The organism is Asticcacaulis sp. P2_B1, from assembly GCF_056404915.1.
The window spans coordinates 682,971-740,120 of sequence record NZ_JBFUDD010000002.1; the positions used below are offsets into that span (position 1 = coordinate 682,971).

The 57,150-nt window shown below is 61.2% G+C and carries 56 protein-coding genes and 1 pseudogene (2 of these 57 running past the window's edge); 29 read left to right on the forward strand and 28 right to left on the reverse strand.

What is annotated here, in order from left to right; all coding sequences use genetic code 11:
- Window positions 1-19: the start of a molecular chaperone DnaJ gene (dnaJ, locus tag AC1DX3_RS07450; protein WP_476988622.1), read on the reverse strand. 1,142 nt of this gene lie to the left of the window's left edge; the window shows 19 of its 1,161 coding nt (coding positions 1-19); its start codon is at window positions 17-19; its stop codon lies beyond the left edge, outside the window.
- A gap of 180 nt (window positions 20-199) precedes the next feature.
- A complete protein-coding gene (gene dnaK, locus AC1DX3_RS07455) occupies window positions 200-2,107 on the reverse strand; it encodes a molecular chaperone DnaK (RefSeq protein ID WP_476988623.1) in 1,908 nt (635 codons plus the stop codon).
- 326 nt (window positions 2,108-2,433) lie between these two features.
- Between dnaK and AC1DX3_RS07460 the strand changes: the two genes are divergently transcribed.
- Window positions 2,434-3,378 carry a dienelactone hydrolase family protein gene (locus tag AC1DX3_RS07460; protein ID WP_476988624.1) on the forward strand — a complete coding sequence of 315 codons (945 nt, stop codon included), beginning with the start codon at window positions 2,434-2,436 and terminating at the stop codon, window positions 3,376-3,378.
- A 38-nt stretch (window positions 3,379-3,416) separates the two neighbouring features.
- On the opposite strand, the gene AC1DX3_RS07465 is transcribed toward AC1DX3_RS07460, so the two are convergent.
- The 4 genes from AC1DX3_RS07465 to hrcA all read right to left on the reverse strand — a co-directional run bounded on the left by AC1DX3_RS07465 (window position 3,417) and on the right by hrcA (window position 7,728).
- Window positions 3,417-4,781, reverse strand: coding sequence for a M28 family metallopeptidase (locus AC1DX3_RS07465; RefSeq protein WP_476988625.1), 1,365 nt, complete (start codon window positions 4,779-4,781; stop codon window positions 3,417-3,419).
- An 80-nt stretch (window positions 4,782-4,861) separates the two neighbouring features.
- On the reverse strand, window positions 4,862-5,740 hold the full coding sequence (purU, locus tag AC1DX3_RS07470; protein WP_476988626.1) for a formyltetrahydrofolate deformylase: 879 nt from the start codon (window positions 5,738-5,740) through the stop codon (window positions 4,862-4,864).
- A 280-nt stretch (window positions 5,741-6,020) separates the two neighbouring features.
- Window positions 6,021-6,632, reverse strand: a complete 612-nt coding sequence (grpE, locus tag AC1DX3_RS07475) for a nucleotide exchange factor GrpE (RefSeq protein ID WP_476988627.1) — start codon at window positions 6,630-6,632, stop codon at window positions 6,021-6,023.
- A 34-nt stretch (window positions 6,633-6,666) separates the two neighbouring features.
- On the reverse strand, window positions 6,667-7,728 hold the full coding sequence (gene hrcA / locus AC1DX3_RS07480; RefSeq protein ID WP_476988628.1) for a heat-inducible transcriptional repressor HrcA: 1,062 nt from the start codon (window positions 7,726-7,728) through the stop codon (window positions 6,667-6,669).
- 166 nt (window positions 7,729-7,894) lie between these two features.
- Here hrcA and AC1DX3_RS07485 point away from each other — a divergent pair, with 166 nt between their 5' ends.
- The 3 genes from AC1DX3_RS07485 to rph all read left to right on the forward strand — a co-directional run bounded on the left by AC1DX3_RS07485 (window position 7,895) and on the right by rph (window position 9,395).
- On the forward strand, window positions 7,895-8,128 hold the full coding sequence (locus AC1DX3_RS07485) for a hypothetical protein (protein WP_476988629.1): 234 nt from the start codon (window positions 7,895-7,897) through the stop codon (window positions 8,126-8,128).
- A gap of 63 nt (window positions 8,129-8,191) precedes the next feature.
- Complete coding sequence (locus AC1DX3_RS07490) at window positions 8,192-8,560, forward strand: hypothetical protein (RefSeq protein WP_476988630.1); 369 nt, start codon at window positions 8,192-8,194, stop codon at window positions 8,558-8,560.
- Window positions 8,561-8,678: 118 nt separating this feature from the next.
- Entirely contained in the window at window positions 8,679-9,395 is a 717-nt protein-coding gene (gene rph / locus AC1DX3_RS07495; protein WP_476988957.1) for a ribonuclease PH, read from the forward strand.
- A gap of 62 nt (window positions 9,396-9,457) precedes the next feature.
- On the opposite strand, the gene AC1DX3_RS07500 is transcribed toward rph, so the two are convergent.
- The gene (locus AC1DX3_RS07500) at window positions 9,458-9,661 is read right to left on the reverse strand and encodes a helix-turn-helix domain-containing protein (protein ID WP_476988631.1); all 204 of its coding nucleotides are present in this window, start codon (window positions 9,659-9,661) and stop codon (window positions 9,458-9,460) included.
- On the reverse strand, window positions 9,658-10,179 hold the full coding sequence (locus tag AC1DX3_RS07505) for a DUF2975 domain-containing protein (RefSeq protein WP_476988632.1): 522 nt from the start codon (window positions 10,177-10,179) through the stop codon (window positions 9,658-9,660). Before AC1DX3_RS07505 ends, AC1DX3_RS07500 begins: the two co-directional genes overlap by 4 nt.
- Window positions 10,180-10,368: 189 nt before the next feature.
- Between AC1DX3_RS07505 and rdgB the strand changes: the two genes are divergently transcribed.
- The 7 genes from rdgB (at window position 10,369) to AC1DX3_RS07540 (ending at window position 17,299) form a co-directional block, all read left to right on the forward strand.
- Window positions 10,369-10,983: an RdgB/HAM1 family non-canonical purine NTP pyrophosphatase gene (gene rdgB / locus AC1DX3_RS07510; RefSeq protein ID WP_476988633.1), complete on the forward strand. Its 615-nt coding sequence runs from the start codon at window positions 10,369-10,371 to the stop codon at window positions 10,981-10,983.
- Entirely contained in the window at window positions 10,980-12,095 is a 1,116-nt protein-coding gene (hemW, locus tag AC1DX3_RS07515) for a radical SAM family heme chaperone HemW (RefSeq protein WP_476988634.1), read from the forward strand. The genes rdgB and hemW overlap by 4 nt, the downstream gene beginning before the upstream one ends.
- A 208-nt stretch (window positions 12,096-12,303) precedes the next feature.
- Window positions 12,304-13,161, forward strand: coding sequence for a 16S rRNA (cytidine(1402)-2'-O)-methyltransferase (rsmI, locus tag AC1DX3_RS07520; protein ID WP_476988635.1), 858 nt, complete (start codon window positions 12,304-12,306; stop codon window positions 13,159-13,161).
- Complete coding sequence (locus AC1DX3_RS07525) at window positions 13,158-13,535, forward strand: YraN family protein (protein ID WP_476988636.1); 378 nt, start codon at window positions 13,158-13,160, stop codon at window positions 13,533-13,535. Before rsmI ends, AC1DX3_RS07525 begins: the two co-directional genes overlap by 4 nt.
- A 59-nt stretch (window positions 13,536-13,594) precedes the next feature.
- Window positions 13,595-14,548, forward strand: a complete 954-nt coding sequence (gshB, locus tag AC1DX3_RS07530) for a glutathione synthase (protein WP_476988637.1) — start codon at window positions 13,595-13,597, stop codon at window positions 14,546-14,548.
- Between the two features lie 192 nt (window positions 14,549-14,740).
- Complete coding sequence (locus AC1DX3_RS07535; protein ID WP_476988638.1) at window positions 14,741-16,312, forward strand: YifB family Mg chelatase-like AAA ATPase; 1,572 nt, start codon at window positions 14,741-14,743, stop codon at window positions 16,310-16,312.
- A 102-nt stretch (window positions 16,313-16,414) separates the two neighbouring features.
- Window positions 16,415-17,299 (forward strand): universal stress protein, encoded by an 885-nt coding sequence (locus AC1DX3_RS07540; RefSeq protein WP_476988639.1) that lies wholly within the window; start codon window positions 16,415-16,417, stop codon window positions 17,297-17,299.
- 190 nt (window positions 17,300-17,489) lie between these two features.
- Here the strand turns inward: AC1DX3_RS07540 and AC1DX3_RS07545 are convergent, their stop codons facing one another.
- The 3 genes from AC1DX3_RS07545 to AC1DX3_RS07555 form a co-directional block, all read right to left on the reverse strand.
- Complete coding sequence (locus AC1DX3_RS07545; protein WP_476988640.1) at window positions 17,490-17,942, reverse strand: phasin family protein; 453 nt, start codon at window positions 17,940-17,942, stop codon at window positions 17,490-17,492.
- A 105-nt stretch (window positions 17,943-18,047) separates the two neighbouring features.
- Window positions 18,048-19,187 (reverse strand): acetate/propionate family kinase, encoded by a 1,140-nt coding sequence (locus tag AC1DX3_RS07550; protein ID WP_476988641.1) that lies wholly within the window; start codon window positions 19,185-19,187, stop codon window positions 18,048-18,050.
- Window positions 19,184-20,152 (reverse strand): bifunctional enoyl-CoA hydratase/phosphate acetyltransferase, encoded by a 969-nt coding sequence (locus tag AC1DX3_RS07555; protein WP_476988642.1) that lies wholly within the window; start codon window positions 20,150-20,152, stop codon window positions 19,184-19,186. Before AC1DX3_RS07555 ends, AC1DX3_RS07550 begins: the two co-directional genes overlap by 4 nt.
- A gap of 137 nt (window positions 20,153-20,289) precedes the next feature.
- Between AC1DX3_RS07555 and mepK the strand changes: the two genes are divergently transcribed.
- The 3 genes from mepK to AC1DX3_RS07570 all read left to right on the forward strand — a co-directional run bounded on the left by mepK (window position 20,290) and on the right by AC1DX3_RS07570 (window position 21,850).
- Window positions 20,290-20,850: a peptidoglycan L,D-endopeptidase MepK gene (gene mepK / locus AC1DX3_RS07560; RefSeq protein WP_476988643.1), complete on the forward strand. Its 561-nt coding sequence runs from the start codon at window positions 20,290-20,292 to the stop codon at window positions 20,848-20,850.
- A 70-nt stretch (window positions 20,851-20,920) separates the two neighbouring features.
- On the forward strand, window positions 20,921-21,295 hold the full coding sequence (locus AC1DX3_RS07565) for a LysM peptidoglycan-binding domain-containing protein (protein WP_476988644.1): 375 nt from the start codon (window positions 20,921-20,923) through the stop codon (window positions 21,293-21,295).
- A complete protein-coding gene (locus AC1DX3_RS07570) occupies window positions 21,296-21,850 on the forward strand; it encodes a L,D-transpeptidase (protein ID WP_476988958.1) in 555 nt (184 codons plus the stop codon).
- Here the strand turns inward: AC1DX3_RS07570 and AC1DX3_RS07575 are convergent.
- The 5 genes from AC1DX3_RS07575 to AC1DX3_RS07595 form a co-directional block, all read right to left on the reverse strand.
- The gene (locus tag AC1DX3_RS07575; protein WP_476988645.1) at window positions 21,847-22,308 is read right to left on the reverse strand and encodes an NUDIX hydrolase; all 462 of its coding nucleotides are present in this window, start codon (window positions 22,306-22,308) and stop codon (window positions 21,847-21,849) included. The two genes, AC1DX3_RS07570 and AC1DX3_RS07575, sit on opposite strands and share 4 nt — an antisense overlap.
- Before the next feature lie 93 nt (window positions 22,309-22,401).
- Window positions 22,402-23,055 carry a helix-turn-helix domain-containing protein gene (locus AC1DX3_RS07580; RefSeq protein ID WP_476988646.1) on the reverse strand — a complete coding sequence of 218 codons (654 nt, stop codon included), beginning with the start codon at window positions 23,053-23,055 and terminating at the stop codon, window positions 22,402-22,404.
- Window positions 23,056-23,152: 97 nt separating this feature from the next.
- Complete coding sequence (locus AC1DX3_RS07585; protein ID WP_476988647.1) at window positions 23,153-23,533, reverse strand: hypothetical protein; 381 nt, start codon at window positions 23,531-23,533, stop codon at window positions 23,153-23,155.
- A 59-nt stretch (window positions 23,534-23,592) separates the two neighbouring features.
- On the reverse strand, window positions 23,593-24,207 hold the full coding sequence (fixJ, locus tag AC1DX3_RS07590; protein WP_476988648.1) for a response regulator FixJ: 615 nt from the start codon (window positions 24,205-24,207) through the stop codon (window positions 23,593-23,595).
- A complete protein-coding gene (locus AC1DX3_RS07595) occupies window positions 24,204-25,748 on the reverse strand; it encodes a PAS domain S-box protein (protein WP_476988649.1) in 1,545 nt (514 codons plus the stop codon). The genes fixJ and AC1DX3_RS07595 overlap by 4 nt, the downstream gene beginning before the upstream one ends.
- A 275-nt stretch (window positions 25,749-26,023) precedes the next feature.
- Here AC1DX3_RS07595 and AC1DX3_RS07600 point away from each other — a divergent pair, with 275 nt between their 5' ends.
- The 7 genes and pseudogenes from AC1DX3_RS07600 to AC1DX3_RS07630 all read left to right on the forward strand — a co-directional run bounded on the left by AC1DX3_RS07600 (window position 26,024) and on the right by AC1DX3_RS07630 (window position 31,958).
- The gene (locus AC1DX3_RS07600) at window positions 26,024-26,524 is read left to right on the forward strand and encodes a FixH family protein (RefSeq protein WP_476988650.1); all 501 of its coding nucleotides are present in this window, start codon (window positions 26,024-26,026) and stop codon (window positions 26,522-26,524) included.
- 127 nt (window positions 26,525-26,651) lie between these two features.
- Window positions 26,652-26,858, forward strand: a pseudogene (locus AC1DX3_RS07605) (response regulator transcription factor); the annotation flags it as partial.
- 121 nt (window positions 26,859-26,979) lie between these two features.
- Window positions 26,980-27,207, forward strand: coding sequence for a hypothetical protein (locus tag AC1DX3_RS07610; RefSeq protein WP_476988967.1), 228 nt, complete (start codon window positions 26,980-26,982; stop codon window positions 27,205-27,207).
- Between the two features lie 193 nt (window positions 27,208-27,400).
- Entirely contained in the window at window positions 27,401-27,748 is a 348-nt protein-coding gene (locus AC1DX3_RS07615; protein WP_476988651.1) for a hypothetical protein, read from the forward strand.
- 3 nt (window positions 27,749-27,751) lie between these two features.
- Window positions 27,752-28,213, forward strand: coding sequence for a hypothetical protein (locus AC1DX3_RS07620; RefSeq protein ID WP_476988652.1), 462 nt, complete (start codon window positions 27,752-27,754; stop codon window positions 28,211-28,213).
- A gap of 92 nt (window positions 28,214-28,305) precedes the next feature.
- Window positions 28,306-29,826, forward strand: coding sequence for a response regulator (locus tag AC1DX3_RS07625; RefSeq protein WP_476988653.1), 1,521 nt, complete (start codon window positions 28,306-28,308; stop codon window positions 29,824-29,826).
- Window positions 29,827-30,233: 407 nt separating this feature from the next.
- Entirely contained in the window at window positions 30,234-31,958 is a 1,725-nt protein-coding gene (locus AC1DX3_RS07630) for an AmpG family muropeptide MFS transporter (protein WP_476988654.1), read from the forward strand.
- Between the two features lie 133 nt (window positions 31,959-32,091).
- Here AC1DX3_RS07630 and AC1DX3_RS07635 read toward each other — a convergent pair whose 3' ends face one another.
- Window positions 32,092-34,374, reverse strand: a complete 2,283-nt coding sequence (locus AC1DX3_RS07635) for an NADP-dependent malic enzyme (RefSeq protein ID WP_476988655.1) — start codon at window positions 34,372-34,374, stop codon at window positions 32,092-32,094.
- Between the two features lie 220 nt (window positions 34,375-34,594).
- Between AC1DX3_RS07635 and mutS the strand changes: the two genes are divergently transcribed.
- The 5 genes from mutS to AC1DX3_RS07660 all read left to right on the forward strand — a co-directional run bounded on the left by mutS (window position 34,595) and on the right by AC1DX3_RS07660 (window position 43,448).
- Window positions 34,595-37,300, forward strand: a complete 2,706-nt coding sequence (mutS, locus tag AC1DX3_RS07640; protein WP_476988656.1) for a DNA mismatch repair protein MutS — start codon at window positions 34,595-34,597, stop codon at window positions 37,298-37,300.
- 14 nt (window positions 37,301-37,314) lie between these two features.
- Entirely contained in the window at window positions 37,315-40,140 is a 2,826-nt protein-coding gene (locus AC1DX3_RS07645) for a [protein-PII] uridylyltransferase (RefSeq protein WP_476988657.1), read from the forward strand.
- An 84-nt stretch (window positions 40,141-40,224) separates the two neighbouring features.
- Window positions 40,225-41,892, forward strand: a complete 1,668-nt coding sequence (murJ, locus tag AC1DX3_RS07650; protein ID WP_476988658.1) for a murein biosynthesis integral membrane protein MurJ — start codon at window positions 40,225-40,227, stop codon at window positions 41,890-41,892.
- A 12-nt stretch (window positions 41,893-41,904) separates the two neighbouring features.
- Entirely contained in the window at window positions 41,905-42,897 is a 993-nt protein-coding gene (gene trpS, locus AC1DX3_RS07655) for a tryptophan--tRNA ligase (protein ID WP_476988659.1), read from the forward strand.
- A 41-nt stretch (window positions 42,898-42,938) separates the two neighbouring features.
- Window positions 42,939-43,448 carry a copper chaperone PCu(A)C gene (locus tag AC1DX3_RS07660; RefSeq protein ID WP_476988660.1) on the forward strand — a complete coding sequence of 170 codons (510 nt, stop codon included), beginning with the start codon at window positions 42,939-42,941 and terminating at the stop codon, window positions 43,446-43,448.
- Window positions 43,449-43,473: 25 nt separating this feature from the next.
- On the opposite strand, the gene AC1DX3_RS07665 is transcribed toward AC1DX3_RS07660, so the two are convergent.
- Entirely contained in the window at window positions 43,474-44,217 is a 744-nt protein-coding gene (locus AC1DX3_RS07665; RefSeq protein ID WP_476988959.1) for a dienelactone hydrolase family protein, read from the reverse strand.
- Window positions 44,218-44,229: 12 nt separating this feature from the next.
- Complete coding sequence (locus AC1DX3_RS07670) at window positions 44,230-44,991, reverse strand: dienelactone hydrolase family protein (protein WP_476988661.1); 762 nt, start codon at window positions 44,989-44,991, stop codon at window positions 44,230-44,232.
- A 109-nt stretch (window positions 44,992-45,100) separates the two neighbouring features.
- Here AC1DX3_RS07670 and AC1DX3_RS07675 point away from each other — a divergent pair, with 109 nt between their 5' ends.
- Window positions 45,101-45,724, forward strand: coding sequence for a nitroreductase family protein (locus AC1DX3_RS07675; RefSeq protein WP_476988662.1), 624 nt, complete (start codon window positions 45,101-45,103; stop codon window positions 45,722-45,724).
- A gap of 53 nt (window positions 45,725-45,777) precedes the next feature.
- Here AC1DX3_RS07675 and AC1DX3_RS07680 read toward each other — a convergent pair whose 3' ends face one another.
- Window positions 45,778-46,824: a LacI family DNA-binding transcriptional regulator gene (locus AC1DX3_RS07680; protein ID WP_476988663.1), complete on the reverse strand. Its 1,047-nt coding sequence runs from the start codon at window positions 46,822-46,824 to the stop codon at window positions 45,778-45,780.
- 308 nt (window positions 46,825-47,132) lie between these two features.
- Between AC1DX3_RS07680 and AC1DX3_RS07685 the strand changes: the two genes are divergently transcribed.
- Window positions 47,133-47,825: a DUF6445 family protein gene (locus AC1DX3_RS07685; RefSeq protein WP_476988664.1), complete on the forward strand. Its 693-nt coding sequence runs from the start codon at window positions 47,133-47,135 to the stop codon at window positions 47,823-47,825.
- Here AC1DX3_RS07685 and AC1DX3_RS07690 read toward each other — a convergent pair whose 3' ends face one another.
- From AC1DX3_RS07690 to AC1DX3_RS07720, 7 genes are all read right to left on the reverse strand, one after another.
- A complete protein-coding gene (locus tag AC1DX3_RS07690; RefSeq protein ID WP_476988665.1) occupies window positions 47,826-49,427 on the reverse strand; it encodes a tryptophan halogenase family protein in 1,602 nt (533 codons plus the stop codon). It lies immediately after the preceding gene.
- Window positions 49,428-49,489: 62 nt separating this feature from the next.
- The gene (locus AC1DX3_RS07695; RefSeq protein WP_476988666.1) at window positions 49,490-50,092 is read right to left on the reverse strand and encodes a DUF1989 domain-containing protein; all 603 of its coding nucleotides are present in this window, start codon (window positions 50,090-50,092) and stop codon (window positions 49,490-49,492) included.
- Window positions 50,089-50,778 carry a guanitoxin biosynthesis heme-dependent pre-guanitoxin N-hydroxylase GntA gene (gene gntA, locus AC1DX3_RS07700; protein ID WP_476988667.1) on the reverse strand — a complete coding sequence of 230 codons (690 nt, stop codon included), beginning with the start codon at window positions 50,776-50,778 and terminating at the stop codon, window positions 50,089-50,091. The genes AC1DX3_RS07695 and gntA overlap by 4 nt, the downstream gene beginning before the upstream one ends.
- A gap of 19 nt (window positions 50,779-50,797) precedes the next feature.
- Window positions 50,798-51,832 (reverse strand): hypothetical protein, encoded by a 1,035-nt coding sequence (locus tag AC1DX3_RS07705; RefSeq protein ID WP_476988668.1) that lies wholly within the window; start codon window positions 51,830-51,832, stop codon window positions 50,798-50,800.
- A 70-nt stretch (window positions 51,833-51,902) separates the two neighbouring features.
- Window positions 51,903-52,049, reverse strand: coding sequence for a hypothetical protein (locus AC1DX3_RS07710; protein WP_476988669.1), 147 nt, complete (start codon window positions 52,047-52,049; stop codon window positions 51,903-51,905).
- Between the two features lie 2 nt (window positions 52,050-52,051).
- Window positions 52,052-52,207, reverse strand: a complete 156-nt coding sequence (locus tag AC1DX3_RS07715) for a DUF3309 domain-containing protein (protein ID WP_476988670.1) — start codon at window positions 52,205-52,207, stop codon at window positions 52,052-52,054.
- A gap of 134 nt (window positions 52,208-52,341) precedes the next feature.
- Entirely contained in the window at window positions 52,342-52,899 is a 558-nt protein-coding gene (locus AC1DX3_RS07720) for a carbohydrate binding domain-containing protein (RefSeq protein ID WP_476988671.1), read from the reverse strand.
- A 501-nt stretch (window positions 52,900-53,400) separates the two neighbouring features.
- Between AC1DX3_RS07720 and AC1DX3_RS07725 the strand changes: the two genes are divergently transcribed.
- Window positions 53,401-56,754 (forward strand): TonB-dependent receptor, encoded by a 3,354-nt coding sequence (locus tag AC1DX3_RS07725; protein WP_476988672.1) that lies wholly within the window; start codon window positions 53,401-53,403, stop codon window positions 56,752-56,754.
- 105 nt (window positions 56,755-56,859) lie between these two features.
- On the opposite strand, the gene AC1DX3_RS07730 is transcribed toward AC1DX3_RS07725, so the two are convergent.
- Window positions 56,860-57,150 carry the 3' end of a GntR family transcriptional regulator gene (locus AC1DX3_RS07730; RefSeq protein WP_476988673.1) on the reverse strand. 447 nt of this gene lie beyond the right edge of the window, so only the last 291 of its 738 coding nucleotides appear in the window; its start codon lies off the right edge, out of view — the gene reads right to left on this strand; the stop codon is at window positions 56,860-56,862.

The following is a 57,150-nucleotide window of genomic DNA, read 5'->3' on the forward strand; positions in this document are numbered from 1 at the left end:
AATAGTCACGCTTGCTCATGCTACTTGCCCCGATGCCGGCCAAACATAACGCCTGACCCGTTTCTTAAGGGTTAGCGCGGCCTCATCACTTGTTTCTGGGAATATATGGAACGCGGACGGCGAGGAGTCAAACCTCGCCGTCCTGTGTTCCGTGGCGGACGCGGAGACAATGATGTCAGAATCCGCGTCCATGGCGCGCTTAGGCGCTTTTCTTGCCGTCGTCGTCGACTTCTTCGAAGTCGGCATCGACGACACCGTCATCCGCCGGCTGTTCGGCCGAAGCGGCGTCTTCGCCTTCGTCCTGTTGCGCGGCGTACATGGCTTCGCCCAGCTTCATCGAGGCGGTCAGCAGGGTTTGGTGCTTGGCCTTGATGTCGTCGGCGTCTTCACCGTCCTTGGCAGCCTTGAGTTCGGTCAGGGCGGTTTCGATCGCCGTCTTGTCGGCGGCGGCCACCTTGTCGCCGAAGTCCTTGACGGCCTTTTCGGTCGAGTGGATCAGGGCGTCGGCCTGGTTGCGGGCTTCGATCAGCTGCTTGCGCTTTTCGTCTTCCGCCTTGTTGGCTTCGGCCGTCTTGATCATTTCCTCGATGTCCGCGTCGGAGAGGCCGCCATTGGCCTGGATGCGGATCGAGTGCTCCTTGTTGGTCGCCTTGTCCTTGGCGTGGACATTGACGATGCCGTTGGCATCGATATCGAAGGTGACTTCGATTTGCGGCACGCCGCGCGGCGCCGGCGGGATGCCGACCAGGTCGAATTGACCGAGAAGCTTGTTGTCCGCGGCCATCGGGCGTTCACCCTGGAAGCAGCGGATAGTCACGGCCGATTGGTTGTCGTCGGCGGTCGAGAAGACCTGGCTCTTCTTGGTCGGGATGGTGGTGTTGCGTTCGATCAGCGGGGTGAACACGCCACCGAGCGTTTCGATACCAAGCGTCAGCGGGGTGACGTCGAGCAGCAGCACGTCCTTGACGTCGCCTTGCAGAACGCCGGCCTGGATGGCGGCGCCCAGGGCCACGACTTCGTCCGGGTTGACGCCCTTGTGCGGCTCGCGGCCGAACAGGGCCTTCACGGCTTCGACGACCTTGGGCATGCGGGTCATACCGCCGACCAGGATGACTTCATCGATGTCCGACGCCTTCAGACCGGCATCCTTCAGGGCCTGCTGGCACGGCGCCAGGGTCTTCTGGATCAGGTCTTCGACCAGGCTTTCCAGCTTGGCGCGGGTCAGCTTCAGGTTCAGGTGCAGCGGACCCGAGGCATTCATCGAGATGAAGGGCAGGTTCAGGTCGTATTGCGCGACCGTCGACAGTTCCTTCTTGGCCTTTTCGGCCTCTTCCTTCAGGCGTTGCAGGGCCAGCTTGTCCGAACGCAGGTCGACGCCGTTTTCCTTCTTGAACTCGTCGGCCAGGTAGTCGACGACGCGCATGTCGAAGTCTTCACCGCCGAGGAAGGTGTCGCCGTTGGTCGACTTCACTTCGAAGACGCCGTCACCGATTTCGAGGACCGAGACGTCGAAAGTACCGCCGCCGAGATCGTAAACCGCGATCTTCTTGCCATCGTTCTTGTCGAGGCCGTAGGCCAAGGCGGCCGCCGTCGGTTCGTTGATGATGCGCAGGACTTCGAGACCGGCGATCTTGCCGGCGTCCTTGGTCGCCTGACGCTGGGCGTCGTTGAAATAGGCCGGAACCGTAATGACGGCTTGGGTCACGGTCTCACCGAGATAGGCTTCGGCGGCTTCCTTCATCTTGACGAGAATGAAGGCCGAGATCTGCTGCGGCGAATAATCCTTGCCATGGGCCTTGACCCAGGCGTCGCCGGTCGCGCCCTTGACGATTTCGAAGGGCACCATGCCCTTGTCCTTCTGTACCATCGGGTCCGTATAGGGACGGCCGATCAGGCGCTTGATGGCGAAGAGCGTGTTCGAGGGATTGGTGACGGCCTGACGCTTGGCGGGCTGGCCAACCAGGCGCTCGCTGTCATCCACGATGGCGACCACCGAAGGGGTCGTCCGCACGCCTTCGGCGTTCTCGATCACCTTGGGGTTCTTGCCGTCCATGACGGCCACGCAGGAATTGGTCGTACCTAAATCGATACCGATGATTTTAGCCATGGGTCTAGTTCTGCTCCGTTAAGGCGAATGGTGCTTGGCGGCCTTATGAAGGAAGCGCCGCGAATGTCCATCCCCGTTAAGATGAAAGTTAATGGAATTTCAAGCCCCCTAAGCGGTGGGATGCCTGAAAGCTGTAGCGGATATGGGATATTCGACCGGGTACGCAAGGGTAATGATCGCAATTTTTTAAAGGGTATATTCGGGTGCGCGCACCCTGGACCCGTAAATGGGAGAGCAACCCGAAACTCTCTGCCTCTTGCCTTGCTATAGCTTTGAGGTACAACAAGCCTCTCAGGGGAAAAAGCCATAAAAGCTGGAGACAAAACATGGCCGACACGCAATTGCCGCTCACCCGTCCGGAAGGCGCCCCGCCGCATGATTTTCATCTCAGCCGCCGCGGCCTGACCACCGGGCTTTTCTTTGCCGGCTATGCCCTGTCGACCGGACCCGTCAATGCCCAGGCCATCACCACCGATGCGAACGGTCTGATCGCCAAGGACCTGACCATCCCGCCCCTGCATCCCGAAGGCGATTACCTGATCCCGGCCTATATCGCCGTGCCGAAAAAGCCCGACGCCTATCCGGTCGTCATCGTCGTCTCCGAAGTCTTCGGCTTGCACGACTATATCCGCGACATCTGCCGGCGCTTTGCGCATCAAGGCTATTGCGCCATCGCCATCGATTTCTTCGCGCGCAAGGGCAATGCGGCGGCGGCCCAGGACTTCGACACGGTCAAGGCATTGGTCGAAGCCGCCCACTATCCACAGGTCATGGCCGACATCCAGGCTCAGATCGACTGGCTCGCCTCCGAGCCCGAGATCGGCCAGAAACACACCCTGTTCGGCAGCAAGCGCTTTGCCGACATGTCGCGCGTTGGCATTACCGGCTTCTGCTGGGGTGGCTCACCCGTATGGATGGCAGCGGCCACCATGCCGCAGATCAAGGCCGGGGTCGCGTGGTATGGCCGCCTCGAAAAGCCGGCCAATACCGAATTCATGGGCGATGAAGACCGTCCGTGGCCCATGGATATCGCCGCCTCCCTGACCAAGCCGGTCCTGGGGCTCTATGCCGATGGCGACAAGGGCATCCCGGTGGCCTCAACCCAGCGCATGAACGACGCCTTGGCGGCATCGCACAAGACGCCGTCGCATATCGTGCTGATGGAAGGCACGCAACACGCCTTCTTTGCCGACTACCGCGCCAGTTATAACAAGGCCGCCGCCGAAGTTGCCTGGGCCAGCTGCCTGGATTGGTTTGGGCGATACCTGTAACCTACTTCTACAGTCTTACTTCTTCTGCTTCTACAGTCTTACTTCTTCTGCGGATTGCCGCCGGGCTTCCATGACGGCTTGAAATCGCTGTTGGCCAGGTAACGCACCGGCTCGATCAAGGACTGGATCGCCTGGGTCATGAACGGGATGTCGAGGTGGGCCAGGTCGTCCGACGGATCGTGATAGGTCGGCGTCACCGCCCAACCCGAAATCGTGTGGGCGACGATACCTTGCAGAGCCAGGGAATAGTTGTCGGAACGCTCGAAGAAATGCTGATCCGGGTAGATGTCGGGCGCCACCAGGGCACCATGCGCCTTCAGGGTCTCGCCCAGATCGGAGCGTTCGAAGCCGGTCATCATCATTTCGCCCTCGGCCATCTTCGGATCGTGGGCGCCGATCATTTCGAATTCGAGATTGGCGACGATATCGGTCAGGGGAACGGGCGGATGCATGCCGAAATAGGTCGAGCCCAGGCCGCCAATTTCCTCGCTGCCGTAACCGACGAACAGGATACCGCGCTTGGGTTGGGCGCCCGCGCTCAGGGCATGGGCCACTTCCAGCACGGCCGTCGTGCCCGAGGCGTCGTCATTGGCGCCGTGCATGATGGTGCCGTCCGGCTTGACGCCGAGGTGGTCCATATGGGCGGTGACCAGGATAACGCCGGCCTTGGGATCGCTGCCCGGCAGATAGCCGATCGTATTGGTCGTCACGGACTTGACGAAGGCGACAGCGCCAAGGTCGAGCGTCACGGCCGTACCCGGCGCGGCCGCCAGTTTGTCGAAGGCTTCGGCCGACAGGATGGCGCTGTCGGTCGGCGTGCCTTCCGGCGGCTTGTCCTCAAGATAGCTCGAGACGCGTGTCGACCCGCCGACCCGGCTCAGGAGCGCTTGCGCCGCCTCGCCGTCACGGAACAGAACCAGCTTGACGCCCTTGGCGCGGGCCGCGCGCAGCCAGTTCGACGCCGAGGTCGTGCCCGTGGCGTTGATCAGCAGGACATCGCCGGCCGGCAGGTTGGCGGGATCGTCGGACGTCACGACCTGGATCGTTCCAGAAATATTGTGGGCGGACGACACCAGAAGCGTCAGGCCCTTGCCTTCGCCGATCGACACGCCGCCGGCGCTAAGGTTGGCCTGACCGGTCAGTTTCGGCGTCACGACCCAGGCGGTTTGCTGAAAGCCGGTCATACCGGGCGCGAATTGCAGACCATAGCTCTGGAACTGCGCGGCGACATAGGCGGCGGCAATGCCTTCATCCGGGGTGGCGCTGCCGCGGCCGCGTAGGGCGTCGCTGGCGAGAAAGGCTTCGTGGGCGGCGACCCATTGCGGCTTGACGGTCCATTCGTCGGCGGCGGCCGAAGTGGCAAACACGGCGGCCACGGCAAAAACAGACACAAAAGACCGCATGACACGTTCCCCCAAATAAACTGATCTCGTTTGTTACGGTTGAACGGGGGCCTCGTCAACTGTACCCGATGCCCCGGGTCTTAGCTGAACACCACCGTCTTGGAGCCGTTGATGATAACGCGGCGCTCGGCATGCCAGGTGACGGCGCGGGCCAGGACGCGGGCTTCGATATCCTGGCCGATGGCGACCAGTTGTTCCGGCGTCAGGCCGTGGTGGACGCGCTGAACGTCCTGCTCGATGATCGGGCCTTCATCGAGGTCCGAGGTGACATAGTGGGCGGTGGCGCCGATGATCTTGACGCCGCGGGCATGGGCCTGGTGATAAGGCTTGGCGCCTTTGAAACTGGGCAGGAACGAGTGGTGGATATTGATGCAGCGGCCGGTCAGACGGCGGCTCAAATCGTCCGACAGTATCTGCATGTAGCGCGCCAAAACCACCAGATCGACCTCATGATCCTCGATCAGCTTGACGAACTGCGCTTCCTGTTCGGCCTTGTTGTCCTTGGTCGCCGGCAAACAGACATAGGGCACGCCGTTCCATTCGACGAAGGAACGCATGTCTTCATGGTTCGACATGACACAGGCGATATCGACCGGCAGCAGCCCGGAACGCCAGCGGTGCAGCAATTCGTAGAGGCAGTGACCGAACTTCGACACGGCGATCAGGACCTTGGGCTTGGCCGACAGGTTGAAGATTTCCCAGTCCATCGAAAAGCGGTGGGCGATCGGCTTGAAGCCGTCGCGCAGGGTCGTCATCGGCGGCATTTTGGCGCCGGCCTGTTTGAAGACGACGCGGACATAGAACATGTCGCCGAGCGCATCGTTGAACTGGTTCGATTCGACGATCGAAATGTCGTTGTCGTAAAGATAGCCCGATACCGCCGCGACGATACCGCGGGTATCGGGGCACTTGATGATCAGGACATAATGGGCGGGGTCGAATTGGGTCGTGTCGAGCATGATTTTCGCTATAGCAGCAAAAGGTTGAAAAAGTGGAAGGTTTCAGCGGAAAGTAAAATGCCGGGGCAACTGCCTATGGTTAAATTGGCGACGACCCGCAAGATATAGCGGTGAACAAAAGCCAAACACGGCGATGTCGCTGATTCGGTGCCGATTCGTTTCCGCCCCGTTCGGCCGAATCAAGAAAACGTGTTTACCTTTGCGAACGCGTTGGAAAACACGCACGAAAAAGCCCCCGAACCGAGGTCCGGAGGCTTTCATGTTTGTGGCTCGAAAGACCTTATTCTGCCTGGGTGTCAATTTTGGCGCCGGCGTCGCTGTCGGCGCCGTGGGCATAACCGTTCGGCTGAGCAGGAGCGGCGCCCGCCGTCTTGGCGGCCACGGCGACCATGGCCGGGCGAATGACACGGCCGAAGAGCTCGTAACCGGCCTGCATCACCATGATGACCCCGCCGCCTTCGACGTCGGTCGAGGGCTGTTCCATCACCGCCTGGTGCAGGTTGGGGTCGAACTTGTCGCCCTTCATCGGCGCGATCTTCTTGACGCCGTTTTTCTCGAACGCGCCGGCCAGTTCCTTTTCGGTCATGTCGATGCCGGCGACGAAGTTCTTGAACGCCGGGTCGGCAATGTCCGCCGGCACGGCCGACAGAGCGCGCGTCAGCACGTCGGCGACACCCAGCAGGCTATTGGCGAAGCGTTGGATGGCAAAGGCGCGCGCATCGTTCATTTCGCGTTCGGCGCGGCGCTTGATGTTCTCGGCCTCGGCGGCATAGCGCAGCGCCTGTTCCTTCAGCGCGGCGTTTTCAGCCTGCAGCTTTTCCAGTTCGGCGTTCAACAGCGCATCGGCGTCCTGCTCCAGATCGACGCCTTCGTTTTCGGTCTCTTCACTCATCTCGAAATCCAGTCCTCATGACAATAGGCCGAGGCTACTCCAGCAATCGGCCCAAAATTCTGGCGGTGTAGTCCACAAGTGGGATGATGCGGGCATAATTCAACCGGGCGGGTCCGATCACGCCGATCGCACCCATAACCTTGGCCGCACCGCTCTTCTGGTTCACCATGTACGGCGCTGCAATAACAGCCGATCCCGATAAAGAAAACAGTTTCGACTCCGATCCGATAAAAATTCTCACCCCTTGCGCGTCCTTGACGTCGTCGAGCAGGTCGATCAGCTCTTCTTTCTGCTCAAGATCCTCGAACAGCGAACGCACACGCTCCAGGTCCTCATGGCTTTGCGTCGCCTCCAGCAGGTTGGCGCGTCCGCGCACGATCAAGGCCCGGCGCTCCTTGTCGCCGCCCGACCAGATGGCCAAACCGTCCTTGATCAGGGTGGCCGCGGCCTCGTCGAGCTTCAGCCGCTCCTGTTCCAGTTCGGCCTTCAGCTCGACCCGCGCCTCGGACAATGTCCGGCCCTTGAGATGGGCGTTGAGATAGTTCGACGCTTCGACCAGGACCGATGGCGTCATGCCGGGCGCCAGTGCCATCAGCCGGTTTTCCACCCGGCCGTCGTCGAAGACCAGGACCGCCAGGGCCTGCTCCTTGCTCAGGGAGATGAATTCGACGTGCTTGACCCCCGCCTCGAAGGACGGCGTCATGACGACGCCAGCGCCGCCGGCCAGGCCCGACAACAGGTTGCTGGCCTCGCGCAGCGCGCCATCGAAGGTCTGGCCCTTGCCGGTCAATCGCGCCTCGATATCGCGTTTGGCGTCCTCGCCGATATCGCCGATCTCGAGCAGGCCGTCGACAAAGAGCCTGAGGCCCTGATGCGTCGGCAGCCTGCCGCTGGAGGTATGCGGCGCCGATAACAATCCGAGATGCGCCAGATCCTGCATGGTGTTGCGGATCGAAGCGGGCGACAGATGCACACCGTTGCGCGACACGGTGCGCGATCCGACAGGCTCACCGGTTTCGAGATAGGTCTCGACGACATGGCGGAAGACGTCGCGGGCACGCTGGTCCATCTCGCTCAACGACGCGCTGGAACTCATCAGACCTGACAGGGAGGGCGGATATTTCATCACATGATAAGTGTAGCAAAGCTTTGACGCCGGCAACAAGCTTAAACCGTCCTTAACCCTGTCCTCTAACAAAGACTTAAACGCCGCGCGGTACTCTTAAGACATGACCTTTGCAAAACGCCCCCTCATTTGGAAATTGGCCGCGGCCCCCGTGCTGCTGGTTGCCGGCGCCTTCGCCCTGCGCGCCTTTATGACGGGCGTGACCAACCTGTTGTTCGCGGCGTCGGACCATTGCAGCGCCTATGGCGCCTGCCTGCCGGGCGGCTGGCTGACTCTGGGCGCGGGGACCGCGGCCCTTGTTATCATCGTCACCTGTGCCGCTCTGTTGCTGGCGCCGCGCAAAAGCCGCCGGACCCGCTGCCCGGCCTGATTGGCCGTCTTGAATTTGCCGCAAAGCGCGCTAATTCTGTCGCGATTGCAACAGGGGTTCGTCATGGCTGGTTTTAAGATTCTGTCTCTTGCCGTCGCGCTCGGCGTCATCGCCGCTTCCGCTGCCGTCGCCGAACCTAAAGCCTATGTCTATACGCCGCCGGCGCCCGAGGCTGTGACCTCCGCCTTGCAAAACCGCGCGACCGGCTTCGACACCACGGCGCCCAACCCGACCCTGGCCGACGCAGCGGTAACGCCGATCGACAATCGCCCGGGCCTGATTCGCCCGGCCAGCGAACTGGCCACCGCCCAGCACCGCGACGATGATCATCGTGGCTTCGCCTGCGTGGACGATAAGTGCAAGATCAGGACGCCGGTCTATAACAGCGAAACGCCGATCCAGCGCGAACAAGGTTTGCTGGGCCGTAACTAGCCGCCGGTATAGGACCAATTTTTCGGTTCCTCTCGACGACGTGACCTGATAGGTCAGGGGCCATCTTATTTAAGGTTGCCCCATGTCCCAGTTCGACGCCCTCGCCGCGCTCAAAACCATCCGTCCGTCCAATCGCCAGCCGGATCAGTTGCGCGCCGTGACCATCGAGACGGGCGTGACACGTTATGCCGAGGGCTCCTGCATGGTTACCTTCGGCCACACCAAGGTCCTGGTCACCGCCTCGCTGGAGCAGGGCGTGCCGTCCTTCCTCAAAGGCAAGGGCCAGGGATGGGTGACGGCCGAATACGGCATGCTGCCGCGTTCCACCCATACTCGTTCGCGCCGCGAAGCCGCCGCCGGCAAGCAATCCGGCCGCACCCAGGAAATCCAGCGTCTGATCGGCCGCTCGATGCGCGCCGTCGTCGACCTGAAGGCACTGGGCGAACGCCAGATCACGCTGGATTGCGATGTCATCCAGGCCGACGGCGGCACCCGTACGGCCTCGATTACCGGCGCCTGGGTCGCGCTCAGCATGGCGTGTAACAAACTGCTGGCGGACAAGCTGATCACCACCAACCCGATCACCGACCAGGTCGCCGCTATCTCGTGCGGCATCTTCAACGGTACGCCGGTCCTCGATCTCGACTATGATGAGGATTCCAACGCCGAAACCGACGCCAATTTCGTTATCACCGGCACCGGCGATGCCGTTGAAATCCAGGCTACCGGCGAAAAACGCGGCTTCTCACGCGACGAGTTCAATACGCTGTATGACCTGGCGATCAAGGGCGCGACAGAACTGTTTGAGCTGCAGAATCAAGCGCTAAGCAAGTAAAGGCAAAGTGGCACCAACGCTTGCGAACGCTATAGGTTCGGTGCGCTATACCTTTGATCCCATTAGTCTTCCTCATAGACCAGGAGATCGCCGGGCGTACAGGACAGCGCCTTGCACAGGCAATCCAGCGTCTTAAGCCGTAACGCCATGGCCTTCTGGTCGCGCAACACTTCGAGATCGCGCACGCTGATCCCCGTTCGGTCGGACAACTCCACGATCGACAACCGCTTTCGCGCCAGGGCTTCGGCCAAACTCAAACGGATCATATGGTTAAATCCGCTTCCTGGCGTAGGCGCGCGCCTTCCTTGAAGACCTCCGCCAACACGAACACCACCAGGACCGAAAACCAGGTCGTTACCGCCCGCAGGCCGTAGACCGACTCGAACGGCAGGTGAAAGACCTTCTCGGCGAACACCCGCACGATATAGCCGAAAATCTCCAGCCCCCCGAGCGCAAACCCAATCAAACGCAGCCGCGTCGTATTATCGGGATGGAAGACATCACCCTCCGCCAGGGTCGAAAATACCTGCCGCGTCCAATGCATGACCAGCAGATAGCCGCTCAAACTGATACCAAAAAATAGGAACATCAGGGCCTGCGACACGGCGCCAACCTGGGCCGAAATATTCATGTGGCGCACGACCTCGGCTGCCAGGTTCGGCACCGACAACAGACATACCGCCAGCAGGATCACCACGAAGACGACGACGTACAGGCCGTAATAGACGACATCGAGCGCCGTCTTCAACAAGCTGGATATCGAGCGCGGCCCGAGAAAACGCATGGTCAGGTCCTTTTCAGTCTCCTGCAACCTCTCAAATTGCACGCCGCGTGACAAGTGACTGATTTGTCATTATGTCCTCCTCCTGAGCGGTAGGACTTCAGCTTTCCCCTCGCCCCTTTCAAGGGGAGAGGGTGGCCCGCAGGGCCGGGTGAGGGGTCCTTATCTTCCCCACGACTTTAAGAGACCTCCATGAGCCTGTCCCTGATCCCCGGCCAAAAACTGATCGCCGCCACCCACAATCCGGGTAAGGCGGTCGAAATCTCCGCCATGCTCGACGGCCGCTTCGATGTCGTCACCGCGGCGTCGCTCGACCTGCCCGAACCGCCGGAAACCGAGGTCAGCTTTATCGGCAACGCCATCCTGAAAGCCCGCCACGCCGCCATGGCCGCCGGCATGGTCGCCCTGGCCGACGATTCCGGGCTCAGTATCGATGCCCTGGGTGGCGACCCCGGCATCTACAGCGCGCGCTGGGCCGGGCCGATGAAGGATTTCGACCGCGCCGTGGAGGTCATCGAACACAAGTTGCGCAAAGCCGAGATCGAGCTCGGCAGCGATTTTACCCTGAAGGCGCACTTCACCTGCGCCTTGGCCGTCGCCTGGCCTGAAGGCCACGCCTGCGTCTTCGAAGGCCGCGTCGACGGCCAGATCGTCTTCCCGCGCCGCGGCGACCGCGGCTTCGGCTATGACCCGATCTTCCAGGCCGACGGCTATCCCATCACCTTCGCCGAGATGGAACCGGCCGCCAAGGACGCCATCAGCCATCGCCACCTCGCCTTCGAACAACTCAGGGCGGCGTTGTTTTGACGCCCCTAAGCCTGTACGTCCACTGGCCCTACTGTTCGCGCATCTGCCCCTATTGCGATTTCAACGTCACGCGCGACCGCGGCCAGGCGTCGCAGCGCGCCCTGTTCGACACCATCCTGCGCGACCTGAACACCCAGGCCGCAACCTTGGAACCTCGGCGATTGGCGAGTATCTTTTTCGGTGGCGGCACCCCGTCCCTGCTGCCTCCGGAATGGGTTGCGGAGCTGATCGACCGGGCAAAGATATTATTCCTTCCGTATACGGACGATATTGAAATTACCGTCGAAGCCAACCCGACCGATGCCGAAATCGCCCGTTATCGCGGCTTTGCCGACGCCGGTGTCAACCGTCTGTCGCTGGGCGTGCAATCGCTGAACGACGATGCCCTTAAATTCCTTGGCCGCAACCATTCCGCCGCTGAAGCCGTCCGTGGCGTTGAGACGGCGCAACAGGTGTTCGGTCGGGTCTCGCTCGACCAGATCTACGCCCTGCCCGGCCAAACGGTCGCCGCCTGGCAAGCCGAACTGACGCGCGCCGCCGGGCTCGGCATCGAACATATCTCGCCTTATCAGTTGACCATCGAAGCGGCCACGGCATTTGGCCGCGCCGTCAAACGCGGGCAATGGTCTCCCCCCGACCAGGATCTGGCCGAAGCCTTCTACTTCACGACCCAGGACACGCTCGAAGCCCTGGGTTTCGAGGCCTATGAAATCTCCAACCATGCGCGCGGACCAAAGGCCAGGTCGGCGCACAATGTCCTGGTCTGGCAAGGCGTCGACTATATGGGCATAGGCCCCGGCGCCCATGGCCGGCTGACTCGCAACGGCGTGCGTCATGCCACGGTGGCCGTAAGCGACCTCAAGGCCTATACGGTGGCCGCCGATCCCATCGAATCCACCCCTCTGACGGCGCAAGAAGCCGAAGAGGAAGCCCTGATGCTGGGCTTGCGCATGAGCGAAGGCGTGGCGCTCGAACGCCTGCCGAACCTCGATCTCGACAAGACCGCGCCTCTGATCGACCAGGGTTTCATAGCCATGAACGCCGCGCATTTGTCCGCCACTCCGAAGGGCCGAGTGGTTCTCGACCGGCTATTGCTGGAACTCCTCGCTTGAGAGATTTTCCTTACTGAGCAGGGAATCAGGCTCTCGACGCTAATGTATTATAATACCAGGTTGAGCCGACTGGATATCCATTCGGAGCGCCGGTTTCCTCGAATAATTGCCAAAACTACTCCGAATCGCACCGAAGGCCATTTTGGAGAAGACGGCGACGGCCAAAATAGCCTCTTCCCCTTACCGCTATCCTGCGCCACATAGGCGTATGGAATCCCTGTTTGCCCCGCCGCCGCGGCCCGTCAGTCCCGGCCTCTATATTGTCGCCACGCCGATCGGCAATCTGCGCGACATCACCCTGCGCGCGCTCGACGTCCTGCGCGCCGCCGATGTCGTCCTGGCCGAGGATACCCGCGTCGCCGGCAAGCTAATGGCTGCCTACGACCTGAAGAAAAAGCTGCTGCGTTACGACGACCATGCCGGGCCGAAACTGATCCCCGAAATCATCCAGCGCCTGAATGCCGGCCAGGTCATCGCCCAGATTTCCGACGCCGGCACGCCCTTGATCAACGACCCCGGCTTCCGCCTGGTCGGCGCCGCGCAAAGTTCCGGCGCCCAAGTCCACCCCATCCCGGGCGCCTCGGCCGTGTTGGCGGCCCTGTGTATCTCCGGCCTGCCGACCGACCGTTTCCTGTTTGCCGGCTTCCTGCCCAACAAATCGTCGGCGCGCAAAACCTTCCTCGGCGACTTTGCCGCCAATCCGGCGACGCTTGTTTTCTTCGAGACCGGGCCGCGCCTGCACGACTCATTGAACGACCTGCTGGCGACCCTGGGCGATCGCGAAGCCGCCGTCTGTCGCGAACTGACCAAGCTCTACGAGACCGCCCATCGCGGCCGCTTAAGCGCGCTTGTCGCCGATCCCGCCCTGGCCGAGCCCAAGGGCGAGATCGTTATCGTCATCGCGCCTGCCGCCGAGGCCGCGCCATCGGCCGATACCCTGGATGAGGCGCTCAAACTGGCCCTTGAGCACTATTCGCCGTCCGATGCCGCCCAGCAGCTGGCCCACGTCTTCGGCCTGCCGCGCAAGCTCATCTATCAGAAAGCCCTGGAGCTCAAAGGCAAATGAGCAGAGGCGAGCGTGGACGAAAGGCGCATAAAAGCGGCCATCTGGCCGAATATGTCGCCCTCGTCCACCTGATGCTCAAAGGCTATCGCATCCTCGGTTTCCGCCTGAAGCTGCCCCAGGGCGAAATCGACATTCTGGCGCAAAAAGGCCGCCGCCTGGCCATGGTCGAGGTCAAGTCGCGCCAGTTTCACGAAGACGCCGTGGAATCGGTATCGGCCATCCAGCAGGAACGTCTGTGGCAGGCGGGTCTCGCCTTGCAGGCACGCAAACCCAGGCTGAAAGCGCTCGACCTGAATATCGATCTCTACACCCTGGCGCCCGGGAAATGGCCGCGCCACGCCATCAATGCCTTTGAAAAGACCGAGAGACTATAACACCGCCCTTGCCTTAGCGGTTTGCCCGGCACATATGGGTTCAAACTGAGGAGCCTTTCATGAGCCTGCGCGTCGCCGTCCAGATGGACCCCATCGAAAAGATCAATATCGGCGGGGACACGACCTTCCTGCTGATGATGGCCGCCCAGCGCCGCGGTCACGACCTGTGGGTCTATGAGCCGCGCCACCTCAGCATGGAAAACGGCCGCGTCTTTGCCCGCGCCCGCAAGGTCGCTCTGCGTGAGGTCAAGGGCGACCACGTCACCGCCGGCGATTATGAAGTTCTCGACCTCGCCAATGATGTCGACGTCGTCCTGCTGCGCCAGGATCCCCCCTTCGACATCACCTATATCACCACCACCTATTTCCTCGAGACCGTCCATCCGAAAACCCTGGTCGTCAACGATCCGAAAAGCGTGCGCGACGCGCCGGAAAAGCTGCTGGCGACGCGGTTCGAAGGTCTACAACCGCCGACCATGATTTCGGCCGACCCGATCTCCCTGCATGAGTTTTTCGCCGAACACGGCGACTGTATCCTGAAGCCCCTGCACGGCGCCGCCGGCAACGGCATCATCAAGCTGAAGGCCGGCGACCGCAATCTCGACGCCCTGATCGAGCTGTTCGGCTCGATGAGCCGTGAACCCGTCATCCTGCAAAAATTTATTCCGGCCGTCAGCGCCGGCGACAAGCGCATCATCCTGGTTGACGGAGAGATCGCCGGCGGCATCAACCGCGTTCCGGAAGCGGGCGCCGTGCGCTCGAACCTGCGCGTCGGCGGTACTGCCGAACCCTTAGTCTTAACAAATCGTGATCGTGATATCTGCGAACGGCTGAAACCCGTGCTCAAGGAAAAAGGTCTTATGTTTGTGGGTATTGACGTCATCGGCGACTACTTGACCGAAATCAATGTCACCTCACCCACCGGCGCGGTACAGTTAAAGGCGTTCGAGGGGGTTGATGTCGGCGACATTTTATGGGATCGCATTGCTGAGAAGATCGGTTCCGTGGCCTGAGGACGAGCCCGCGGACGCTAAAAACTTTCAAGATTCGGCACCTTTTGGCTTATTTACCTAAGGTCAATCTGGGTTATTGCGCCTTTGTTCCATTTTTGTTCTTGATTTGTATTTTTCCCTGCACTAGTCTGTGGATAGTTTCGTGCGCGTCTAAACGCGCCGTTCTCATCTACTGACCTGGGGGGACAATCCATGCCCGCACGCATCACGACCATTGCCTTCGAAGGCGCCGAGGCGCGCCGCGTTGAGGCCGAAGTCGTCACCACCCATGGCCAGGTCGCTTTTCATGTTGTCGGCCTGGGCGACAAGGCGGTCGCCGAAAGCCGCGAGCGCGTGCGCGGTTGTTTCGCCGGCATGGGCCTGTCCCTACCGGGCAAGCGTATCGTCGCCAACCTGTCGCCGGCCGACCTGCCCAAGGAAGGCACCCATTTCGACCTGCCGATCGCCCTGGCCCTGATGGTGCTGATGGGTGTGATCCCGCAGGACGCTTTGACCAACTATGTCGTGGTCGGCGAGTTGAGGCTGGACGGCCAGATCGCGGCCATCAGCGGCGCCCTGCCGGCGGCGATGTACGCCAATCAATGGGGTATGGGGCTGATCTGCCCTGCCGACAATGGCGCCGAAGCCGCCTGGGCCGGCGACATGAACATATTGGCGCCGCGCTCCCTGATCGCCCTGATCAACCATTTCAAGGGTCATTGCGTGCTGGAAGCGCCACAACGCGGCGAGGCCCGCACCGCCGGCAAGGTCTTCGATCTCAACGAGGTCAAGGGCCAGGAAACGCCGAAGCGCGCGCTCGAAATCGCCGCTGCCGGCGGGCACAATCTTCTTTTCGTCGGGCCGCCGGGTTCGGGCAAATCGATGCTGGCGCAGCGCCTGCCGGGCATCCTGCCGCCGCTGACCTCGCACGAACTGCTGGAAACCTCCCAGGTATGGTCGATGGCCGGCCTGATCGCCAAGGGCGAACTGACTATCGAGCGGCCGTTCCGCTCACCGCATCACTCGGCCTCGATGGCCGCCCTGACCGGCGGCGGTATGCGCGCCAAGCCCGGAGAAATGTCCCTGGCGCATAATGGCGTGCTGTTCCTGGATGAATTGCCGGAATTCAGCCCGCAGGCCCTGGATAGCCTGCGCCAACCGCTTGAAACCAACGAAATTATCGTTGCCCGCGCCAATCACCACGTCAAATATCCGGCCCGGGTGCAGTTGGTCGCGGCGATGAATCCGTGTCGTTGCGGCTATGGCGGCGTCGGCAAAGGCGCTTGCGGCAAAGCGCCGCGTTGCCTGAAAGACTATCAGGGCCGTGTCTCGGGCCCACTGATGGACCGCATCGATTTGCAGGTCGACGTTCCGCCCGTCACCGCCATGGACATGGCCCTGCCGGCACCCGCCGAAGGGTCGAAAGAGGTCGCCGCCCGCGTCGCGACAGCCCGCGATATCCAGGCCGATCGCGCCCGCACCCTGAACCTCAGTGGCGACAATGCGCTGAACGCCACGTCCTACGGGTCCGGCCTCGAAGCCATTTGTGCACTCGATATCAAAGCCAAGGAGCTCCTGACCCAGGCCGCCCAGCAAACGGGCCTGAGTGCCCGCGGCTGGACACGCACCCTGCGCCTGGCGCGCACCATCGCCGACCTCGAGCAATCCGGCCCGGTCCTGCGCCGCCATGTCGCCGAAGCTCTGATCTATCGCCGCAACAGCGCGCTCAACGACGACATCGCCGCGACCCAGCCCCATAACCACGGCCATAATCACTTGGCCTGAGGTCGTTGACACACCGCACCAGGGCGATTTGATCGCGGTCAATGCCCCGGCGTCAGCCAGTGTCATTGTCGCCATCTGTCATCGGACAAAGGGAGCAAGACCATGGCGATCAAGACTTTGCAATGCCTGTTCGGCGGCGAGGCCGACGAACTGGGCGCCCTGCACACGGCCTTCGCCTTGACACGGGCGCACGGTGCCACGCTTCGCATCCTGCATGTGGCGGCGCCGCCGATCTTCTATGACGCAATTACCCAATATGGCCTCTCGGTCCCCGCCGGCGACGCCAAGGTCTCTGTCCTCGAAAAGGCGGCACGCGATCTGACCGTCGCGGCCCAAGCCTATGCCGCCGATGTCGCCACGCACCACGGCATTCCACTGCATTTTGAAGGCGCGGCCGATCTCCCATTACTGCATGCTCAGTTCCGCACCGCGATCGGTACCGCCAAATCCTGCCTGCCGCAGGCGGGCCGGACTGTCGACCTGATCGTGACCGCCTATGACAACGACCCCCTGGGCGACCTCGAAACCGTCCTGGCCGCCCTGTTCCAATGCGGCCGGCCGGTCCTGCTGATCCCGCGCCATCCCGGCCGCGACACCGATGGCGAGAGCTTGCTCAAGACGGTCGTCCTCGCCTGGGACGGCAGCCTGGCCGCCGGCCGCGCCGTGCGGGACGCCATCCCTCTGATGCAGCAGGCCAGTTCGGTCTATCTGCTATGCGCCGAAGAAGCGCAGGACACGCCTGGCGCCGGATCGCAATCCGACGTCCTCGCCTACCTGCACAGCCACGGTATTGTAGCAGAGATCCTGGATTTGCCGCGGGATACCCACAGTGTCGGTGAAACCCTGATAACCCAGGCCGGGCGACTGGGCGCCGACGTCCTGGTGATGGGTGCCTACGGCGCCGGCCATGTCGGTGAGATGATCCTGGGCGGAGCGACCAACTACGTCATCAAACATACGCATATCCCGCTGCTGCTGGCTCACTGATCATAAACCTCATAAACGCAAAAAAGAGGCCGCCTCCCGAGGGAAGCGGCCTTTCATGTTACCTGCCCGGAATTGGCATGACGGACAAGGATACCGGCGCGGCGCCAGGAAGGGCGGCGCCACGCCGGTCGCTGGACGACAGTCGGTGGGGGCAACCAACCGTCGGACAGAAAACAAGGTCCCGCAAGGGTCAATCGGCCATGGCGCTGAACAGGCGTTCCGGTCCATCGGCCACTCGCGCCACCAGGGGCTCGAAAGCCTTGGACCAGGTCGCGAAAATATGGCCGTAAACCTTGTTCGATTCTGCGAAGGTCTCGGTGAAGCTTTGAACGGCCTTCTTTTGCAAGGCGACGATGTCGGCGGGTGAGCGGCAGGTGAAGGATTCGCGGCCGATTTCGGCCATGGTCACCGCCGATGCGCCGCACACCTCCATATAGGACTTGGCGAGCTCGCTCATCAATTGCGATGTCCGGGCGCCGGATTCCATGGCGGCCGCCATGGTGTCGGTGCACATGGCCGTGCATTCGCCGGTCACACGGTTGAGACTATCTGTGGCGTTTTTCAGCGTTTCGGCGCCCTCATTGAGCGCGGCGCTCTCGCGGAGGGCGCTAGCGGCGTGGGATGCAACAGTATCGACAGCCATGGAAATCTCCTTCGGCAAAAAAACGGTCGGCAAGGCCTCATCATAGGTCGGCCCGGAAGTGGCGAATTGATCGCGATCAATATCGGCGCGGAAAAAGCCCCGTCTTCACTCCGCGACCTTTTGGCGGGCGCTGACGGTCAGCAGGCCGGCAACTTCCAAGGCCATGGCGCCCTCCTCATTGGCGGCGATCGTGTGGGATTCGAATGGCGACAGGAATCCCAGGCGGTCAACGATCCGATCACAAACGGTTCCGGCATGTTCGCCTATGCCACCGGTGAAGACCAGGGCGTCGATACCACCCAGACTGACCGCCATGGCGGCGATCTGCTGGGCCGTCCTGTAAATGAAATGGTCGACGGCAAGGGCGGCGCGCGGATCGTCGCTGGCCAGCAAAACCCGCATGTCACCGCTGATGCCGGACAAGCCTTTCAGGCCGGATTCGTTGTAGAGCATGGCCTCGGTTTCCTCCGGCGTCAGGTTCAGGATCTGTTGCATATAGGGGATAACTCCAGGATCGAGCGCACCGCAACGCGTTCCCATGGGCAGGCCGTCGAGCGCCGTCATCCCCATGGTAGTATCGACGCTGACGCCGGCCTTCATGGCGCACAGGCTGGCGCCATTACCGAGGTGCGCCGCCACGACCCGGGCCTCGGCCAGATGCGGAAAGTCGGACGCCACACAATGGGCGATCCAGGCGTAGGACAAGCCATGAAAGCCGTAACGCCGCACGCCTATGTCGCGAACGTGGGCCGGCAGGGCAAAGGCCGTGACCAAGGGCTCATGACGGGCATGGAAGGCCGTGTCGAAACAACCGTACTGCCGCAGGCCGGGATATCGGCGCCACAGGGTCTCGATACCGGCCAGACTGTGCGGCTGATGCAACGGCGCCAAAGGGATCAGGCTCCTCAGATAGTCCATGACCTGTGCGTCGAGTTCGATGGCGCGATCATGGTCCGGGCCGCCGTGGACGATCCGGTGTGCCGCCGCCGCCATCCGCCAGCGCTCGTCCTGGCCGTCGAGCCAGGCGAGGACCTCCTCCAGGGCGGTGTCGAAGCCGGTGTCCGCCGCCAGTTTGCGGCTCTGAGTGCAGGCGCCGTCAGCGCGATGGGTTTCGAAAAGGGCGCCGCCGCCAATACCGCTGACCTCGCCGCCAAGAAGAAAGGGCAGGCCCGGCGTCAAGCCGAACAGGCGGAATTTGAGGCTGGAGGAGCCGGCATTGAGGGTGAGGAGAGCGTCGCCGGTCATTTGACATGTCCGTGCTTGCGCGCCTGAACAAGGTAGAGCGCCGCGACACAGGACAATAGCCGGGTGCGCAGAGAGTCGGCGCGGCTGGTCAAAATGACCGGGACGCGCGCGCCGAGGACGATGCCCGCCGCATTGGCATTGCCGAGATAGATCAGTTGCTTGGCCAGCGCGTTGCCGGTCTCGATATTGGGCACGACGATGATATCGGCGTCGCCGGCAACGTCGGAGACAATGCCCTTGTCCAACGCGGCCTGGCGGTTGACGATATTGTCGTAGGCCAGGGGACCGTCGAGAATGGCGTCTACAATCTGGCCGCGTTCGGCCATCTTGCACAGGGCCGCGGCATCGATCGTCGAGGGCATGCCCGGCATTACCGTTTCCACGGCCGACAGGATCGCCACCTTGGGTTGGCGGTCGTTGCCGAACAGGCTGTGCCACAGGTGAATGGCGTTGCGGCAGATGTCGGCCTTGGTCGCCAGATCAGGCGCGATATTGACCGCCGCGTCCGTGATGATCAGCGGCTTGTGATAGGAAGGTACGTCCAGCACGTAGGCATGGCTGATACGGCGCTCGGTGCACAGACCCGAATCCCGTGCCACAATGGCGTGCAACAACTCGTCCGAATGGAGCGCGCCCTTCATCAGGGCATCGACCTTGCCAGCGGCGGCCAGTTCCACGGCCTTTTCGGCCGCCGCATGGCTATGTTCGGTGTCGATTATTTCCCAGGCCGAAATGTCGCCGCCGCCCTGCGCCGCACAAACCGCTCCGGCTTGCAAGATACGCTGTTTAGGACCAACCAGGACCGGTTCGATCAGCCCTTGTTCAGCGGCATCGATGGCCGCCCGGAGTGCGCGGATATCGACAGGGTGGACCACAGCGACACGGATCGGCGGCAGGTCCTTCGCGCCACGCATAATGGCGCTGTAATGATCGTTTTCGCGCAAATTGGCATCGTCGACGGTCATGATTAGCCTGAATGGAGTGAAGCAAGGCCGCTACCATTAGCCATTTCGCGCGTGGTGAAATTGAGCGTGATCAAACCCGCGTGAATATGACGCACTCCATCTCCACAAAAGACCACATGCATGTTATGGGTAATGCCATGATCCTGTCGCGTCGCTCATTCCTTCATTCCGGACTTCATGCCGGCATTGCGGCCTGCGCTGCTACTCCCTTTGCCTTCCATCCGCTCATTGCCCGCGCCAGCGCTGGTGAAACCGCCCGGCAACTTGCGTTTTACCACATGCATACCGGCGAAAAGATCAACCTGGCCTATTTCGACAACGGCCGTTACCAACCCGATGCCCTGGCAGCGCTCAACCACTTCCTGCGCGATTGGCGCACGGGCGAGGTCCGCGATATCGACCCCGGCGTCTTCGATCAGTTACACACCTTGCAGGCGCGGGTGGAGGCACCCGGTGCCTTCAATGTTATTTGCGGCTATCGCTCGCCGGTCACCAACGCCATGCTGCACGACCATTCCGACGGTGTCGCTAAACATAGCCTGCACATGGAAGGCCGGGCCCTGGACATCAGCCTCCCCGGCAAGGATCTGGCGCAATTGCACGATGCTGCGCTCAGCCTGAAGATGGGCGGGGTTGGCTATTATCCGGCTTCGGATTTCATTCATGTCGATACCGGGCGAGTACGTCACTGGGGTTGATCGGAGCCTGATCGCGCCGATTTGACGCGTATCAATTACAGTCCGGTGCGCGGCGCCTAATAGCGGGGGTATGTACACCGCAAAATACCGCTTTCTCGCCCTGTTTATCATCATCTGTACCGCTTTTTTCGGCGCCCTCGACGCCGTCGCGGCTACACCCGATGGCGATCTGGTGGGGGCAGCGCAAACCTATGTCGTCGAAAAAGGCGATACCGTCGCCTCGATTGCCCGCCATTTCGATATTGGCGCCGTCGAACTCCTGGCCGCCAATCCGGCGATGTCGAAGCCCGCGGCCGGCGATATCCTGACAATTCCCCAGATCCACGTCCTGCCTGACGCGCCGCATAGCGGGATCGTCATCAATCTCGCCGAACTGCGCCTGTTTTATTATAATGTGGATGGCAGTATTACAACCTTTCCGATCAGTATTGGCCGCGAAGGCTAGCTGACACCTACCGGCACTACCAACGTTGTGCTGAAGCGCAAAAATCCGACCTGGACGCCTCCGCCCAATATCCGCGCCGAAGACCCGCGCCTGCCAGCCGTCGTCCCAGCGGGACCGAACAATCCCCTGGGTCAGTTCGCGCTCAGTCTCGGTTGGCCGGGATATCTGATTCACGGCACCACCCAACCCAGCAGCATCGGCAAACCGGCCAGCCACGGCTGCATGCGCATGTATCCTGAAGACGTTGCGGTCTTGTTCAGCATGGTGGAGGTGGGCACATCCGTGACCGTAGTCGATACCCCGGTCAAGCTCGGTTGGTCCTCCGACGACAAGCTCTATCTCGAGGTAACGCCGACCCAGAGCCAGGCGCGCGCTCTGGCCGGCAATCGCAAACCGGCAGACGAGATCTTGAGCGAAGCCGAACTCATCCTGCACAATGTCGAAGCGCAGGGTGTCACCATCGATTGGGTCACAGCGAACGCCGCCCTCCAACGCCACGACGGCATTCCTGTCGTCATTGGCGTTCGGCCGCTGATGCCAGTCGGCGGGCATTAGCCGGTCATAAGCGCTTCGACCCTGTCGAGGAACACGGCCTGACCAGGTAAGATCCGGCGTCGTGCCTCCGCCAACGAAAACCAGCCCGCCCGATCGACCTCGGGGAATCTTTGAGTGCGGCCCGAGTGCGGCGGCCATTCCATTTCGAACAGGTTACTGCGAAGGTTGGCGATATCGAACTGCGCCTCCGCCGCAAAGGCGGTGATCCGTTTGCCTGAAGGCTGACGGGCCTCGCCGAGTTCATGGAAGCTGGTTTGCAGCACAAGGCCGGTCTCTTCGGCTAGTTCACGCCGCGCGGCGTCTTCGGCAACTTCTCCCGGTTCATATTCCCCTTTCGGTATGGACCAGGCGCCGAGATCTCGCTTGGCCCAGTACGGACCACCCGGATGGATGAGCAGGACGCGCAGTTCTTGATCACCCCTTTCGTACAGCAATATGCCGGCACTTAACTTCGTCATAGGCGGAAGATGATCATCGATTTGACCGGGGTCAATGCCGCGGGCCCGGCCTACCGTGTAATGTTAACTTCTGCCAAGGTTCAGGTGAGGCAATCAGGCCATCATGTCTTCAAGGGCATCCCAGCGCAGAACATCGAGATGGCGCGACGTCGCCATGCGAATGATGCGGGCATCCTTAAGCTTGGTCAGAACGCGCGATACGGTCTCGATGGTCAGGCCGAGATAGTCGGCAATGTCGGCCCGCGACATCGGCAAGTCGATGACGTCGTCGTCGCGCGAATTCTGGCGGCCGGCCATTTCGATCAGGAAGGCGGCGACCCGCCCGGCGGCGTCATTGCGGCCGACCGTGAGCAGGTGGTCATGGGCGCGGCTGAGGGAGTTGAGGGCCAGTTTGAAAAGTTCGTGCGACAGTTCGGCCTCGCTGCCGGGATGCAGAACGCGTAGGCCGGTCAGGCTGACGGCATCGGCGAAGAAATGGCGCTCGGCGCCGGCTTCGAAGCCGAAAATTTCGCCGGGCATCTGGAAGGCGCAAATCTGACGACGACCGTCGGCCAGGAGACGGTAGATACGAACGACACCGAAAGCGACTTGATAAAGGGCTCCCGACTTGTCACCTTCGGCATATATCTCTGCTCCGGGATTGAAGGTCAGCATCGGACCACTGAGCAAATGGTCGAGACGGCTGACCACGGCGGGCGCGGCTGGATGGCGGGCGGCGGGGATGGTGGAAGGCATGGCGTCGAACATGGAACTCTCCGTTAATCAGCGGTGAGACAGTGATGACGCAAAAAATGCGAAGTCGGTATTCGGTCTTATCCCTAAGGGATTCTACGTATACGAACGGCTACAATGCATGATCGTTATTATTGGCCGCCGGATTTTGCACGCTCAGGGCGTTGCGCAGGGCGGTGACAAGCGCTCCGTCGAGCAAGGGTTTGCGCACGATCGTGGCCTCGGGCAAAGGCGGCGTTCGGCCGTCGCGGCCGATCAGAATAATGGCCTTGTCACGCAGGGCTGTGAGCCGCCCGTCGTCGACGAATCCCTTGCTGAGTGCACCGTGGTCAATGACGACGGCTTTCGGCTGGCCGAAGATGCTTTCCGGCGGCCAGCTATTACCGGTCTCGACAGAGAAACCCTCCGCGGACAGCATGAAGGCAAGCGAATGCCTCAAATCGGCATCGGGAGCGATAACCAGGACAGCGGATGATGAATTGAAACCGGGCATGTACTGGATTTAGACGATAATGGCGCCCAAGGAATTGACGTCGATCAATAGGCTGCGGATCAGCTCTGGAAATCGACGGACAGTGTCATACGCACCAGTTCCGGCAGACTCTTGGCCTGCATCTTATTCATCACGCTGGCGCGATGGACTTCGACCGTGCGCGGACTGATTTGCAGGTCGTAGGCGATGGTCTTGTTGGGCAGGCCGGCGACGATACTGGCCATAATTTCGCGCTCGCGAGCGGTCAGTTGCGTGAGACGGTCGCGAATTTGCGCCGTATCCGCGCCCTGCTCGGCCTGAGCCTTTTCCTGCGCACAGGCGCGATGAATGGCCTCGATGATAACGTCGTCGGCAAACGGCTTTTCGATAAAATCGCTGGCCCCGGCCTTCATCGCCGCTACCGCCATCGGCACGTCGCCGTGCCCGGTAACGACGATGGCCGGAATTTTCCATCCGCGCGCCGTCACCGCTTCGATCAGTTCGACGCCGTTCATCTCCGGCATTCTGAGGTCCGTGATCAGGCAGGCATTGGCGGGATCGGACAAGGTAGCAAGAAAAGACGGTCCGCCGTCATGGGCGCGTACGGCGAAGCCCGCCGTCATCAGCAGGAAAGCCAGGGATGCCCGGACGGGGGCCTCGTCGTCAACGACGTGAATGATGCGATCCGTGCTCACGCGCTTTCCTCGTTTGCGGTTGCTTCGTCCGCGATTCTATCTTCCGCCGGAGGCAATGTGAAGCGGAAGGTCGCCCCGCCCCGGTTGTTGCGGCTGACGCCGATCTGACCTTCGTGGGCCTCGATGATGCGCTTGGAGATGGCGAGGCCGATACCCATGCCACCCGGCTTGCTGCTGACGAAGGGTTGGAACAGCTGTTGCGCCACCTCGTCACCGATGCCGGGCCCCGTATCGGCGATCTCCACGGCAATCATGCCTTCTTCCGCCGTCACGATGGACAAGGTAAGCTCACGCACGGCGGAACCGCTCATGGCTTCGCCGGCGTTACGCATTAGGTTGATCAGCACTTGCTGGATCTGGACGCGATCGATGAAAACAGCATCCTTTTCCGTACGGTAATCGAATATGGCCTTGATCCCTTTTTCACGCCAGCCGGTGAGCGCCAGGGCAGCGGCCTCTTCGATAACCGAGCGCAGGCTTTCGCGCTTCATCTCAGTCGTACCATGGGTTGCCGATTCGCGCAGGTGGTGGATGATCTTGCCCGCCCGCAAGGACTGCTTCGCGGTTTCCTCAAGCGCCGACCGTATAGTGGGACCGGGCTCGTCGACGGAATCGCGCAACATGCGCACGCAGCCCTGAACATAGTTGGCGATCGCCGACAGAGGCTGGTTGAGTTCGTGGGCCAGGGTCGAGGCCATCTCCCCCAGTTCATTGACCCGCGACAGGCGCGCCAATTCGCTATGCAGCTGTTCCAGCCGTGCTTCGGCGTCGGCGCGTTCGGTCAGGTCGCGGATAAACCCCGTAAAATAGAGCTTGTCTCCCGAACGAATTTCGCCGACCGACAGCAGTATGGGAAAGGTGGATCCGTCGCGCCGCTGCGCGGCGACGACGCGGCCCTTGCCGATGATGCGTTTCTCACCAGTTTGCATGTAGCGGTGTAGGTAGGCATCGTGTTCGCCCTGATAGGGCTGCGGCATCAGCATCTTGATGTTTTGGCCGCGAACCTCGTCTTCCGTATAACCGAACTGACGTTCGGCAGCGGCGTTGAAGGAAATCATGCGGCCGGCTTCGTCGATAACGATGGCGGCATCCGGCGCCGTCTGCAAGATCGAGCGAATCTGCTCTTCGCGCCGGTCGAGTTTTTCCTCCGCGATAATTTGCCGATGACGCGAACGATGGATCACTTCGCCCATCCAGGACATAAGGCCGCCGGTAACGACATAAACAATGATCAGACTGGCGATTTCGCCGAAACCGCCGGGACCCTGTCTGGTGATCAAGGCGACACACATGGTCAGCCCGGCGGCCAACAGGCCGGGCCACAATCCGCCGAGGATGGAACTGGCGAAAATGGCCAGGACCGTAATGGCGAAAGCTAACCGTCCGCCGACAACCGGGCCGAGATCTTCGCGAATGCCGAAAACAAGCAGGCTGCAGACAATGGCGAAGGCATAGGACGGCCAGCCGGCGTACTTGCCCCCCAGTACGCCGTCGTAGAAATGTCCCCGGCGTTGCCGCAAGGTATCGAATATATCCTTCACGCGATCGCCCCAGTCAGTCCGGTATCGTCTGCCATCCCAAGCTATTTCGGCAAAAGCCAGTCGCCGCTATTTTCGGTTTAATGTCAAATTCAACATCCAGTCGCGACAGGATTATCGTCAAGGTTTCCGAAAGGGTCATTGGTGTCGCGGATATTGGACACGGCTTTGATTGAGATCAAGGGACGTCACGCCCTTCAAAGTTATATTGGCGTTATCGCGGCGTTCCATCGTCTGGTTCCGCTGATGTGACATCTGCCTTGGAAAAGACGTCTGCCATGGACAAGAAATTAGCACCCGAATACTCGAAGGCATCTCCCAAATTATGGATCAGGGGCGCTGTTTGTCTGGGGCTGGCTTCGGCATCTTGCCTGGCCGCTGTGTCGGCATGGACCGGCTTCGCGGCCGTGGCGCACGCGCGGCCCTATGAGGAGGCTGCGTCGAAATTTGCCGGTGATCAAGGCTATGACAAGGGTACATACAGGGCAGTGCCTCAGGAGGTTCTCGGTTGGGTGTCCAGGATAAAATACCTCAACGGCGAAATCAGGATAGGACTGCGCGACGGTCGTCATGCTCCCGTTGAACATGCCCAGGTTACGGCCTCGTTCGTTTATCGTGACCGGCCCGACCTTACCCGCGTCTTCGATCTCCGCTACCAGGGCAGGGGCCGCTACTCAGCGCCGGCACCTCTGCCGGCCAAGGGGTCGTGGAGCGTGTATGTTACGGCTACCCAGCTTGACCGGCGTTACGACACCGTCACCACGGTCGAGGTCGAATAGACTTCGCTACAGGCGCGGCGACGGATCTGAGAATATGCCTGCGCAAACGAACGTGGCGTGTGAGTCGAATCTTTGATGAAATGCCAAATCGCTGCTAGGTTGACCTTGGACAGATCCATCGGATCGCGTGGACGCTGCAACGAGGGACATCATTTTGGAGGAAACTGCTACAGGAGTCGACGCCTTGTCGCCGCGTCAGAGAGAGATTCTCCGCCTGGTGGCTCAACATCTCCAGGCCAAGGAGGTCGCCCGCGTCCTCAATATCAGCGAAAACACGGTCAAGGCGCATACGGAGACAGCGCGCCGGCGCCTCGGCGTTGCGACCAGCCGCGAGGCCGCACGCGTCCTGGCGGCTCATGAATCGCAGGGGCTTCCCTCTCTGCCCCTCCCCCGCGAAGGAGGACCCCCGCCAAGGGGAATAGGCAATGATATCGATTGTCTGACAGGGTTGGGGCATGAACAAGTCCTATCTTCCGAACGAACAATTCCTCCTGATGCGGTGGTCCGATCTCGAAACCGCGTGGCGGATGCTGGCTCTCCCGAGCAAGCACGCCAAGATCGAGGAGACACTGCAAACCCTTCAGACGCTCGAAAAGACCATGGGGCCGGAGAAGGCCGTCTTCACCATGGTCGCGGCGACCGCCTGGTTGACGGACGATGGAGCGGGTTCACGCGATGGCTGATGAGCCTGACCGTTTTGCAATGCATCGGCGCTGTCCTCTTGATCGCGGCTATCCTGACTTTCCTGGTAGTGGCGTTAATGGCAGGCACGGCAACGACGATCCAGGCTATTCAAAATTTAACAGGCCAAACCCGGTAGCCATTGCCGGTTTGGCGGGGCGACAGGCCGAATAGGCCAGGCTAGGGGATTTTGGAATGCAAAGAACACAAATGGTGCGCCAGGGCACAGAGCAATTGCTGATGGCTGAAAACGCCATCGAGACGGCGCTCTGCGAAGTGGCGGCCTTGGGGCAAATGCTCGGACGCATGCGGATGGACTCGCGTCTGTCGGCGACGGTCGGACAGGATGCCATTGACGGCATCGCCGTTTTGTATAAGCGTTTGTCGAAGGCAAGACGCGTAGCCGTCGATCTGCACAAGTCTCTCGATGAGGTGAAGACGCAGATCGGCTGCCGGACCGTGATGGTGGGAGTGGACGACGGGAAACCGCGGCCGACCGGCCATTACATCAACGTCGTCGAGGAACCGCAAGAGGCCGCGTAACGGATGTTGCTCCAATGGGTTTGGATATTGTGGGTGTGGGGCGGCAACCTGGCCGCCATCATCTGCTGTATCTGGGCCTTTTGGCGCGGCGGACCGGTGGAGCGCTGGGGCGCCGCAATTATTTCCATCGGCTGGATATTGACCGTCATATTCCACCTGCCGAATGGCGGCGGACCGGGCGCGATCGTTACGGTAATCGATATCGTCGCACTTGCCCTGTTTCTCGTCCTGGCGGTCGTGTCACGACGCATCTGGGTGTTTTTCGCGGCGGCCTGCCAACTCAATGCCGTCTTTTCTCATTTCATCCATAACATCGCCAATTTCGGCATCTACGGCTACGCCACCGCGGTCGGCCTGTGGGGCGGCTGGGCTCTGCTGATCTGCCTGGCCTGCGGCATTCTCGGTTACCAACGCATGTTGAGACGCGGCCAAGTCAAGGCGGACCGCGTGACCGCCGAAGCCTAAGAACATATCCACCGGTATCGTCGTCGCGCTTAAGGGCGATCTAACCATTTTGTCGTAGGCTTACCGCATCAGAAGATGAGTGCGGCACAGACATGACGATTCAGAACGGCGATAATTCCGACGGTCAAAGCCCGGAAGAACGATTGAAGGCGCGCGAAGACTTTTTCCGCCTGATGAGCCACGAAATCCGTACACCACTCAACGGCGTCATGGGCATGCTGTCCCTGCTGTCGCGAACGCCGCTAAGCCCCGATCAGAACTCCTATATCGCCACGGCGCGCGAGTCCGGCGAGCACCTGCTGACCCTGGTCAACGACCTGCTCGACTATGCCCGCATCGACGCCGGCCGCATCGAGCTGGAAATCGGCCAGGTCTATCTTGAGCCCCTGCTGCAAAGCGTCGCCGAGCTGTTATCGCCGCGCGCCCATGCCAATGGCATCGAAATCGCCTGGAGCCTCGACCCGCAACTGGATCATATCGAGGCCGATGAAGGCCGGCTGCGCCAGATCCTGTTCAATCTCGCCGGCAATGCCATCAAGTTCACCGTCAAGGGCGGCGTGCTGATCCATGTCGGCCTGTCGTCCGACGGCCAGATTCGCTTCAGTGTGCGCGATTCCGGCCCCGGCATCCCACCCGAAGCGCGCGAACGCATCTTCGAGGAATACGGTCAGGTCGACCCGACCCACGCCACCCGTTACGGCGGCGCCGGTCTCGGCCTGGTCGTGGTCAAGAAGCTGGTTGAAGCCATGGACGGCACGCTCGAGCTCGACAGCGAAATGGGCACGGGCTCGACCTTCACCGTCGCCTTCCGCGCCGCCTATGGCTTGCGTACGCAGCGCCCGTGGCCCCACCATCCGCAGATCGTCACCCTGGTCAGCGACAACGACATTCTGGCCGCTTCGGCGAAAAGTCATCTTGCCGCCTGCGATTGCCGCCTCTGCCAGGTTCGCCAGCTCGACGACTGCCGCGATCGCAAGGCCATCGTCCTGTGCGATCGGGCGGCCCTGGCCGGTCCGGCGCCGGCGCCAACAACGAAAAGCCTGATCCTGCTGTCCGCCGAAGAGCGCGACGAAATCGACCAGTGGCGCGAACAGGGTTGGGCCGGCTATCTGATCAAGCCCTTGCGGCGCGCCTCCTTGTTCGAACGCCTCGAGGCTTTGCACGATCGTCATCACGACACACCGGCGAAATCACACAATGACGACGAACGCATCGTCCGCGAATCGGCGCCGGACAAGGTCGTGCTGCTGGTCGAGGACAATCCCGTCAATGCCTTGCTGGCCCAGATCCTGCTACAGCGCGAAGGCTGCCGCGTCGAACGCGCGGCCTCGGGTGAAGAAGCCATCGACATCCTCAAGAACCGGCAGTTCGACATCATCTTCATGGACCTGGGTCTGCCGGGCCTTGACGGTTTGGGCGCCACGCGTGAGGTTCGTCTGCTCGGCATCAAAACGCCGATTATTGCGCTCACCGCCAATGCCTATGAGGAAGACCGGCGCGCCTGCCTCCAGGCCGGAATGAACGACTTCCTAACCAAGCCGATCGAGCTGGTGGCGTTGAAGCATCGCCTGCAAACCTGGACCGGCGAACAGCCCAAGGTCAAAACAGCCTAAAACGGCCGTTGGCCCTTCTTGATACCACGGGCTATTACGAGGGCAGAAAGAAGGAAGGTTTGAACACAGATAAGAAGGGATAAGAAGGCGATAAGAGGGCCGCTACCGCGTCCCTGACGCGGTTGCTGACTAACCTTATTCTGACGCATAGCGTCGCTATCGAAATGTTTGCCGCCTGACGCTTCGCGTCGATCAAACCACCGGCCATGCCACAGCGGGGACGCGGTAGCGGCCCTCTTATCGCCCTCTTATCGCCCTCTTATCCCTTCTTATCTGTTTTCAACCTTACCTTCTTAAGTCCCTTCCACCCAGCGACATAGGTGAGTCCGGCTTATCCCGAACGCAAAGCGTCTGGACGAAGCGCGCAAAGCCACTTACCGTCCGCCTGTCGCAGCAGGGAGACGAAGATGGCGGATAAGGACAAGGCGCTGGCCGAAACAGCCGACAAGCCGAAAGGCTCTACGCTCGAAGCTTTCATGGCCTATACCAAGCCAAAGGCCTTGCTGATGTTGGCGCTCGGTTACGCCACCGGCCTGCCCTTCCTGCTCATCGGCGATACCCTCAATGCCTGGCTGCGCGTCGACGGCCTGTCCTTGCAGGTCATCGGCTTCTTCATCCTGGTCAGTTTTTCCTACACGCTGAAATTCATGTGGGCTCCGTTGATCGACCGGCTCGACCTGCCGTTCCTGACAAAAAAGCTGGGCCACCGCCGCAGTTGGATGATCGTCTTGCAGGTCCTGATCGCCGTCAGCTTGTTGGCCATCGCCGCCACAGACCCGAAAACCCAATTGATCCAAATGGCCGTGTTTGCCACCCTGACCGGCTTTTTCGGCGCTACGCACGATATCGTCCTGGATGCCTGGCGGATTGAAGCGGCCGATAGCAAGGAAGAACTGGGGGTTATGACGGCGGCCTATCAATGGGGTTATCGCACCGCCTTCCTCATTTCCGGCATCATCCCATTGGTACTGGCGACACGTATCGGCTGGCCGGCAGCCTACGCCATTATGGCCGCAATGATCGCCATCGGCTGGATCGCCGTTTGGCTGGCGCCTCGTGGCCGTCCGCATGAACCGCGCGAGATCCATTACGAAGGTCTGCCGGTGCGGCCGGTACCCGAGGTTCTTGAATGGGTGGGACGCGGTCTTCTCATTGTTGTGGCTGGCGTTATCATCGGCTCCGGCCTGACCGGCAAACCCGACATGATCAATGGCATTTTGGGCTTTCTGGGTGAAAGTGCCGCGCAACAAAAGGCTTTCGCCGACTTTTTCGCCTCGAAGACAACGGGCTGGCTGTTGCAGGTGCCGTTTGTTATCGGCGGCTTGGGCCTGCTGATCGTGGCCTGCATGCCCTTGCCGTGGCCGACGCGACCGGGCGCCTATTTCAAGGGTGCCTTTATCGCGCCGATGGCTGATTTCTTTGAACGTTATCATGACTGGGCGTTCTTTATCTTCGCGCTGATCTGCGTCTATCGTGTCAGCGAATTCACGCTCAACATCGCCAATGCCTACTATATAGATCTCGGCTTTTCGCTCGACGCGGTGGGCGAGATGCGCAAGATTTTCGGCACAATCATGACCATGATCGGGGTCGTTATCTCCGGCTTCCTCATGGCACGGGTTGGTATCCGCACCTCCTTGATCATCGGAGCGGTCGTCGGGCCGTTCAGCCATGTCGGCTTTTGTATCCTCGCCATGTCGGGCCACAGTTTGCCGGCTTTAGCGCTAGCCCTGGCCATGGACAATATCGCCGCCTCGATCCAGGGGACGGTCTTGATCGCCTATATGTCGACCCTGGTATCGCCGCAATATACGGCCTCGCAATACGCCATCTTCTCAAGCCTTTATGCGGTCTTGGGCAAGGTGGTCGGCTCTCAGTCCGGGCGCATTGTCGAAGCCTCGGCCAAGGCGGCGGATGCTGGCGGCTTTTCTAGTATTTTCAAGAGTTTGATGGGTCATTTGACGCCCGACGCCTATGTCACGGCGTCGCAAAAGCTGGGGGTCAGCGTGCAGGCCATGGGCGCGGGTTACTTCGCCTTCTTTGCCTATACGGTGGTGATCGGGTTTGTGGCGATCGTCATGGCGGTGTGGCTGGTGGTGCGCCGGAAGGAGCCGGTTAACGCTGTCGCGTAATGGGGTCGAGGGGTCCTGACCCCTCGCCTTTCCTGATAAACAAAAAAGGCGATCCCCCTTGCGAGGGTCGCCTTTTTTGTTCGTTAAGAGAAGACGTGGGGCCTCGGGCCCCACACCCCAAAACGCGACAGCGTTACGCCTTCGCCGCCGCCCGAATATCATAAGCCGCGAACGTCGCCATGGTCAGGATCTTCGACACCGAATCCGACAACTGACAAATCTGCACCGGACGCGACAGGCCAAGCAACAGAGGCCCAACCACGGTGGCGCCTCCCAGGGCTTCGATCATCTTGGTCGAAATCGACGCCGACTGAATCGCCGGCATGATCAGGACATTGGCCGGCGCCGTCAAACGCTGGAATGGATAATTGGCCCACAAGGCCGGATCCAAAGCCACGTCCGGCGGCATGTCGCCCTCGAACTCGAAATCGACCGCGCGCTGCTCCAGCAAGCTCACCGCCTGCTTGACTCGATCCGAACGTTCACCCGACGGATTGCCAAAGGTGGAATAGCTCATGAACGCCACCCGCGGCGTATGACCCATGCTGCGCACCGCCATGGCGGCTTCGATGGCGATATCGCCCAGCTCTTCCGGAGTCGGCATTTCCGCCACGGTCGTATCGGCGACGAAGATCGTCTTGCCCTTGGCCAGAACGATCGTCATGCCCATGATCCGCCCGCCCGGCGCCGGATCGACAACGCGCAAGACGTCGTCCAAAGCCTGGTCGAACGAGCGCGTCACACCCGTCACCATGCCGTCGGCATGACCCGACGCCACCATGGCGGCCGCGAACGAGTTGCGGTCCTGGTTGATCAAACGATCGACGTCGCGCTTCAGGAAGCCCTGACGCGCCAAGCGCGAATACAAGAGCTGGCTATAGGCCGCGTTACGATGTGACAGACGGGCATTGATGATCTCGATGCCCTCCTCCTTCGGATCGATGCCGGCAGCGCGCATATTGGCTTCGACCAGGTTTTCCCGGCCGCATAGGATCGGTGTGCCCAAACCCTGCAGCTTGAAGGCATGCGCCGCGCGAATGACGGAGACATCCTCGCCTTCGGCAAAGACAATACGCTTCGGAGGCCGCGACTTGACCGAGGTATAGATGGTTTGCAGGAAGCCCGCCGACGGATCGAGGCGTTGCTCCAGACGCTTGCGATAGGCATCCATATCGTCGATCGGCTTGCGCGCCACACCGGTGTCCATCGCCGCCTGGGCGACGAACGGCGGCACGTACCAGATCAAACGCGGATCGAAAGGCGACGGAATGATGTAATCGGGTCCGAACTTCAGATGCCGGCCCTGATAGGCGGCCGCCACTTCGTCCGGAACGTCTTCGCGCGCCAGGTTGGCCAGGGCCCGCGCCGCGGCCAGCTTCATTTCGTGATTGACGCGACGTGCGCGGACGTCCAACGCGCCACGGAAGATGTAGGGGAAGCCCAGGACATTGTTGACCTGGTTGGGGTAATCCGACCGGCCGGTGGCGACGATGGCGTCGTTGCGGACCTTGGCCACGTCTTCGGGCGTGATCTCCGGGTCGGGATTGGCCATGGCGAAGATGATTGGCTTGGCGGCCATGGTGGCGACCATCTCGGAGGTCAAAACGCCTTTGGCCGACAAGCCCAAAAAGACGTCGGCGCCGACCATGGCTTCGGCCAGGGTGCGCTTGTTGGTGCGCGTGGCGTGGACCGACTTCCACTGGTCCATGTCGATCTTACGGCCTTCATAGACGACGCCGTGGATGTCGACGACCGTGGTGTTTTCGTGCTTGACGCCAAGCGATTTGATCAGGCTAAGCGACGACAGACCGGCGGCGCCGGCGCCGCACAGCACGACCTTGACCTCTTCCATGCGCTTGCCGGTGATTTCCAAGGCATTGATCAAGCCGGCGGCGGCGATGATCGCCGTACCATGCTGGTCGTCGTGGAAGACCGGGATATCGGCCATGTCTTGCAGGGCCGACTCGATGATGAAGCACTCAGGGCTTTTGATGTCTTCGAGATTGATGCCGCCGAAAGCGCCAGTGATATTCTTGACCACCGTGATGAATTCGTCCGGATCCTGGGTCGCAACCTCGATATCGAAACTATCGATATCGCCGAAACGCTTGAACAGGACGGCCTTGCCCTCCATGACCGGCTTCGACGCCAGGGCGCCGAGATTGCCGAGCCCCAGGATGGCCGTGCCATTGGTGATGACGGCGACCATATTGCCCTTGGCGGTATAATCGTAGGCCGCGTCAGGGTTCTCGTGGATGCGGCGCACCGGTACGGCAACGCCCGGCGAATAGGCCAAAGCGAGGTCGCGCTGGGTCGCCATCGGCTTGGTCGGCATCAAGGCAATCTTGCCCGGCTGCGGGAATTGGTGGAGCGCCAGCGCTTCGTCGTCGCTGAAGGTCTGTTTTTCGGTGGTCATAATTTCCGTTAAGCGTCTGTGTGGCTATTTTATAGTTATGTTGGACAAACCGATTAGAACAATCTCAAAGCCTTATAAAGCCAAGAATCATGACAAATCGTGTCTTTTCGCCATGTAAGGGCAAAACTTGACGTGAGGGTGGCTTTGAAGACGCTTTCTGCACACTTTTGTAGCAGCCGGCCCTTCTCACGGACGTTAAGACTCGTTAACCTCCGGCGCCATGAATGCCCAGACCGATTTGACCCCGGAACCCGACATCGAAGGCGCCACGCCCGTCATGGCGCAATATATCCAGCTTAAGGCGCAGTATCCCGACGCCCTGCTGCTGTTCCGCATGGGCGACTTCTACGAAATCTTTTTCGAGGACGCGGTCACCGCTTCGCAAGCCCTGTCGCTCGCCCTGACCAAACGCGGCACCTTTCAGGGTAAAGACATCCCCCTGGCCGGCGTGCCCGCCCATGCCGCCGACGCCTATATCGCCAAACTGATCCGCCTGGGCTTTCGCGTCGCCGTCTGCGACCAGCTGGAAGACCCGGCCGAAGCCAAGAAACGCGGCTACAAGGCCGTCGTCAAACGCGGCATCACCCGTGTCGTCACGCCAGGCACCCTGACCGAAGACACCCTGTTGGAAGAACGCGGCGCCAACCGTCTGATCGCGGTGTCGCAACGCGGCGGTGTCATGGCCCTGGCCGCCGTCGAGCTATCGACCGGCGATGTCGAATGCCTGGAGATCGAGCCCGACCAGTTGGGCGCGCAATTGTCGGCGCTGCGGCCGTCCGAAAGCCTGGTCTCCGACCGCATCCTCCAGGACGAAAACCTATACGCCGTTCTTAAGCAATATGGCGGCGTCATCCAGCCGCAATCGGCCTCGCTCAGCGACCCGACGTCGGGCGAAGCGCGCTTACTCAAGCTCTATGGCGTCCAAACGCTTGACGGTTTCGGCCAGTTCAGCCCGGCCGAGGTCTCGGCGCTAGGTCTGCTAGCCGCCTATATCGACCTGACCCAGGCCGGCAAGCGCCCGGTGCTGAAGCCGCCGGTGCGCGTCATTTCGCACAATTTCCTCAGCATCGACGCCGCCACGCGCAATTCGCTGGAAATTGACCGCACGCAACAGGGCAAACGCGAGGGCAGCCTGGTCTCGGTCATCGACCAGACCGTCACCTCGGGCGGCAGCCGGCTTTTGCTGACACGCCTGTCGCGGCCCTTGTTCCATCCCGACGACATCAATCAAAGGCTCGATACGGTCGCCTGGTTGCTGCCTCGCCGCGACCTGCGCGACCAACTGCGCAGCCTCATGCGGTCCTTGAGCGACCAGGCGCGCGCGTTGTCGCGCCTCAGCCTTAACCGCGGCGGCCCGCGCGACCTGGGCATTATTCTCAATGCCCTCAATATCGGCGAAACCATAGCCGCGGCGCTCAATGACGCCGTCCATAGCCGCGCAATCGACCTGCCGGAGACCTTGCCGACCCCGGCCGAGATCGACGCCATTGTCGACGCCCTGGTGCCCACTCCCCCGATCGATGCCCTGCGCCGCCGGCTGGAACAGGCCCTGGTGGAAGAACCGCCCCTGTCGCTGAAAGACGGCGGTTTCATCAAGACCGGCTGCCATGCCGACCTTGACGATGCCCGCGCCCTGCGCGACGATAGCCGCCAGGTCATCCTGGCCCTGGAACAGCGCCTGGCGAGTGAAACCGGCATCGCCGTCCGCATCAAGTTCAACAATGTCCTGGGCTATTTCATCGAGCTCAACCAGAAACTGGCCGAGCAGCTTCAGGCCCAGGATACGGACAAGCAGTTCATCCACCGCCAATCCCTGGCCAATCAGGTGCGTTTCGTCACCACCGAGCTGATCGATCTCGATGCCCGTATCCAGCGCGCCGCCAGTCAGGCGCTCGCCATGGAAATGGAGATTTTCGACACACTGCGGGAAGAGGTGCGGATTTTGGCGCCGGATATCCAGGCGGCCCACGACGCTATCTGCGCACTCGATGTCGCCTGCGCCAATGCCTGTTATGCCGAGGACAATGACGCAGCGCGCCCTGTGGTGGACGAATCCACCTATGTCGAAATCTGCCGTGGACGCCATCCGGTCGTCGCCGCGGCTTTGAAGGCTCAGGGCCAGCCGTTCACGCCCAACGATGTTGAACTGGACGCCAGCGGCGCCGAAGCCGCCCGCCTGTCCCTGGTCACCGGCCCGAACATGGCCGGTAAATCGACCTTCCTGCGCCAGAACGCCCTGCTCATCATCATGGCCCAGGCGGGCCTGTTCGTGCCGGCGCGTTCGATGCGTTTGGGTGTCGTCGACCGTTTGTTCAGCCGCGTCGGCGCCGGCGACGACCTGGCTCAGGGCCGTTCGACCTTCATGATGGAGATGGTCGAAACGGCCGCCATCCTGTCCCAGGCGACCGACAAATCCTTCATCATCCTCGATGAAATCGGCCGCGGCACGGCGACCTATGACGGCCTGGCCATCGCCTGGGCGTGCGCCGAGCACCTGCACGACCGGCTGCATGCCCGCACCTTGTTCGCCACCCATTATCACGAGCTGTCCAAGCTGGAAGGGCGCCTCAGCCACGTCAACAACCTGTCGCTGACGGCGCGTGAACACAATGGTGAGCTGATCTTCCTGCATGAGGCGCGCAAGGGCTCGGCCGACCGGTCCTATGGCGTCCAGGTGGCCCGTCTGGCCGGCATGCCGGGAGGTGTCGTCGCCCGGGCCCGCGACATCCTGGAACGGCTGGAGGAGGACAACCAGACCAAGCTGCGCCTCGACGATCTGCCGCTGTTCTCACATAGCCGCGCTCCGGAAAGCCGCACGCTCACCCCGTCCAAACTGGAAACCGCCCTGAAAGCGATCAATCCGGACGATTTAAGCCCAAAAGAAGCTCTGGAAGTCATTTATAATTTACGTAAATTGCTTACATAATCAGCATTCGTAAAGTGAGTGACCCCGACGCCATGTTGACTGTGACCAACCCGCTTTTACCGGCTTACCGCATCGACGGTGCGCGCCTGCGCCAGGCACTGACCGCGGCATCGGAAGAGTCGAATGGCGACACGTCCGACCTGCGCCGCCGCGCCGTGAAAATTCTCAAGGAAGCCTGGGACCTCAGCCGCGACGGCATATTGAGCCGTGTCGACGAACACCATGGCGGCCACAACACCGCCCGTGCCCTGGCCAAGGCCGCCGACGAAATCGTTTCGGCCCTGTGGGACTTTACGCTGACCCACGTTTACCGTGCCCGCAATCCGACGGAAGGCGAACGCCTGTCGCTGATGGCCGTCGGCGGTTACGGCCGAGGCGAACTGGCACCCTATTCTGATCTCGACCTGCTGTTCCTGCGCACCTACAAGGAAACCTCGCACTCAGAATCGGTCATCGAGTTCATCCTCTATACCCTGTGGGATCTCGGTTTGAAGGTCGGCCACGCCTCGCGCACGGTCGACGAAACGCTGAAATATGCCAGGGGCGACCACACCATCATGACGGCCGTGCTGGAAAGCCGCCGCATCGCCGGCGACGCCGGTCTGGCGAAGAACCTCGAAGACAAGATGCAAAGCGAAGGGCTAAAGTCCGGCGCCTTCGAATTCGTCGCCGCCAAGCTGGAAGAACGCGACGCCCGCCACATGAAGGCCGGCACGACGCGCTATGTCGTCGAGCCCAATGTCAAGGAAGGCAAGGGCGGCCTGCGCGACCTGCATACCCTGTTCTGGATCGCCAAATATCTGGCCGGCGGCAGCAAAAAGGGCGATGCCGTTTTGGACACTATCCTGACCGACAAGGAACGCGCCATCTTCATGCGCGCCTTCGATTTCCTGTGGAAGGTCCGCATACTGATCCACGTCACGGCCCGCCGTGGCGAGGACCGGCTGGGCTTCGATCTGCAACCCGAAATCGCCCGCCGCATGGGCTTTGTCGATCGCTTCGGCGAACCCAATGTCGAACGCTTCATGCGTCGCTATTTCGTCACGACGAAAGAGGTCGGCGCGCTCACCCGCACCTTCTGCACCAAGCTGGAGGAGCAACAGGCCAAGCCCTTGATGCGGCTGTCCAACATGATCCAGTCGGGTTTGATGAACCTGACCAAGGCCGACCACCCAGGCTTCGTCGTCACCGGCGGCCGTCTCAGCGTCAATAGCCCGGACATCTTCCAGAAGTCACCGGTGGCGATGTTCATGCTGTTCAAAATGGCCGACCGCCTGGAACTCGACCTGCATCCCGACGCCTTCACAGCCATCGCGCGCAACCTGAAACTGGTGACCCCGTCCCTGCGCCGCAACCGCGAGGCGGCGCAACTGTTTCTAGACCTGCTGGTCCGCGGCAAGAATCCGTACAAGACCCTGTCGATGATGTCGGAGACCGGTTTGCTCGGCCGCTTCATTCCCGAATTCGGCCGGATCGTGGCGCAGACCCAGTTCAACATGTACCACGCCTATACGGTTGACGAGCATACGCTGCGCGCCATCGATATCATCCATGGCATCGAAACCGGCCGCTACAAGGACGAGCACCCCCTGGCCAGCACCATTATGCCGCAGCTGGTCGACAAGGAGAGTCTGTATCTGGCCATGCTGTTGCACGACACCGGCAAGGGCAATGAGCTGGGCCAGGAGATCGGCGGCGAAATCGCGGCGCGCAAGGCGTGCGAACGTCTGGGCGTCGAGCCGTGGAAGGTCGATCAGGTCGCCTGGCTGGTCCGCCACCACCTGGTGTTGTCCGACTACGCGCAAAAGCGCGATGTCTCCGACGCCGAAACCGTGGCCTCGTTTGCGCACATCGTCGAAACACCCGAGCGTCTGCGCCAGCTTTTGATTCTCACGGTCGCCGATATCCGCGCCGTCGGGCCGGGTGTGTGGAACGCCTGGAAGGGTCAGCTGATGCGCGACCTTGTCGCCGCCACCGAAAGCGCCTTCCGCGGTGGCCGCGGCAGCGACGCCATCGAGCGTGTACGCCAGGAAATGCACGATCGTGCCGATACCCGTCGCGAGGAACTCAGCGCCAACGATCCGGCCATGGCCGACTGGCTGAAGACTATGGACGAGTCCTACCTGTTCTCCTTTACCCCGGACGACATTAAGCAGCACGCCGCCCTGGTGTGGAGCGCCAGCGATGACGCGCCTGCGGTCAAGGCACGTATCGATGCGGCGCGCAACGCCACCGCCTTTTGTATTTCGGCCGTCGACCGCCCCGGCCTGTTTGCCGACCTGTCGCGCGCCTTCGCCAATCTCGGCGCCAATGTCGTCGGCGCCCAGGTCTTTACCTCCAGTACGGGCCGGGCTTTCGACGTCTTCTATGTTCAGGATTCGCAAGGTCTTCCGTTCGCCCACGACGACACAGGCCGCCGCACGAACGCCGAAACCGCCCTCGAAGCCGCCGCCAAGGGTCAGTTGCCGCAACCCCTGACCTGGCGCTCGCCGATGGCCGGGCGGACGGCGGCCTTCGCCATCGCCCCGACCGTATCCTTCGATGACGACAGCAATGCCAATGTCACGATCGTCGAGGTCTCGGCCCGCGACCGGCCGGGTCTCCTGGCCGACATCGTCGAGATCATGGCCAAGGCGCGACTCGATATCGCCTCGGCCCACGTCGATTGCTACGGCGAACGCGCCGTCGACGCTTTCTATGTCACCGACCATTTCCGCAAGGCGCAGCTGGGCGCCGGCCAGAAACTCGGCCTGAAAAAGTCGCTGCTGGCGGTACTCGACCAGGGCACGCCGCCGCAGAAGTCGAACCTGAGCCGCGCCAAGGCCAGTTTAGCGCGGTAGAGGCCCTCCCCGTTAACCCATAAGCGCTTGCGAGAAACGCGACGTGGGCTTAAACGGGTGATGAACCTCCAGCCGAGTACCCCTGTGTCAGATACGCCTGCGCCTGAGGCGCCGCCCGCCGCCACGCCCGTCCAAAAATCGACGGGCTTGATGCGCAATTCGCTGATCAATGCCGCCTTTACCCTGATCAGCCGCTTCGCCGGCTTCGCGCGCGATCTGGTCCTGGCCGCCTATCTTGGCGCCAGCCACAATATCATGGCCGATGCCTATGCCACGGCCCAGCAGTTCCCCAACCTGTTTCGCCGCATCTTCGCCGAGGGCGCCTTCTCCTCAGCCTTTGTGCCATCCTATTCCGCCGCGCTGGAGCGCGAGGGCAAGGACGCCGCCGACAAGATGGCCCATGACGCCATGGCAACCCTGGTCTTCGTGACCGTTGTGTTCACGCTGGCTTGTGAATTCGCCATGCCGTGGCTGATGTATTTGTGGAAGGCCGATTTCGCGGCCGATCCGGAAAAGATGAAATGGACGATCATCTTTACCCAGATCACCATGCCCTACCTGCCGTGCATGGCGATCGTCGCCCACCTGTCGGGCGTCTTGAACGCGCGCGGCAAGTTCATGTTGTCGGCCGGCGTGCCGATTCTGTTGAATGCCGTCACCCTGGCCTGCGTATTGCCAACCCACGATCCGTTCAGCTCGGCCCTGTGGGGCTCGGTCGGCACCATTATCGCCGGCGTCTTGCAGGCCATCCTGCTGCTGTGGGGCGCCAACAAGACCGGCGCCCATGTCCGCCTGTCGATCATTCCGGTGTTTTCCAAGCAGATCAACAGCCTGCTGCTGCTGGCCGTGCCCGGCGCCCTGGCCGCCGCCGCCACCCAGGTCAATGTCTTCGTCTCGCAATCCTTCACCGCGGCGATCAACGGCGCCACCATGTGGATGAGCATTGCGGACCGGTTTTATCAATTGCCGCTGGGCCTGATCGGTGTCGCCATCGGCACCGCCCTGCTGCCGGCCCTGTCGCGCGCCATCCATGCCGAGGATCACGAGCATGCCCAGAATACGATGGACCAGGCCTTCGTGTTTTCGATGGTGTTTGCCCTGCCGGCGGCGGTCGCCCTGGTCTCCATGCCGTTTTTCCTGGTTGATGGCGTCTATACGCGCGGCCAGTTCCTGCCCGACGACGCGACCCAGGTCGGGCATTTATTGTTCCACTATGGTTGGGGCGTGCCGGCCTTCGTGCTGACGCGGATTCTCAATCCCGCCTTCTTCGCCCGCAAGGACACGTTCGGGCCGATGAAGTTCGCTGTCGTCTCGGTCATCGTCAATCTCGGTGTCGGCCTGACCATGTTCCACCTGATCGGCGTCCAGGGCCTGGCCATCGGCACTTCGACCGCCGCCTGGGTCAATGCCCTGCTGATGATCGTCACCCTGGCCCGGCGCAAGTTCTGGATCCTGGGCGGCCAGGCTTTCCGCCGGCTGTTGCTGGTGTTAGTGGCCGCGGCCGCCATGGCGGGCTTTTGCGCCTATGCCTCCTATATCCGACCCGCCATCGAAGGCGTGATCGGCCTGACCTTGCCCCTACACAACGGCGTCCACGCCGTGACGATTTTGGGTCACAAGGCAATCGGCACGAAGGAAATCGCTGTGGTGGGGGTTTGTCTTGCCGGCGTTTTCCTCTATATCGCCCTTCTCTTTGCGACCGGGGCCTTCCGCCCCTCCGAACTGAAGGCGGTGCTGCGGCGCCGTAAATAACAGATGAAAACCATGCGGGTACTCTCCGGTGTGCAGCCTTCGGGCGCGCTTCACCTCGGCAACTATCTCGGCGCACTGAAGAAGTTCGCCAAATTGCAGGACGAAGCCGAGTGCTTCTATTGCGTCGTCGACCTGCATGCCATCACCGTCTGGCAAGACCCGGCCAAGCTGCGCGATCAGACCCGTGAAATCGCCGCATGTTACCTGGCGTCCGGCGTCGACCCGAACAAGGCCGCGGTGTTTGCGCAATCGTCGGTGCGCGCCCATGCCGAGCTGGCCTGGATCATGAACTGCGTCGCCCGTCTCGGCTGGTTGGACCGCATGACCCAGTTCAAGGACAAGGCCGGCAAGGACAAGGAGCGCGCCAGCGTCGGGCTCTACACCTATCCCGTGCTGCAGGCCGCCGATATCCTGACCTATAAGGCGACCCACGTGCCGGTCGGTGAAGATCAGCGCCAGCACCTGGAGCTGACCCGCGATTGCGCCAAGAAGTTCAACCATGACTTCGGCGTCGACTATTTCCCCCTGCCTGAAACCCTGTACCAGGGCCCGGGCGCGCGCATCATGTCCTTGCGTGACGGCACGGCCAAGATGTCGAAATCCGACCCGTCGGACAATTCGCGCATCAATCTGACGGACGATGCCGACACTATCGCGTCCAAGATCAAGAAGGCCAAATCGGATGCCGAGGTGCTGCCCGACAACACCGAGGCCCTGAAGGGCCGGGCCGAGGCCGAAAACCTGGTCGGGATCTATGCCACGCTTATGGACATGAGCGCCCAGCAGGTCTTGGACAATTTCGGCGGCAAGGGCTTCGGTACGTTCAAGCCGGCCCTGGCCGAGGTCGTGGTCGAAAAGATGGCGCCGGTGTCGCAACGTTTGCGCGATCTTCTGGCCGACAAGGCGCAGATCGATTCCATCCTCGATGCCGGAGCCGAACGCGCCGGTGCGGTGGCTGAACCGATCGTCAAGGAAGTCAAAAAGATCGTCGGTTTGTGGGGCTAAACGGAGCCAGTCTCTGCGAACCTTAAATGTTAGGTATGAAAATGCGCAAGATCCACATCGCCGCCCTTGTCGTCCTAGCATTGGCTGGTTGCCAGGCCAAGGAGACCCGCACTACCACGGTCAGCCATTCCAGCGACGTCAATGGCGTCGTGACCAAGAACGCGGTGACCATGAGCGATTACGCCATGCGCGCCGCCTTGGGTAATAATCCCAACACCTCGGCCTATGTCACCATCAAGAATACCGGCACGACAGATGAGCGCCTGGTCGCCGCCACCTGCGCCTGCGCCGAAAAGGTCGGGCTGCACAGCATGACCATGAGCGGCGGCATGATGACGATGAATGAGGAAAGCAATGGCTTCGTCATCAGGGCCGGCGAAACCCTGGTCTTTGCACCCGGCGGCAATCATATCATGCTGCAAAACCTGACTGTGYGGCCAAAGGACGGCGACACCCAGGCCGTCACCCTGATGTTCGAAAAGGCCGGCCCGGTGACCTTGTTGATGCCGGTGTCGAACGAGCCCCTGCCTGGAAAAACCGCGCCAATGTAGAGTTTTCCGTGGTGAATTTATATTCCTAGGCCTGGATTGTTTCACCGATAAACTTCAGCATGGCCTCGACCGAGGCCTGCACGGCTTCCGGCGAATAGGCCATGACCGCGCCCTTATTGTCTTCTTCGTCGAAGGCATGGGTGGCGTTGAGGGTCAGGGTCGTCACATCGGCGCCGGCGGCCTGAATTTTTCGGAAGATCTTGTCGGAATGTTTGATGGGCGTCAGGTGATCCTTCTGCGCCAAAACGACAAAGGTCTTCGGCGTCCGCACCCAGGTGTTGGTGTTCGAACGCGCCGGGAAGTTGATATAGGGATAGACCAGGAACAGGCCGGCGACACGGTCGGCCAGGCTGTGATCGGGATCGGCCAGTTTCGCCTCGCCCGGCTTGACCAGGGGCTCGGTCATCAAATCCATGATCGACCAGCCGCCGTGGCTGAAGCCGGTCAGGATGACCTTGTCCATATCGACTAGGCCGCTTTGTTTCAGACCCCATAGCATCGACAGGACATCGCCCGAGCGCTCGTAACCCTGCATGACGGCCCCGGTGCAGATAAGCGAGACGGCAAAGGTGCGGTCCCAGCCGCGCGCCGCGAAACTGTCGACGACATAACAGCGCGTGCCGGTCAGGGCCGCCGCCTGGGCATAGAGATGAACATGCGGCCGCAAGCCGCCGCAGCCGTGAAACAGCACCATAGCCGGACGCACTTTATCATCCTGCGGGCCGTACACCGAGACGAACGGTTCCAGCAGCGCATAGCGCTTCGCCATTGTATCCAAGGATCAATCCCCCAACGTTTCTTTCAAAAACGCCGCGAACGCCGCCCCCGTCGCCGCATGACTACGCTTATCATAACTCATGAACGGACCGAAGTGCAGACTGCTGTCCTCATCGAAACAATGGGTACAATTCAGCGTCATCGTCTCGACCGGCACACCCTCGGTCTTCAAATGGTTGAGGACATTTTCGGCATGGGCATGGGCCGTCAGGAAGTCCTGCCGCGCCAGAATCGCCAAGGTCTTCGGCTTCACTTCCCAGCCATGGGTGTTCGACAGCGCCGGGAAGCTGATATAGGGATAGACGAGAAAGACGCCCTTGACGCCCAACAGCGGCTCGGGACTGGGATTGCTCAGCCGCGCCTCGCCGTCGCGGATCAATTTCTGCGCCAGCAGGTCCATAATGGCCCAGCCGCCATGGCTCCAGCCTGCCAGAACCAGGCGATCCTCGTCGACATCGGCGCGCTGGCCGATCCCCCAGGCCGCCGCCAGAACGTCGCCGGAACGCTCATAACCGTGCAGGGCCAGGCCCGAACAGACCAGGCTCATCGCCGCCGTCTCGTCCCAGCCACGCGGCAAAAACGAATCGACGACAAAGGCGCGGTAACCCAGCTCCACTGCCTGCTTGGCATAGTCGTGGATATGATGTCGCACGCCGTTGCAGGCATGAAACAGCAGGACGGCCGGGCGCGGCCGGTCATCTTCCGGCCCATAAACGGTGATAAAGGGCTCGAGGACGCTGAATCGGTATTGAATGGTATCGAGCAATCAAAAACCCCTTGCAAAGCGCCCAAACTGTCACAATATGTGTTACGGATTGAACCTGATTCCGCCGGGCTGATTCAGCCTTAGTACACTTTAGACCACGAGACCACCTATGACCGTCACCGCCCTAGCCAATAGCAAATCGACCACCGGCCGCGAGACCGAGTACGATATCCTGCCGCAATTCACCGAGCGCTGGTCGCCGCGCGCCTTCAGCGACAAGACCGTCAGTGAAAGCCAGGTCCTGACCCTGCTCGAAGCCGCGCGCTGGGCGCCATCGTCATCCAATATGCAGCCGTGGCGCTTTATCTATGGGATCAAGGGTGAGCCCGAATTCGAAACCCTGCTGTCGCTGCTCGTCCCGTTCAACGAAGGCTGGGCCAAGCACGCCGGCGCCCTGTTTTTCGTCACCTCGGTGACCTCGTTCGATGGCGAGCGCCAGAACATATCCAACAGTTTCGACGCCGGGGCGGCGTGGATGTCGCTGGCCTTGCAAGCCCACAGCATGGGTTTGGTGGCGCACGGCATGGGCGGCGTCGACTACGCCAAGGCACCCCTGATCCTCGGTTTGCCCGACAATCTCAAGGTCGAATGCGCCATCGCCGTCGGTTACAGAGGCGATCCGGAAATCTTGTCAGAAAGCCTGCGCGCCCGTGAGGTGCCGTCGCAGCGCCAGCCCTTGTCGGCCATGGCGTTCAAGGGCAAGTTCGACGGCCAGATCGGCCCGACGGTTTAACACCCCGACGCTTTAAGAACTGGCCCAACCGTCATCCCCGCGCCGGCTAAAGGCTAAACCGGCCGGGTCGATGCGCGCACAACCAGATTCGGCGCCATGACCATGGGTTCACAGGCCTCGCCGCCCAAACGGCGGAACAACAGGTCGACCATGTGCTTCGCGCCCAATTTGCGATCCTGGCAAACGGTGGTCAACGCCGGCGACAGGTTTTTGGCCACGGCGATATCGTCGAATCCGCACACCGCCACATCCTCGGGCACGCGCAGACCGGCCTCGACCAAGGCTGCCATGGCGCCCTGGGCGATGATGTCCGAGGCGCAGAACAGGCCATCGAAGACATGTTTTTGGTGGATCAGGTCGCGCACGACCTCGTAGCCGGACTCATAGAAGAAATGGGTTTCGCACTCGATCGCTTCGCCCATGCGGAACGGCGCGCTGGCCAGGCCGCGGGCATAGCCGCTGAAACGCGCCTCGGCCTCGGGAATACCCTTGGGTCCGAGGAACAGGATGTCCCGGCAACCGCTGGCGACCATGTGGCGCGTCGCCAGGTAACCGCCCAGGCAATTGTCGACACCGACGCTGCAATAGGCCTGGTCCGCCAGTTTTTCGCCCCACACCACCATCGCAGGGTAATGGTGGGCCAGATTGTTGATCACCTTATGTTGATCGCTTTGGCCCAGGACTAACAGGCCGTCGAAGCGATGCGAGCCGGTCAGTTCGCGCAGCCAGCCTTCGTGGGTCGCCGTCACCTTGGACAGCAACAGATCGTAGCCGCGGCGTACGACCTCATCAGCGAGACAGCCGATCAGTTCCAGCAGGAAGGGGTCGCTGATCGCCTGCCCGTCCTCATGACCCAGGGGCAGAACCAAACCGATAGTTTGGGTCGTTTGCAAACGCAGGTTGCGCGCCGCCAAATTGACGACATAGCCGTTTTCACGCGCGATGGCGTTGATCTTGTCGCGTTGCGTCTGAGGAATAAGCGGACTGCCGGCCAGGGCGCGCGACACCGACGACACGGAAACCCCGGCCATTCGGGCGATATCCGCCATTTTCAAGCGTACCATGGGCTTTTCCGAGGCGCTGGATGTGCGGTCGGTCATACTCTTACTGTCCTTACTGCCTACTCGGGGTAAACACTTTGGCGCGTTTTTCGGACACGGCTTTTACGATATAGGCATCATCCGACTTAACCGTCCATAGTGAATTTGGAAAGCGGTTACAGCCCTAACGAGAAATTAATCCTGTCCGCCCGTTAAGAATGCCACCGGTGTCGTTTCCAGGATGCTAACGCCGCGAAAATTTGCGCTGTCACGGGTGATCCGCTAAGATTTTCCCGCAACCAAGCGCAACCCAACATGTCCGCCAAACCTGTCTGCCAACCCTGTCTGACTGAGACCGAGACCAGCCCGTGATCCTCAATCCCGATGCCCGACTGGACCTGCGCCGCATCGGCCGCGAAGGTCATCCATTGCTGATCATCGACCATGCCCTGGCCGCACCGGAGGCATTGATCGACGAGGCCAGGGCCGCCACCTTCGCGCCACCCGGCCACAGCCGCTATCCCGGCCTCAACGCACCCCTGCCTGCCGGCTACAGCGAGACTGTCATGACGGCCTTGCGGCCGATGCTGGAACGCGGTTTCGGCATACCGCGCCACCTGCCGCTCAGGTTTTTCGGCTTCTTCGCCCTGGCCACCCTGGCGCCCGACCAGATAGAACCGATTCAAAAGGTGCCGCACCATGATTCTCCGGATCCCTTCCGCATCGCCATGGTGCATTATCTCTGCCATGGCCAGAAGGGCGGCACCGGCTTCTTCCGCCATATCGCCACCGGTTTCGAGGGCATCGATGCAAGACGCCGGCCGGCCTATGTCGAACAGGCCGCAGCCGAACTCGAAGCGGGCAAGGCGCGGCTGACCCGTCACGTGACCCCGGACACACCGAACTACGAGATGATCGATCGCGCCGACATCGTCTTCAATCGCCTGATCGTCTATCGCAGCCACGTCCTGCACGCCGGCCTGCTCGATGAGGCGACCCTGACCGACGATCCGGCGACCGGGCGGCTGACCGCCAACAGCTTTATCGAAGTGGCGCGATAGCTAACCCGCTCGCACCGGCTGGCCGGCCGGGCGCATGGGCGGTCCGGCGACGAAACCGCCCTTATAGACCGCGTTGAGCAATTGCCGGTGCGGGACCAGTTCCTTCGCCGCCTGCTCGCCGAAGGACGCGACGCGGGCGAAGATTTCCTCGGCCTTGTCCTGCATCGGCAAGGCAGCGCGCGCAGCCTCGAAATCGGTGGCGAAATTCATGCCGTAGAGGATGTACTGGTAGCTGAAATAGGCGAAGGATTCATTGTCGAGGACGAAGTCGTAGCGGCTGGGCGGACGGTGACGCCAAAGGGCCAGCAGGTCGCGCAGGTGGGCGGGGATGGACTTCGGGTCGGCATTGTCGCGCCAGAACGGCTCCTCGCGCTTGCTGAGACAATAGTGCAGTTTGATGAAGCCGATAATGGTGTTGTAGCGCGCCACCATCATCTCATTGAAGCTGTCGGCCGAAGCGTCGACCGGCCCGCTGTGCGGGAAGAATTCGATGATCTTGTTGATCGCCGATTCGATCAACACGACGCCGGTCGATTCCAACGGTTCGAGGAATCCCGCCGACAGACCGACGGCGACACAGTTTTTCACCCAGTGCTTCGTGCGGTAGCCAGCCTGGAACTTGATGCGGCGAGCATTCAGGCCCTCGGCGCGCGGTCCGATATAGGCGCGCAACACCTCTTCGGCGCGGTCGTCGCCGGAATGGTCGCTGCTATAGACATAGCCGACGCCCCGCCGTCCATCGAGGGCGATATCCCAGGTCCAGCCGGATTCGTGGGCTGTGGAAATAGTATAGCTCGGGATCGGATCGTCCTTGCCTTCGTCAGGCACTTGCATGGCGACCGCGCGATCCGTGAACAGGACGTCCTTGATCGGCTGGAACGGCACGGCCAAAGCCTTGCCCAGCAGCTCCGAGCGGAAACCGGTGCAGTCGACATAGAGGCCGGCGGTCAGGTTACCGTGCTCGGCCGTCACGACATGATCGATGGCGCCTGTATCGTCGAGAACCACTCCGGTCAGATTGCCTTCCAGGTGGCGTACCCCCAGGCCCTTGGCGTGTTTGGCCAGGCAGGCGGCGAATTTCACCGCGTCGAAGTGATAGGCATAGTTCAGCGGGCCGGCATAGTTGCCGTGATGAATGCGCTTGGGGGCCATTTTCGCGTCGGCGATGCGCTTCTGGAAGGTTACGGCCTGGGCGAACGGCTTGCGCGTCGCCTTGTCCTGCAACAACCAGTAGGGTAGCAGGTTCAGTTCCTCACGGCCCCAATAGGGCGCTTCGAAGGGATGGAAATAATGGCGGTGGCGGCCGTCCTTCGGCGTCACTTCCCAGTCGTCAAAACGGATGCCCTGCTTGAAGGTGGCATGGCTTTCGCGCATGAACAAAGCTTCTTCAAGGCCGAGGTTTTTCAGGGTCTGGCGGATGGTCGGAAAGGTGCCCTCGCCGACGCCGATAATGCCGATGTCGGGGGATTCCAGTACGGTGATCGTAGGCGCACCCGGACGCCCGGTGCCGAAGGCCTTGGCCAGGGACGCCGCCGTCAACCAGCCGGCCGTGCCGCCGCCGATAATGAGTATGCTACGCGGCGCGCCCGCTTGATCCGTCACCTGTTGCCCCGCTGTGTTTTTGCTCATTGAGCAAGATTTATAGCGCTTTCAGCAAGCTGTCATCAGGCTTCGATGGCGTAGTGGATCGGCTTGAAAGCGTAATTGTTCGACTGCAAGGCAGAGCACGCGGTCAGGGCGACGATCAGGTCCATCTCGGCTTCGAACAAAATATGGTCGCCGGCCTTGCTCATCGGCGGTTCGACTGTCAGCGCGCCGTCGCCCGCCACCTGGACATTCATAAAGATATTGAAGGCGACCGGAATCTGGTCCGGGACGATGCCGTAGGGTTCGAGCGCATGCGACAGATTGCCGAAACAACCGTGATGCGGATGCTCGTCGCCATAGATGATACGAAACGTATCCTTCGAGCACGGGGTCAGCAGAAAGTCGTGGCGGCCGACCGTGTCTTCGATAATGCGCAACATGATATGGCTGCGGTTGGAATAGAGCGGGTCGCCGGTCGTGAGAAACAACTTGCTGGCATAGTCGAGCGTGCGGCCGGACGAAATCACCTCGGCCGTATCGTGGGCGTTGAAGGCCAGCATGTCGGAGACCTGTTCGCCATTGGGATCGATGACGCGCAGGCGCTGGCCCTTGTTCATCCTGAACGCAGCGCCCGAGCGCGGCGGAATTTCGATAATATTGCAGTCCAGGGTAAGCGTCATGTCTTGATATCCGTATTATGAGCCTGAAACGGGCAACGCCAGTCGGGACCGACGGCGCGGCCACTATATTGCGCCGCTTCCGAGCTGTCACCATGGACGGCCAGCATGGGATTGGGCGAGCCGGCGAGCGCGATGTCGCGTTTGATGATGGCGTCGCGGATCGCCTCGTAACGATCCTCGTCGCGCAACTTTTCGAACTGGTCGTGGGGATTGAAGACCAGGACCGGCGTCATGAAACGACGGGCCGGACGACTGCTGTGCGGATGCATGCCGACGAGGAAAAAGGCCTCGCCGGCGAAACTCAGGGAAAAATGCGGGTCGACGGCGTCGGGGCTGACGCGCGGGTCGTAAAGCGTTCCGCGCGCGGCGTCGCGATCGGCCAGGGCCTGAAGCCGCCCCCACATGGCCTGTTCGAAGGCCACTTCCGTCAGGTCGTCGGGTTGACGGAAGATGACGGCCAGGCTGTGAAAGGGTTGCGGGTCGGCGCGATACTGATCCGCGGTCGCCGTCAGCGTATCGAGAATGCGCCGGTCATCGACCGGACAGCGCAAATCGGTGGCCACGAGCATGTCGATATGACTCCGCGCCAGGGCCGATTTGGCGCCGACGCAGGGGAAGCTCTGGTCGCGAATAAAGGCGCCGAACCGGGCCTTCAGATCATCCGCCGCTATATTGGACATGATCATGGATTTCCGCTCATGACCTTTAATGTGATGCCGGCGCCGCCGGGTTCACACCGACCAGCTTTTTCAACGCCAGAGCCAGACGATTCATCGAAACGAACTTGTCGCGCCACGACAGGGCGATCACCGGTCCGAGATCGGTCTTGTTAACATCGACGATATAGATGCGACCGTCGCGATCGCGCAGGATATCGAGCCCGCCCCAGTCCAGGCCCATGCGCGCGGTGAATTGCCGGATCAGGTTGAGTTCCGCCGGCGAATAGACGGCGGCGGGTTCCTCGAGCACGGCGCGCTGATTGTTGATGCTGAAGCGGCCATTGCCAGGCTTGAGTTTGTGCCACACCACCACCGGCACGCCGCCGACGCAGGGTGTGCGCAGATCGTGGCAGACGCCGTTGTCATCGGCCGTGTCGATCAGGCGCTGGTAACAACAATCTGGTTGCGGCGTCAGGGGTGCTGTGACCACCCGGCCGTCGTGGACCCCGTTCTTTTCCGACTTCTCGACGATCTGGCCGGTCATGGTGTGCGGATCGACCAGCAGCGGATAGCCGAAGACCTCTTCGAAGACGCGCGCGACATGGCTCTTGGAAACGTCATTGCAGTCGTGGTTAAAGCGTTTTTGCAGGCGGATCATCGGCGCTTCGCCCGTGGTGGCGTCGTCGAAATAGAAGCTCGCGGCCGCCTCTGCCGGCGTCCTGGCGACGCTCATGCCGGCCCAGAGGGCAGCCCCGCGCATCAGATACCAGGGCCGCGGCAGTTCCGGTTCGTACCACAGGGCAACCCGCTGCCGCCGGCTCAACCGGGCGCGTAATGTCATGATCGTCAGCAGCGGCAAATAAACTGCCCAACTGGCCATTTCAGCGAAAAAATAACGATCGAGCTTCAGACGGACACCGGTTTTGCGCACCTCGAGGCCGCCGTCGATCCAGCGAAAGTCACCAATCAGGAAGAGGCCCCGACCACGGGGTGCTTGTGACGCGCTATCCTGACCCTGCATATGGGGGACAGGACGCAGCAGACCCGCCACCAAAGCCTCACGCTCCATCATGTCCGCCATGGCGTACTCCCTCGCTTTATCCCTTAGTGGCCGCCGCCCGGTGACAGGTTCAATTGAGAGATGCGATTTTTTATTTCGAAGCGCTATCGGCCGCAGCCACGGCGGGACCGCCGCTTGCCGTATGATGGTCCGGCATGTTCAACGCCGCCACGGCGACGATCACCAAGGCGATACCGATCAGAACCATCAGACCACGACCGATATTGGCGCGCACCATGATCAGATGCGTCCCATCAAGACTAACACGATGATGATGAGGGCGACAAGGCCCAGACCGCCGCTCGGAACATAGCCCCACGAGCGGCTGTGGCCCCAAGTCGGCAAGGCGCCGACAACGGCCAGAATAAGTACGATGATCAGTATAGTGCCCAACATGGCGAAGCTCCCTCAGATTATGGCCGGTTTTATAGTGGCCGTGCGAAGGAAGCTTAGTTAGCGACGGGTAAGGATAAAATGGGCGACGACGCAACAGAAAGTAAAGATTGCGAGGGAGCAGTCTGTAATACCTATTACGGCAAGATACCTTCGTCGAGCACAAAGGCCGGACCGATATCGATCTTTTTGGCCGAGCCGCCCAAGGACAGAGCTACATTGGTCTTGCCCGCCGCATAGTCGTCATTCGACACGCCTTCGATATGCAACAACTGCCACTGGGTCGTCAGGGTGATCCTCCCCTGGATGATGCCAGTATAGGGCGAGGTGTTGATCTGGATGGCGGCCGGGATCTTGACCAGGGTGTCGGCGTCGTCGGACTCCACCTTGGCCCAAACGGCCAGCATAATGGTTTCGCCCTTCTTGAAGGCCTTGTCGACCGGCGTGCTCATGCCGATGTCCCAGGCGTTCTCGGTCGGCTGGGCAATGGTGATACGCATGGCGCCCCCGCCCTGGACGGCGGGATCCTTATAGAGCTTATTGACTTGGCCGGCGCCGTAGACGCTCCAGGCATTGACGCCCGGTGCGTTCAGAACGGTCGGGTTATCGACGGTCTGCGCCAGTGCCGGCGCCGTGACCGCGAGGGCGACAACGGCCCCAACAATCGCGGAAAAGTTCGAGGTCCACAGTTTCATGACATCACTCCCTTTAGAGTCTCTTTGGATATTCTCTTAGGACAACGATAGTACCAATTTCGGACTTCGCGCGCCAATTACCTTCAGATAGACGAGTATTGTGTAAAAACTGTCAACTGGGTTTTGCGTAAAAACCGTCAATTTGCCTGCCGAACTCGTGTCTTTTCGCCTCAATGTAGGATTTTATGCAACATAACCTGCTCATTTTGCGTAATTTTTGCACGTTTGTGAACATTTTGACGCTAGTGTAATAATTGGCTGTGGACAGGGTATTTTATTTGTTGTTTATTGGTTTGTACCAATTGCGCAATTGGTATTCGAAATGCACGAGCACTAGGCCATCCGCTGCTCCGGGGGGCGCGGACATACCGGAAGCCTTCGCGGCCGCCGGGAGGTGATCCGACTCCTGAACTCTTTCCACTTTTCGCGTTGTGCCACCGACGCACGCCGATTCGCGACCGGGCTTCATCCGCCGGTCCGGATCCAACATGGAGACTATAAATGAAAACGACCTTTTCCTGTCGCAACCGTCGCGTACTGATGGCCGGCACCGGGCTCGCCACTCTCGCGGCCCTGGCCCTGATGGCTGCGCCCGTCTTCGCAGGGGATGTCTTCGCCGGGGAGGTCTTGGCTCAGGATGCCCCCGCCCAGGATCCTGCCGCACCTGCCTCTGACACAGCACCGGTAGCCGGAGACGCCCAGGAAGTGGTTGTCGTCGGTGTCCGCAAGTCGCTGAAAAGCGCCCAGCAGATCAAGCGCAGCGCCGACACGGTCGTCGATTCCATCACCTCCGAAGACATCGGCTCCTTCCCGGACAAGTCGGTTTCAGAAGCCCTGCAACGTGTCGCCGGCATAACCGTATCGCGCTTCAACGGTACCGACGATACGGCCCACTTTTCGGCCGAACCCTCCGGCGTCCTGGTCGACGGCCTGCCGCAGGTCCGCTCCGAATTCAACGGCCGCGACACCTTCTCGGCCAACTCCTCGCGCGGCCTCGACTGGGGCGACATCTCGCCCGAACTGATGGCCGGCGTCGATACCTACAAGAACCAGACCGCCGACATGATCGAAGGCGGCATCGCCGGCTCGATTAATCTGCGTACCCGCCTGCCCTTCGACAATAAGGGCCGCCTTCTGGTCCTGTCCGCCGACAGCAATTACGGCGACCTGGCCAAGAAGTCCGGTTACGACATCTCGGGCATCTGGTCCGACCGCTGGTCGACCTCGGCCGGTGATTTCGGCCTGATGGCCAATTTCGCCACCTCGCAGGTCTATACCGGCTCGCAAGGCATCCAGTATGACCGTATGGGCATTTTCGCGCCGTCGGTCTTCGGCACGACCGGTAATGTCTATATCCCGTCGGTCGTCTACGATCACGCCAATGTCTACGACCGCAACCGCAAGGGTGTCGCCCTCGCCGCCCAGTGGCGCAGCACCGACGGCACCTTGTTGCTGACCGGCACCTATAACCGCTCGCAATACCGCAATGCCTGGCAGGAACATGTCATTTCCGGCAGCGCCTTCAGCTTCTACGGCCTGCCCACCACCTATATCGAAAGCGATCCATCGGTCGTCGCGCCGGCAATCGGCACGCCGGCCTTCACCTTCGACAGCAACGGCATGTTCACGAGCGGCCAGATGTCGACCCTGACTGGCTATCAGGACAATGACGCGGCCTCCGCCGCCAATGTCGCCTCGACCGGCGTCGATGCCAATGGCAATGCCATTCCACTGTTTGCCATCTGCCACTCGTGGGACGGTTGTACCACGGGTCAAAGCCGCCGCGGCGCCCAGGTTCAGTCGCAATCCAACTATCTGAAGAACGACGAATATACCGAAGACTACTCGCTGAACCTGAAGTGGGACATCTCCGATACCCTGCATGCCAATTTCGACGTCCAACATGTCAAATCCGAAGTTCAGAACTTCAACGCCTCGGTCAATATGAATACCTATGGCGACTTCACGGTCGACGCGACGGGTAAATACCCGATCATGACCCTGAGCGACGTTCACCCGGAACAGGTCAACCTGGCCGCCGGCGGTTTCACCAACGCCCACAATTACAACTACTACTCGGCTTCCGATCACACCGAGGAATCGGAAGGCGAGGAAGACGCCCTGCGAGCCGACGTCAAATGGGAGATCGGCAGTAAATGGCTCGACAGCCTGAAAGTCGGCGTCCGCGTCGCCAACCGCGACCAGAACCTGCGCTGGGGCGCCTATAACTGGGCCAATATCACCAGCGTCTGGGGCAACCAGTCGGCGGTCTATAATGCCGACGGCCCGTCCTACCCCACCGGCAATACCGAGACCTTCGACTTCGGCGGCAACTTCCTGCGCGGCGGCGTCCTTGAGGGCAAGACCGACTATGTCTTCTTCAACATGAACCGCCTGAAGTCGGTCGCGGACCTCGGCGCAGCCCTCGGCCACGACGCCGTCGTCACGCCGGGCGGCGTCAAATTCAGCGAATATTATCCCGTCTGTTCCGGCGAGGGTTACCGCGCCGCCGAAGTCTATACCGGTGAGATCGGCTGCTACACGCCCAACGAAATCCACCAGGTCAAGGAAGACACCCGCGCCGTCTACGCCATGCTGAAGTTCGGCGGACCCGACGTCGTCATCTTTAACGGCATCAAGCTGTCCGGCAATATCGGCGTCCGCGTCGTCGCCACCGACAACTATTCCAGCGGCGGCATCACGTTCGATCAGCCGTTCACCGCCCAGGAACTGATCTGTACGCGCAAACAGGTACCCAACGATCCCAACAATCTCGGCGGCCCGACGCACGAGGAATCGACGCAAGGCTGCGTGGTTTCGGCCGACGAAATCGCCTTCAACAACGGCGCCGAATATCCCGGCCTGGTCAAGGGTTCGCACAGCAATACCCTGCCCAGCCTGAACCTGAAGTTCGACCTGAACGACCAGTGGGTCATGCGCTTTGCCTATTCCAAGGCGATGTCGCGTCCCGATATGGGTCTGCTCAAGGCGGGCATTTCGATTGGACGTATCGCCCCCATCCTCGACAGCACGACCAACCCGGCCATCCACTACGACTCAAACGGCCATGCCATCGGGTACGACTATCAATACAAGTTCACCGCCGGTAACCCCTATCTTAAGCCGATGACGGCCGATCAGTACGACATCACACTGGAGCACTACTTCGCTTCGGTCGGATCGTTCACCGCCACCGCCTTTTATAAGAGTTTCCACGACTACATCACCTACGGCAAGTACAACCTGACTCTGACCAATAACGGCGTCACGCGTACCGTCGAAGGCAATGGCCCGGTCAATGGCGACGGCGCCAAGATCCAGGGTCTGGAACTGGCCTATACCCGCTTCTTCAACTTCCTGCCGGCGCCGTTCGACGGTCTCGGCATCCAGGCCAACTACACCTATGTCAAGAACAGCGGCATCACTAACACCAACCTGGTGGCGGAATCAGCCGACGGCACGACCAATACCGGCGGCGGCGGCCTCAGCCAGGCCACGGACTCGATCGATCCGCACGCTCTGCAAGGCGTCTCCAAGGACACCTACAACCTGATCCTGATGTACGAAAAGAAGTCGTTCTCGGCGCGCATCGCCTATAACTGGCGCTCCAAGTTCCTGGTCACCGCCGTCGATTGCTGCGTCGGTCTGCCGATCTGGCAGATGGATACCGGCTATCTCGATGCCTCGTTCAAATATCGCCTGAACGACCGGGTCGAATTCAGCCTGGAAGGCTCCAACCTGATCGACACCGACACGGTGCTGAAACAACAGGTCAATGATGAAGGCTTGTTAGCGCCCAATGCCTGGTTCAAGAACGATCGTCGCGTCCAGGCCGGCGTACAGTTCAAGTTCTAGAAACCCGTCTCCTCCCTGGGTAACTTACGCGCCGGTCGCAAGATCGGTGCGTTTTTTTGTCTGGAAGGTACGGGGTGTGGGGGGTATGCCCCCACGACTTAGGTCCTAAACGCGGTTCAACTCGGCCACGACGTCATAAGCATCGCCGCGATAATAGCTTTGGGTATGTTCCGCCGCGCGGCCGTCGGCCAGGAAGCCGCGACGCTCGATGAACAGGCCGGCGTCACCGGGACGGACGCCCAGGATCTCCGCCTGTTCGACGGTGAATCCGACGGCCCGTAGGCGTTGCAGGGCGCGGACCGGCCGATTGCCGGCGGCTTCGAGTGCAGCATAGAGCGATTCCCCGACGGCTTCGAGCGACGGCAGGCAATAGCCGGGTATGGTGGCATATTCCAG

Coding starts and splice junctions, on each gene's coding strand:
- dnaK (WP_476988623.1), bottom strand. CDS start 2,107: ATGGCTAAAATCATCGGTATCGATTTAGGTACGACCAATTCCTGCGTG.
- AC1DX3_RS07460 (WP_476988624.1), top strand. CDS start 2,434: ATGGCCGACACGCAATTGCCGCTCACCCGTCCGGAAGGCGCCCCGCCG.
- AC1DX3_RS07465 (WP_476988625.1), bottom strand. CDS start 4,781: ATGCGGTCTTTTGTGTCTGTTTTTGCCGTGGCCGCCGTGTTTGCCACT.
- purU (WP_476988626.1), bottom strand. CDS start 5,740: ATGCTCGACACGACCCAATTCGACCCCGCCCATTATGTCCTGATCATC.
- grpE (WP_476988627.1), bottom strand. CDS start 6,632: ATGAGTGAAGAGACCGAAAACGAAGGCGTCGATCTGGAGCAGGACGCC.
- hrcA (WP_476988628.1), bottom strand. CDS start 7,728: ATGAGTTCCAGCGCGTCGTTGAGCGAGATGGACCAGCGTGCCCGCGAC.
- AC1DX3_RS07490 (WP_476988630.1), top strand. CDS start 8,192: ATGGCTGGTTTTAAGATTCTGTCTCTTGCCGTCGCGCTCGGCGTCATC.
- AC1DX3_RS07500 (WP_476988631.1), bottom strand. CDS start 9,661: ATGATCCGTTTGAGTTTGGCCGAAGCCCTGGCGCGAAAGCGGTTGTCG.
- AC1DX3_RS07505 (WP_476988632.1), bottom strand. CDS start 10,179: ATGCGTTTTCTCGGGCCGCGCTCGATATCCAGCTTGTTGAAGACGGCG.
- rdgB (WP_476988633.1), top strand. CDS start 10,369: ATGAGCCTGTCCCTGATCCCCGGCCAAAAACTGATCGCCGCCACCCAC.
- rsmI (WP_476988635.1), top strand. CDS start 12,304: ATGGAATCCCTGTTTGCCCCGCCGCCGCGGCCCGTCAGTCCCGGCCTC.
- AC1DX3_RS07525 (WP_476988636.1), top strand. CDS start 13,158: ATGAGCAGAGGCGAGCGTGGACGAAAGGCGCATAAAAGCGGCCATCTG.
- gshB (WP_476988637.1), top strand. CDS start 13,595: ATGAGCCTGCGCGTCGCCGTCCAGATGGACCCCATCGAAAAGATCAAT.
- AC1DX3_RS07535 (WP_476988638.1), top strand. CDS start 14,741: ATGCCCGCACGCATCACGACCATTGCCTTCGAAGGCGCCGAGGCGCGC.
- AC1DX3_RS07540 (WP_476988639.1), top strand. CDS start 16,415: ATGGCGATCAAGACTTTGCAATGCCTGTTCGGCGGCGAGGCCGACGAA.
- AC1DX3_RS07545 (WP_476988640.1), bottom strand. CDS start 17,942: ATGGCTGTCGATACTGTTGCATCCCACGCCGCTAGCGCCCTCCGCGAG.
- AC1DX3_RS07550 (WP_476988641.1), bottom strand. CDS start 19,187: ATGACCGGCGACGCTCTCCTCACCCTCAATGCCGGCTCCTCCAGCCTC.
- AC1DX3_RS07555 (WP_476988642.1), bottom strand. CDS start 20,152: ATGACCGTCGACGATGCCAATTTGCGCGAAAACGATCATTACAGCGCC.
- mepK (WP_476988643.1), top strand. CDS start 20,290: ATGATCCTGTCGCGTCGCTCATTCCTTCATTCCGGACTTCATGCCGGC.
- AC1DX3_RS07565 (WP_476988644.1), top strand. CDS start 20,921: ATGTACACCGCAAAATACCGCTTTCTCGCCCTGTTTATCATCATCTGT.
- AC1DX3_RS07575 (WP_476988645.1), bottom strand. CDS start 22,308: ATGACGAAGTTAAGTGCCGGCATATTGCTGTACGAAAGGGGTGATCAA.
- AC1DX3_RS07580 (WP_476988646.1), bottom strand. CDS start 23,055: ATGTTCGACGCCATGCCTTCCACCATCCCCGCCGCCCGCCATCCAGCC.
- AC1DX3_RS07585 (WP_476988647.1), bottom strand. CDS start 23,533: ATGCCCGGTTTCAATTCATCATCCGCTGTCCTGGTTATCGCTCCCGAT.
- AC1DX3_RS07600 (WP_476988650.1), top strand. CDS start 26,024: ATGGACAAGAAATTAGCACCCGAATACTCGAAGGCATCTCCCAAATTA.
- AC1DX3_RS07610 (WP_476988967.1), top strand. CDS start 26,980: ATGAACAAGTCCTATCTTCCGAACGAACAATTCCTCCTGATGCGGTGG.
- AC1DX3_RS07615 (WP_476988651.1), top strand. CDS start 27,401: ATGCAAAGAACACAAATGGTGCGCCAGGGCACAGAGCAATTGCTGATG.
- AC1DX3_RS07620 (WP_476988652.1), top strand. CDS start 27,752: ATGTTGCTCCAATGGGTTTGGATATTGTGGGTGTGGGGCGGCAACCTG.
- AC1DX3_RS07625 (WP_476988653.1), top strand. CDS start 28,306: ATGACGATTCAGAACGGCGATAATTCCGACGGTCAAAGCCCGGAAGAA.
- AC1DX3_RS07630 (WP_476988654.1), top strand. CDS start 30,234: ATGGCGGATAAGGACAAGGCGCTGGCCGAAACAGCCGACAAGCCGAAA.
- AC1DX3_RS07635 (WP_476988655.1), bottom strand. CDS start 34,374: ATGACCACCGAAAAACAGACCTTCAGCGACGACGAAGCGCTGGCGCTC.
- mutS (WP_476988656.1), top strand. CDS start 34,595: ATGAATGCCCAGACCGATTTGACCCCGGAACCCGACATCGAAGGCGCC.
- trpS (WP_476988659.1), top strand. CDS start 41,905: ATGCGGGTACTCTCCGGTGTGCAGCCTTCGGGCGCGCTTCACCTCGGC.
- AC1DX3_RS07665 (WP_476988959.1), bottom strand. CDS start 44,217: ATGGCGAAGCGCTATGCGCTGCTGGAACCGTTCGTCTCGGTGTACGGC.
- AC1DX3_RS07675 (WP_476988662.1), top strand. CDS start 45,101: ATGACCGTCACCGCCCTAGCCAATAGCAAATCGACCACCGGCCGCGAG.
- AC1DX3_RS07680 (WP_476988663.1), bottom strand. CDS start 46,824: ATGACCGACCGCACATCCAGCGCCTCGGAAAAGCCCATGGTACGCTTG.
- AC1DX3_RS07695 (WP_476988666.1), bottom strand. CDS start 50,092: ATGACGCTTACCCTGGACTGCAATATTATCGAAATTCCGCCGCGCTCG.
- gntA (WP_476988667.1), bottom strand. CDS start 50,778: ATGATCATGTCCAATATAGCGGCGGATGATCTGAAGGCCCGGTTCGGC.
- AC1DX3_RS07705 (WP_476988668.1), bottom strand. CDS start 51,832: ATGGCGGACATGATGGAGCGTGAGGCTTTGGTGGCGGGTCTGCTGCGT.
- AC1DX3_RS07710 (WP_476988669.1), bottom strand. CDS start 52,049: ATGGTGCGCGCCAATATCGGTCGTGGTCTGATGGTTCTGATCGGTATC.
- AC1DX3_RS07715 (WP_476988670.1), bottom strand. CDS start 52,207: ATGTTGGGCACTATACTGATCATCGTACTTATTCTGGCCGTTGTCGGC.
- AC1DX3_RS07720 (WP_476988671.1), bottom strand. CDS start 52,899: ATGAAACTGTGGACCTCGAACTTTTCCGCGATTGTTGGGGCCGTTGTC.
- AC1DX3_RS07725 (WP_476988672.1), top strand. CDS start 53,401: ATGAAAACGACCTTTTCCTGTCGCAACCGTCGCGTACTGATGGCCGGC.